The following is a 57458-nucleotide window of genomic DNA, read 5'->3' as shown; positions in this document are numbered from 1 at the left end:
CGTCTTCTTTCATTAATTGTAACACTTTTGAAATTAATGAGCGGGCACTGTCCGAATCAAATCGTTCAAGGTCGCCAAAATACAGGCTGAATATACCTGTCGGATTTTCCTCATACTGGTTCAGCCGGTTTACATATTCCCGGCCTTTGTTGTCTTGAAACGAGCGTATGTTCAAGAATTGTGTACGGCCCGGACATTTCAGGGGTATAATTCGTCCGGTGGAACGGAAATTATGCTGTTTGTAAACGATTTGTCTGTTTACAACCGGAAATGTGTTCAAATATACTTCCAGATTTTCAAGACTTTCTTTCGTGAATATTTCCGGAAAGACTATCTTGACCCAAAAGAGATTCTCAGAGTCATCCGGGACCTCACAGTCGGCCACATAACCGGGAAACATTTCCCGGTAGGTATGTTTCTCTTTGGAAGCATCTTTTATACTCACATTAAAATATAGGTCACTATAAAAATCGCGGATTTCATCAAAGTAGTGCGCATTACTATATGGATCTTCAACATGAAGGCCTGTTTTTGTATTCAATCGGTTTCCTGTGCAGTCATAGAAGAAAGCCATATTCATAAACGGAAGCAACCCCATATCGGAAGGCTTGATACAAAACATTACAGAGTCCATTTTTTGCAGGACTTCTTTAGACACATCCAGCCCGACCCAGACGCAATAATCCGCTATCCGGTTTTTATGGCCAAGGAAGCGTGTTGGAGTGCTAAAGCTATCGGTTGAATGCCTTATACTATCGTTGTATGCGATTGCTTTGACTTTTGCATCAACCAGTTTATAGGAAAACAAAGGGGTTATAAAGACTTGAATATCCCCTTTGCCAAATATGTTTTTCTCTGCATAAAAGTGATCTTCGGCATCAAGTTCGCAACATTCCCCATGATTGGGGGTAATAGTCATAAGCGCATGGGCCGGCTTTGGCAGCGACCATTTGTTTCCTATGAGTATTCTGGACAGGCGGTGAAGTATCCGTGAATCGGACTGATCTATTTCTTGATGCAGCTTGTTGGACTCATGGGCAAAAACTTCAAGCAGCAAATCTATCACGGGGTCCATATCGCGTATATCGGATACACCCCAAAACTCCATAGCCTGCTTTAATATTCGTTCCTTTATTGCAATTTGTTTCTTGTCTGACATAGTTCGATTATTGTGATAAAGGGCTTATATATAATGAGGTGTTAAAACTGAATTTCTCGTTGGTTCTATCCATTATTCCGGTCACGGTTATTTGTGCCTTTCTTCGGATATGAGATACTTTATCTATATTTTCTTCTTCTATTTCCAAAAGGGTAACGTTCACATCTACATTCCGTAGTCTCTTTTCATATTTCTCTATCGTTTTTATTAAGGAGTTTTTTACTCCTTCCTCCCAATCGCTGATTTTCACAAGTTGGTTGAACTCAAGGTCCCATATCATGGAACCAAAGTCTTCTCGGCCGATAACTTCCCCATGGTGAGAAAGAATCAGTAGCATGATGTGTTGGGCTATCGATTCCTGATAGGAACACCTTTGCAATTTCTTGGCAACAGCCGATTGCAATTGTAATGGCATTTTCAGGTAAGTCATACTATTCTTTTATTTTATTCTATTTCGCAAATATACTCTTTTCCTTGTTAGATGCCAATAAAATGCTCCTAAAAATTTGACGGTTTCAGAAATAATTCATATATTGCGCACGGTCACAAAACCAAAAGAGAGCTATGAAAAAAGTATGATATTAAAAAGTAAATTCTATGGCAATCTACAATTATGGAATTGGAGGCAACGAAGTAAAAGTCGATGCGAACGAATCCATCGCGGAAATCCCCTCCAACCGAACTTTGATAGTTCAAAAACTGACAGATGAAGCTCCTGCGGCTCCGGAAAGCGTGTATGGTTTGGAAACCATTGAAGATGTGTTCCAACGTTTTGAACCAACAGTTGACTTATGCCACGTGGATGCGGAAGGTAATGAAATCAAGGAAATCATGACATTCACCGGACTTGGAGACTTCGGAGCCAAGAAGATTAAAGAGAAGAGTGATTTCTTGAGTAAACTTGACATTGAGAAAGAGCAGGGCGTCAGAATAACTCGCCAGCTTACTTCCAACCGCGCTTTACAGAAAGCACTTGAAAATCCGGAAGTCAAAAATGCCATTATGGACGTGATTGAATCATCAATCGAGGAGATTCTGGCAAATCAAAAGAAAGTAGAACTTTAATCTTTTACTAAGATGAAGCAGGAAACTCAACAACAGACAGCCAGTACGACAACCTCACAGAAAGTCGTATCACAACAGGCGCAAAAGTCATCTGCATCGGCAATAGACAAACTCAAAGAATTTGGTGGCTTCGCTTTTCTTGAAAATATCATAGATGGGTATTCCAATCTTAATCCGGCACGAAAGGCCCGTCGCAACATCTTCCTCACGGATGAACAGTGGGAAAATGAACGTAAGGCCTTGGTTAATCGCTTAAGCGTATGGCTCAAACTCTTACGTGAGAATGACACTGCCGAACAAATGCGGGACAAGGCCAAAGAAACCGCAGAAAACGCCGAGAACCTTCTTAATCATAACTTGAAGAATGCTCTTGCCAGGACACGGGAACTTGAAAGCGCATATCGCACTATTGCGTTCTTTTACAAGAACACGGAAAGTGATAAGGTGAAGAATGTCACCATTGTCAATGCGACCATGGAGCAGCTTCAGGATTTGGACAATACCATTTTCGCTGACCACATTAGCAACGAACTCAAACAAAATTTTGACCGTCTTGACCTGCGTCGCAACTACTCCTTGCTTGTCGTTCCTGGATATATAGGCTCAAATGCCATTTTGGATAAGTGGTCTAAAATGGCATACGAGAACAAGGTTTTTCTTGTTACAGACTTCCAAGACCTTGAAACTCCGGACGATGTAGTAGATATATTCTTCAATGCCAATCATACGAGTGGAGATGTGTTCAAATCGAATACTATTATGACCTGTAACTGGTTGCTTGGTCGTCAAAGAGAGGAAAGCGTTGGAGAAGAAGAAAATCTTTATATTCCGCCATCTTCTTCACTTGCCGGAAAAATATACAACACCTTAATGTCTCAGGTAGTAGCCGGAAAGAAATTTGGTGGACTTAATGAAGTAGAAAGTGTACGCTTCGACCTTCGCAAGAGCGAGATTTCCGAGCTTGAACGTATGGGTCTTGTGCCGATGGTGAACGAGTACAGCAAGGTTATGGCTTTCTCCGCCAAGACATTATTTAATGGAGATAATCTTGGCTTGCAGACCTACTCCGTAGTTCGTGTATTCGACTATATAACGAAGGTACTGATTGATTTCCTGAACCGTCGGGCATTTGAAAATTGGACTACTCGCACGGAAGCAGATTTACGTGGTCAGGTTGTGAAATTCCTCGATAGTGTAATGGGACCGAACAAACTCATCGAACGCTTCAAGGTTATGAAGATTGAACAAGACCCGAATCAGAAAGACCGTGTGCTTCTTGACATCCACATCACACCGTATTTCCCGGCAAAAAGCTTCGTGATACAGCTTGCCGGTCATAAAGGCGATAATCCGGAGGATGCTATTTGGGAAAGCGAATATCATCAAGAATAGTATTGAATAATTTTAAATTTACAGATGGGCATAATGTATGTCCATCTGTAAATTATTTATTCACTTATTTGAATAAAGAAAAGAAAGAGTATTGGATAAGAATAGGTGTCCGTAATCAGATGAGTATCCTCAATAGCGTGGCGAAATCGGACAAGCTCTTGCACACTTTAATGTAAAAGTGAACGAGGGTTAAGCCAAAGGAGCCATACTCTTTTAGCCTCATGCTATATCGCATATTCACAGAAAAAGCATTATTTATGCAGCTTGCCAGTCATAAGGATTGGTTGCTATGAAGGTACAATACTGGACGGTAAATATCATCAAGAATAAGTAAAACATTAACGAGTTGTATATTTGCCACTTTAGACAAATATTTCTCGTTCATATAATAAAAAGGTCTGAAATGGAAATTACTTTGCAGCAATTTGAGGCAATGTGCCAAAATCGACAATTACATAATGGTTATGTTGAAGGTTTAGGATGTGTATTTTGGCGGTCTCGCTATGTCATATCATCTGATACCACATCTACTGAATCATTTTCCACACCTTTCTATGAATTGGTAGTGATAAAGGATGAGAAAAATATTGAAAGTGGATTGCAACCATTAGAGGGGCTGATAGACAAGGGAACTACTGCTTTGTCTTTATATGGTATTGCAAATTCTTTTGAGCAATTATCTCAAAAACCTATTGTCATTGGAGAAAAGTATATTCAGATAAACAGACAAGGTACTTTGGTTCGTAATCCCAATAGAGTATATACAACAAAAGGTGAAGTTGCGAAAGGTGTAGGTAGGAAAATCTATTTTGCAGGGCTTATTATTGATACAGCACTATGGATTTCTGGTAAACAGACTTTTTCCGAGGCGGCATTAAATATGGGAGTGAACACGGGTATTTATATTATCGGTGCTTATTGCCCTCCAGTTGGAATTGCTCTTGGTATTTTATGGTTCATAACCAGTGTTTCAAAACGTCCATATATTTCCCCGCCAAGTTATGAAGAAATACATGGTACTATTACTCCCGCAGATGCAACAAGAGTTGACCGTCCTTATTATTGTGAACCAATGAGAGTCAGGCCCAATCATAAAAAACATATATTAAGACAAGGAAAATGATACCACAATACAATGAATATAAAACGTAATACATCCTCTTTCAAAGAAAAAAATAGAGTTTCATTTTTCGATAATATATTTTATTGGATTTGGACAACTGTACCGTCAAAGGGGTTTCCTGACCGTTCTTTTGTAGTTGTTACGGTATGTCAATTTTCTTATGTGTTGCTTTTTGTTTCTATTTTGTTGACTCTATTTGATGACCAAGTTCAACTTTGCATATATGACAAACCAGAACCTATAGCTATTCCCATGCTTATATTGTTGATAATATTATCTTTTATCAATTTAAAAATATATGATGAGAAAAAATATCAAAAATTGGAACATGACTTTAGACTGATGTCTGTTCCACAAAGAAAAAAATATAAAAATATTTTTTTCTTTTCTTGTTGACTACCATATTAGTTATATTAGTTGATATAATGCTTCTTTATTCTTATAATTCTCACATGAATAATTTAACATGAAGTTTTCTTTATATGAAATCATTAGGGTCTCATTCAAATTGACTTCTCTTATCGCAATCGGAAACTATCAGGGATTTGATGTAGATGTGCAGCAAGTTTTCTTCGTGTAGAAAGTGTTCTTTTTTCAAATTGGATATTTTTCCCATAATATAGCAATAAATAAGCAATTAATACGTCGCTTTCTGAAATGCAAATTTATTGGCAACGTAGTTTTTATATTCTGTCTATTGTTTGTAAAGCATAAAAATGTATATTTGCAACAGACCCAATTGCTCTATATCAAAACAAATGAAAGAGAATGGAATAGCTGTATAAATACTTACAGCCTACCTTGGGATATTATCGTCAATTCAGAAAAGAAGAAGTTTATCGAAAGCTAAAATAAAAATATTTCCTTTTACTGATTTTTGCAGATTTATTTTTATAACATACTATATAATAGTGAAACAGAAAGAAAAGAAAGCTCGAAATAGGAGGACAAATGAACAAATAGACAAGGAGGTAATATCCGAACTTGAAAAGCTTGTAGCTGAATATGGTTTTGGTAATGTCAATTTGAGTGCATTGATGAAAGCTGCAAACATAGAAGCTAATGTGTTTTATAGAAGATACGGCTCGATGGACAATCTTTACGACAGGCTTGCCAAGCAGTATGATTTCTGGATCAATGATGCTATTGACGTTTCCAGCCTGAACATATTGGGACCTAAAAAGTTTTTTGCGGAAACATTCAAGACCCTTTATAGGAACTTGTCTGATAACACTGTAATGCAAAAGTTGTTACTTTATGAAATGTCGGTTATCAATGAAACGACAAAGAGAACAGCAGAAACACGGGATATTATGAATTTAAATTTGATTGCGTTTTATGACAATCTGTTTAAACCGGCGAAAATCAATATTAAAGCTATTATGGCGAATCTGATTGGAGGAATTTATTATCTGATACTTCATAGGAGGTGTGCGAAAACCTGTACAATAGATTTTAGTACTCAAGAAGGGGAAAAGGTCTTTTTCGAATGGATAGATTATCTAACAGATACCATTTTTGACAAACTGGAAGCGTATGAAAGGAATAGAAAAGCAGCTCAAGAAATGTTATCTGACGGCATAAGTGAGTTTAAAATATGCAAATATATGGGTATCAATAAAAATGACTTGAGAATACTGCTTTCAAAATAACCATAGAAATTCACGAGAACTTTCAAAAGAGTCTAAAAAGTACATATAAGTGATTATGGACTTAATAGTCTAATCAGGCCATTGGAGCAAGGGGTATTTGACATTAGCTATTGTCGGTTACTTTTATAATTTTTTTCTATATCCATCTGTATAAGGACTGATAGCCTGCTACAAGAAAAATCTGACACGCTTTGTGTAGCGCGTTACATAAAGTGCGTCAAGTTATTTTTCAAAGGGTACACGAACAGACTTGAAATTGCGGATAATGATATAACTATTCACAGTTTCAAGATAGTCTTTGGATCTTAGTCCTGCATGTCCGTTCTCCTGTTTTATTATTCCCTGCTTTAGCGTTTTCTATTCCTTTTTTATATACTTCTATTTATCGCTTTTCTGCTGCCGTGCAACCTGCCGTGGATTGAATTTTTCCGCAAAGGTAATCGCCAGTCCCAGTCGTGTCAATGCCGGCATTCAGCCGCAAGTGAAGCGCAAAAATCTTCCTCTCCGCTGGTGAGCGTATTTTTCCTCTTCAGCCTTGCCAAATTGTTCCTGCCGCCTTTGGATGCAGAAAAAATCATCCCGGAGGTCGCAAACAGGCCAAACAGAGGGAAATAAAGAATATTTATAAACTAAGGTAACGGTAGGATTAACCACCTGCCACAAAAAGAATTTATTATGTTATACGTTCACACAATTGGTCGCATTGGCAAGGATTGCCAGGTTATTACTGGAGCACACGGTTCATTCATTGCATTTGATATTGCGGTAGATGACTATTCACATGGAAACAGCATCACTACTTGGGTAAGGGTACGGAGTAAGAAAGAGAACCATATTCGACTATCCGAATATCTTACCAAAGGACGGTTACTGCTCATTGAAGGGACACTTTCGGCTTCACTGTGGAAGGATAAGGATGAAAACTGTCAGATTCAACTATCCATTACGGCAGACACATTGGAGTTCATCAATACCGGAAAGCGTGAGGGTACAACTTCAGAAGCAGAGAGTCCGACAGATGCCGCAAGCAATGTACCTGTACCACCGGTAGCTATGCCGCAAGAGGACAAGGAAGACTTGCCGTTCTGATGATGTGCATATAGAGTATTGAACAACAATAAATACTAAATGTAGTATTTACTAATTATAGTAAAGTAGGAAGTTAGTGAGTTACCTATTACTGAAAGTAGTATTTACTACATTTAGTCTATTAGTATTTTAGTATAGTAGTAAATACTAAAAATACTCTTTTTAGTAAAATAGTATATACTAATTATAGTATTTACTAAGAATAGTATTATCTTTGTATCGCATATAAAGACATCAAATTATGACAAAAATTATAGCTGTTTTGAATCATAAGGGTGGGGTTGGCAAGACAACTACCACCATCAATCTTGCCGCTGCTTTGCGACAGAAGAAAAAGCGTGTACTGGCTATCGACATGGACGGGCAAGCAAATCTTACAGAATCGTGTGGTCTCTCCATTGAGGAAGAACAAACGGTGTATGGGGCAATGAGAGGTGAATATCCCTTACCGGTTATCGAACTGGAGAACGGACTTGCTGTTGTGCCGTCCTGTCTCGACCTGTCGGCGGCAGAATCCGAACTGATAAACGAGCCGGGACGTGAGTTGATACTGAAAGGTCTGATTACGAAGTTGCTTGACAGTCGGAAGTTTGACTACATCCTGATTGATTGTCCACCTTCACTGGGCTTGCTGACACTCAATGCCCTTACCACAGCGGACTTTCTGATTATTCCGGTGCAGGCACAATTCCTCGCCATGCGCGGAATGGCGAAGATTACAAGCGTAATTGAGATTGTCAAGGAACGCCTGAACCCGAACCTGAGTATTGGTGGCATTGTTATTACCCAATTTGACAAGCGCAAGACACTCAACAAGAGCGTAGCTGAAATTATCAATGACTCTTTCTGTGACAAAGTGTTCAAAACGCTTGTACGGGACAATGTGGCACTGGCCGAAGCTCCTATAAAGGGAAAGAACGTCTTTGAGTACAATAAGAACTGCAATGGAGCCAAAGATTATATGGCTTTAGCACAAGAGGTTTTGAAATTAAAATAAGACAATATGGGCAAGAGTGATTTATTGAAAGACAGTATGAAAAGCGGACTGGACGGATTGCTGTCATCCACGAAGAAATCTCCGCAAAAGAAGGAAGCCACACCACTTAAAACTGAAAAAGAGCCTGCGGTACATTGCAATTTCGTTATCGACAAGAGTGTTCATACGCGTATGAAATTCCTTGCTATTGAGAAGAATATGTCATTGAGAGACATTGTAAATGAGGCGATGAAGGAGTATTTGGAAAAAAACGGTAAGTGAGGGTATGTTCCTCGCTTACCGTTCTTTTAAATCTGTGACTTCTGTTAGTACGTTATGCCGATATGTATTGCTACATATCAGTCATTGACAACCCTTTGTATGACAGGGAATAACCTTTGAACTCTCCCGTTGCACGCATGAAAGCGGCTGCTTTCGCTTCCAGTTTTTCCATGTCGATATTTTCGGCCTTGCGTTTGACTTCGAAAAATGTCGCCGTATCGTCCAGTTCGTTTTCAGCTACTATGTCTATTTCGTTCTCACCCTTGCGGTCCCACCAGCCTCCGATACGCGTATAGACTTGCCGTTCTATCAGTACACGCTTAAAGTAACGTTCAAGCATCAGACCGCTGAAAGTTTCATAATCCCGACCTATAATCATCTTCACACTTCCATAGTTCTCTATCTCCAGCATATAGCTGTACTTGTAGATGAAGCGGAACCAGAACGTGAAAAAATTATCCTCGATGACATACCGGACATTCTTGGCGGAACTCTTCTCGAACAGCGGTTGCTTCTTCGATATGATTTCGTATTCTTTTTCCAGCTTGGTAAGATAACCGCCGATTTCCTTGCCTACCACGTTTTCAATTTCCGAACGGGATGTTTTTCCTCGTGCAATGGCCGATAGTATGGAGAAATAGATTCCGTAATCCTTGCCGAACTCTTCGATAAGAATCGCTTTACCCTCGCCCAAAAATATGGAGTCGGCCTTTATAATCTGGTCGAGCATAGTCGTTTTGGTTGTTGCTCCTGCATCCACGAGTAGTTGTACATACTTCGCCACACCGCCCGTGAAAGCGTACAATGCCAGCAGATCTTCCGCCGTGTAGCCGGGGTTGTATTCCGAAAGAATATCTTTCAGAACAGTTGGGGTAAACGGACGCACAGTCATAAAGCGCGACTGCCGGTTATACAACGGCTCTTTCTTATCCTTGAATATCTTTGTCATCATGGAATAAATCGAACCACAGACAATCAGGTTAATACGGGACTTCGGGCTGTATAGATCCCAGATGCGCTGCATATCGCTGAACACCGATTTGTTCACACGGAAAAACTCCTGGAACTCGTCGATAAAGAGTGTGATGGGACGTTCTGCCGAAAGTTTCATCAGGTACTCGAACACATCGGTAAAGTGTTCGGCCCGCCCCATGGTTGGGACTCCCAACTTGTTCTCTATTTCAAGCCGGTAGTCCTCACACAAATCGCCTTCGGCTTTCCGGGCAACAAAGAAATAGAGAATCGGTTCGTCTTCGTATGCCTTCCACACGAGTGATGTCTTACCGATACGGCGACGTCCCGTTACCACTGTAAACTGAGCATTGTTTTTGGCCATTTCGCGAATCTTGCGAAGAGAGGCTATTTCTTCTGTCCTGTCAAAAAATCTCATATCCTTATCCTTTTTTATTGCTGTTTCCGAAACGGCTGTTTCCGAAACGGCTGTTTCGTTACTGCAAAAATAATGCAAATTTCTGGTAAAACAGGCAATTGATACAGATTTATTTAGCGAAATGGCTCAAAGGATTTTTATCTGGTAAGTTCCATTCCTGTTTTACACCGTCTGGTCTTACGTCCTTCCGCTTGTCCCGTTGTATCGTTAATCATCCCTTTATAGTTCCATCCGTTTTACCATCCGCCTTTCAGCGTATTCTTCCTTTTCTATATTCTTTTAATGCCACTCATCCGGTCCATTCCTGCCATCACCGGTTGGTTTTCCAGACGCAAAGGTGGACTGCCGCGCTTGATTCCGTCGCTTTGAAGTGCATTTCCTATAAAATTCTTCCTTTCTGCGAAAGAGTAATTTTCCGGAAAAAGCGTCGGAAATCGCTTATTCGTCAGTCCTTGTAAAGCATCTGTAAATCCCAAGCGGTTCAGGCAGAAAAGAGAACCGAACAAAGGGAAAATAAAAAATTAAATATTAAAACCAATTAAATTTTTATGATTATGGAAGCAACAGCAATTCAATCAGTAGAGAAAAACATCACAATGGTAGCATTGGCAAACGTGCAGCCGAGCAATTACAACCCACGTAAGAATTTTGACGAAGCGAGCCTTGCAGAACTTTCCGAGAGTATTCGTCAGCAGGGTGTGTTACAGCCTATTGGAGTACGCCCGATAGAAAACAACCGCTTTGAGATTGTTTTTGGAGAACGTCGATATCGTGCCTCCCTCATGGCAGGATTGGAAGACATTCCGGCTGTCGTTATGGAAATTTCAGACGAAGTTGCCGAAGAAATGGCGGTAACTGAAAACCTCCAGCGCAAGGATGTTACCCCGATAGAGGAAGCAAATGCCTACCAAAAGCTCATTGATAGTGGTCGCCACGATGTGCAGTCTTTGGCGGTGCAGTTCGGTAAAAACGAAAGCTATATCCGCACACGGCTTAAATTCGTTTCCTTAATGCCCGAAATCGCACAGCTTTTGGAACAGGACGAAATCACAATCAGCGTAGCGAGCGAAATTTGCCGTTATGGGGAAGATATTCAGAAAGAGGTGTACAACAAGCATCTTAAAGAGGGGGTGCAGTACAATAGTTGGCGAGGAATGAAAGCCTCTGATGTTGCACGGAACATCGAACGGCAATATACCACCGACTTGGAGCGATACGCATTTGACAAGACCCTCTGTCTGTCGTGTCCTCACAATACAAATAATATGATGTTATTTTGCGAGGGCGGTTGCGGAAATTGCGCCAATCGTACTTGCCTTGCTGAAATGAATGCGGCATACCTCACGGAGAAAGCCGTGCGCCTTATGGAAGAACGCCCTGAGGTATCCCTCTGCTATGAAAGTTTCAACAGCAATGAAGCCGTAGTAGAACGTCTTACCGCCATGGGTTACGAAGTGGAAAGCCTTAACTATTATGCAAAGGCATATCCCGAACAGCCCGAAGCACCCCGAAAAGATGAGTACGACACCACCGAAGAATACGAACAGGCACAGAGCGAGTTCGAACAGGATTTGAACGATTACACGGAAGAATGCGAAGAAATCCGTACCCGAAGTGAAGCAGGTGAAATCATCCTTTATTTCCGTATTGAGAGCAAGGACATCGTACTCTGTTATGTTCCGAAAGTTACCTGTACTACCAATGACACAAAACAGGAGCAGACGCTTTCACCGGTAGAGAAGTTGGAAAAGCAAGACAAACGCAACAAGGAAATTGCCCTTGAAAAGACTGTAGAGGACACAAAAAAACAGATTTTGGAGGTTGATATGTCCGATTGCAAGTTTGGGCAAGACGAGGACAAGATGATTTATTTCTTCTTGCTATCATCCCTCCGCAAAGAGCATTTCGAAGCGGTAGGTATCGAGGAAAAAAAGCCTTATTCCTACCTTACAGATGAAGAAAAGATAAACATCATTGCCAACCTCACGAGCAAGCAGAAAGCGATTATTCGCAGGGATTTTCTAATTGCTAATTTCAAGAACGCATACGGCAACAATGCCATTGCATCCCTCTTGCTTGACTTCGCACAAAAACATATGCCCGACCTGTTGGCAGACATCAAGAACGGACATAATGAAGTGTATGAGAAGCGTCACCAACGTATCGAAGAGAAAAAAGCCGTTCTTTTGGTGCAGGAACAAGCAAAGCAGGAAGCGGAGCAATCTGACAAACAGCAATCCGAAGTAGGGATGCAGACCGAAGAACAGCCACAAGAGGAAGATATTGCAGCTTAACCATAATCAGTAACCAACGAATAGAGGGTGGAGTAATCTGTCCTCTATTCGTTCCTAATTTGTAATTAGATTAAGGTGAAGATGTTCACGGACAACTGCTCCAAACCGTTGTCGGGCGGCGTGTCTGCCGGGCAAACCCGCCATCCGCGCGATTATGCCTTTTCTATCCCATTTATAGCTACCTCCCGATACCCCACCGCCACCCGTCTCCATTTATACCTATCAGTTTCCTCCTTTTTATCTTTTCCATCTTATTCCTTCTCCGGTCCCTTCCTGTCCTCGCCGGTTGGTTTTCCAGACGCGAAGGTGGACTGCCGCGCTTGATTCCATCGCTTTGAAGTGCATTTTTATAAAATTCTTCCTTTCTGTGAAAGAGTAATTTTCCAAAAAAAGCGTTGGAAATAGCTTGTTCGTCAGTCCTGTAAAGCATCTGTAAATCCCAAGCGGTTCAGACAGAATATAGAACCGAACAGAGGGAAGAAAAATAAATCATTAAAATTTCATGACAATGGACAACATCAAAGAAAGCAAAGAGTACAAACTTGCCAAAGAATGGGAAATGGCAGTGAATAGTTTTAGTTTCAATCCCAAGCGTTTTGCAGCCGCTATACCTGATATGCACCCCACACTGCAACAGAGCCTCTATAGGTTGTTTAAGGAGTGCATCATTGTGATGGCGGATGAGACACGTCGCTATGATGACCGCAATCGTGCATCACATGAAGAAGCAAAGTGTCTTATGGAATACCTCAAGACAAATGGAAAGCATATCCCATTAAAATAATAAAATAACAAGCGTATGAAAACACAAGAAGTACAATTTGGTGGCAATAACTATCCTTGCCGTGTGGTGGAATCCAACGAGGGTGAAGAACTCCTTATCGGCTCGATTACCTTGCTCGATGCCCTTCAGCCCGGTAGTTTCAACGATGAAAACGAAGGCTTCGCAAGCAAGGAAGCCGAAAGAATCTATGACGAGGTTTTCTTCTTTACCGACATGGCAAACCTACGACTGACAGACGTAGAATTGGTTGCCGAACTGAAAAAGGACAACCCGGAATGGTTCGAATAAAAAAACAATAATCATCTTAAAAATAGCATAGTTATGGAAAAAGAGTATGTAATACAAATAGCACAGACCATTCAAGAGCAGTTGATAGGACTTACCCCTATGTCCGTCCTCATGTCATGGGGTATCGCAGAGTTTGCAGCCACCATCTTCAAAGGCCTGCCTGCACTTCGTATCAAAGTAAACGGACTGTTACACACCGGATACGTCATTATTGCACTTAATGGGTCGGACTATTATGAGGTATATCTGTTGAAAGGCAAAGATGCAGAGTGTGTCAATGAAGAAGTTTGTTACAACGAGTTAGGGGATGTCATTGACAGGGCAATTGAATGCGGTACTGACAAAGAGGAATACGAAAAAAAATGCCATCAGCAACTCACCCAATTATTAAGCAGGTAGCTCTCCTGATAAACCAGAAGAAGAGATTAGTTAGTAGTAAACCGCCAGTACGATTGTACTGACGGTTTTTGTTGTTTTTATTTACATTATATGTCAGACAGCCGGATTTTTATTTCGCGTTGCGCTTATTCTGAACGTCTTTTATCATCTCTTTCACATCTTGCCCCACTTGTACGAAGTTTTTATATAGGATGCGCTCCCGTTCCTCTCTCGACTTGAAAGTGTAGAACTTCGGCAGCGGCACATACGCCGCTTCTTCTTTCTTGATTTCTGCCATATCAAAATCTGTTTTGCAGAAGAACTTTGTAGTCTTGAACTCTTCCGATTCTTGAATATTCATTGAACCGCCCATACCTGTTTTCGTCTTCACAAAGTCCCGTGCCGTCTGACCGCATATCCATCCGGTTGCCATATCCGAGATTTTCGAGGCAGGCACAAGGTTATCCATATTCTCATTGAGATTGATACTTGTTTTGTCCCGGTCAATAGTCACGCCTTTTTTGACCTGGACCACCTTGCCGAAGATGTCATTGGACAACCATTCCAGCGTTTCTTTGGCACGTGCCGAGCCGCTTACCACATTACCTACCGTCGTAATGATCTTTTGCATACCTACCTTACCATAATCGGCTTCCAGTTGCGGTAGTTCCTGAAAGCCGAGCGTTACACTCACCTTATTGCTTCGCGCCGTACCTATCAGGCGGTCTATTTTGTGAAAGTAAAGTGTCGGTAACTCGTCCACTATAATACTCACAGGAATATTTTTCCCCTGCCCGGTATTCACACGGGTAACGAGACGGTTTAGGATAAGAGCGTTCAATGCACCGATGATGGATTCCATTTCCGGGTCATTTGCAATCAGCAGGTAACTCGGATTCTTCGGGTCACTCACCTTCAGGTCGAAGTCATCGCCATCCCGGTGGAATATCCAGTAGCTCTCTTTGGTTGCCAGACGCGAGGTATAAACACGTAACGTGCCAATCATACCCTCCAATTGTTCCATTGCCTTATTTTTGAAGGCTGTCTGGAATGGGCCAAGCAGCGGAGCAACCTCATTGTCAGTTTCCAGTACCTCGAAAATCGTCTGATAACTTTCATTCAAGAATGACAGAATATGTGGCATGTCCGAATACTTTCCCAGCCAATAGGCAGGTTCCACGATATTGCCGCCTTCACGGTCGCGCACGATACCTGTCGGTTTCCAGAATTTGGTCTGCGGATCTTGCTGTCTTTCCGCATATAGAGGCTTGCCGTTGGCATCGTAGGGTTCACGTTCATAATTCACGAAAAAGTAGATACAAGCGGCAAGGAAGTTTACCGCCGAGGTTTGGAAGAACTGGTCGCTTCCGCCGCCTCCCTCTTTCTTACCCTTTTGTAGGCTTTCCAATAATGTTTCCGCCGTTTCGCTGGCCGCCGCAAGATTGTTGATGTACTTTGCCTGAATTGGATTCACCCGACGGCTGTACTCCACATCCACAAAATTAATCATGTTGAACTTGCACCCTTGGGGTACTCTGCCCAGTTTCTCGTTCTTCTTGTAATGGTAGTAGAGCTTGGTCGCCAATGTAGGAAACTTGTAGTCATACACCACCATGGCGAAACCTTTGGCCGAATGCTGTCGGATAAACGGCTCTATGATACTGAAAGTCTTACCCGATCCCGGTGTTCCAACTACCCATGTTCCTCGAAAGCAGTTGCTTACAGAAATCCACCCCTTACGGAATTTACCCTTATAGTAGTATCGCATGGGGATATTTACGCTGTATTCATTCTCGACTTTTTCTTCACATTGTTCAAAACTTTCATTCTCGAAGTTGAAACGGTCTTTCATCAGTCCCTCCTTGATGAACTTTGAAATGTTGTCTAATGCGATATGTACCAGTACTACGCCAGCAATGGAGGCAATCATATAGAGAATGATATTCAGAGGTAAGGTATAAAGCCTTGTTTCCATCGTATGGCCGAACAGCCATACGGAGAGTACGAGCAGCAATAACCCACTCGTCAATGGATACACCACCTGCCGGCGTGCGTTGAACTCCAGATGCTTCTTGTTCCGCGTTCCGACACAAGTGATGCAGATAAGCAGTACCGTTGCGATTTTGCTGTACACAAGATTGCCGTCGTGGTAAATCATCCATTGTTTGATGCGTCCGTGAATGTCGGTCAGTATGCCGCCCCAGTGGTCAAGCATTGCAGGGTCAATGGCATATTCAAAGAACTCCAGCAGCACGGACACATATACCACTGTGCGGAATATTTTATAGAACCCTTGCAATTCTTTACTTTCTTCCATAAGTCAGTCTGTTATTAGTCCTTGTTTTCTACGATACCAATGATTACCTACTCTGATTACATCCATACCGAACCATGCACCATTCTCGTTCAGTTTTGTTTTTATCTTATCAAGTGTTACCGGACCGATACCCCAGATTTCCATGAGATATTGCTCGTTAAGATGAATCAGGTCTCCGATATATAATATTCCATGAGATTCAAGATGGCTTTTGATGGATGGGGTAATACCCAAACTGAATACCGGTTCCGAGAGATAGTGTACTTCTTCTGCTTGAATGTTATTCAGGGCTATTTCAAGCCCCACTTTGATTCTTTTGAGAGAATCAAGGCGTTCTTGCATCTTTTGGATGACAAGCTCGTCTTGCTGTATCTCATTGCGTAATTGGGTTGCTCTCTTTACAAGTTCGGCATTACTTCTTTTCAACTCTCCGTTAATATCCGCCATTGACAGATTACTTGTTTCAAGCTCGTTTCGTGTGCGGTCTAATTGCGTGACAAGTTCCTCCAGTCTGTCGGCATGACGCTTCAAGATTGAATTTTTTTCATTATCGGCAGTCATTTCGTCCAAAAGGTAGCCGAACCTTTTAATTTGAAAATTAATATCTTCTTTATCCAATGCTATGGAATCTGCGAGTTTTGCCAGTATTTGTCGGCATGAATTACCTTTCATGGACTTATACATGAGGACAATTCCCAATATCATCAATGCTATGCTGAAAAATATATCCGTATCTTTCATATCTTTCTATCTTTTATTCGTTTATGGTAATTATAGGGCGTACTTTGTGCGCCTGTACTTTAGGTGTTTCCTGCATTGCGCCGCTCCCCATGGAATAGAGCCATGCCTTGGCTGTCTGTTGCTTTTCGACTTCTGTGGATGTCCAGTACCAACAGTCGTTTTCATCCAGTGGTAACGGCTCACCGCCACATTGTTCGATGACAGGGTTGATTATCTTTCGCATGGTGTAGAGCAGCCGCATCTCTGCCACGGACGGTACATAGGCACTCTGCCCGTACCGCCATAGGTCGAAAACCGCTTCTGCCATTGGCGAAGCGGTTTCTTGTGTATCATACAGTGCGAATGTATTCTCATTGCCATCATAAGCCATGATGTCAGCCGATGTGCCTTGTGCGATGCCGAGGCTGTCGGCGAATGCCTGTGGAGCAATGTCCCACAGGTAAACTGCATAACCGTCCCCCTCCGTATCTCCGCGTTTTTCGGTATCGAAGACAACCGCTATCGCTTTTTTCCCCGATTGTTCATATTGTGCGTAAGGCAAAGCTGTTCCATCCTCGCAGAGGATATGTCCTGGACGAACTGCTGTATCGGGTACGTCTATATGCGTGTCACAGGCAGCGCAAAGCACGGCAGCCGTTGCCGCTGCCACCAAATGTATCTTTCGTATCATATTGCTTTCTTTTTTGTTTCCCTATTTTATAGGTAGTTTCACACCCAGCACGACACCTGCTCGCAGCACGTCCGCACCTTTTATCATCACATCGCTTTTCACTTGCCAATACAGTGTCCATCCGGCCCGTAGCACATAGTTGTGTTCGTAACCGAAGTGCAGGCCACCGAGGAACTTATTCATGTCGCTTCCGGCTGAAGCTCCGATACGCAGACTGCCATAGTGGTTGCGTCCCCGCGTCATGCACGGCTTGTAGGCCACGCCAAAACCGTAGCTGCGGTAGTTTCGCCAAAATGATTCCGAGCAGATATGCCCGCACGAAGCGCACTCTGCCCATTGTAGATAGCCGTTGACGAAGAACTCCCACGTATGGCGATAGTTCATTTCGTGTTCGTAGGCGAGCGTTATATCCATGCCGTTCTTGTAGAGTAGCCCTGTGCCAAGCGAGAGGCGTCCGCTACCTTGTTGTGCATTTGCACTTGCAGCGATACACACGCAGGTAATTATCACGATGATTGTCTTTTTCATAGTCATTCCTCCTCCAATAAATCTGCATGGAACGAATCTGCCGCCAGTATATCCTCATAGTCGATGTTCAGACTGATGTTACGGCCACTAATCTGTTTCTCCGTCATTTCGATGGTCAGTAGCTTGTCATTGGGAAAGGTCATCTTTTTCACGACAATCACATTCCGATAGCCGTGTCTGAATGTCTTGCCCGATTCCAGAACCAGAGCAGGTGTCAGTTCGATAGTCTGTGCGTTGGTTGCCTTGGCGAGTTTCTTGTCTGTCAGCTTTATCCGTATCTCATCAATGTCAAAACGGATGTTCGTCTTGTTCTCGATGGAAAAGTCTATGAAGAAGTAGTCACCCACCGAGTAGATATTGTTCAGACGCATCACCATGCGGTGTGCTTTGGTAGCTACGTTGCGGATTTTTGCAGGTGAGTTCCAGATGCGCCGTGCATGATGTGTCATGTCGGCAGTGGACATTGAGACTGCCGGATTGTTGTACGCATTACGCTCTTGTAGCAATATCTCCTTATCCGTTACTGCCTCTTTCATCCTTGTGGTATAAATCAGTGCGTATTGTGTGCGGTATCGTTCCGTCACAATGGTGACGATGGCGAGTATTTCACCATCCTCGTGTCCGCTTTCCTTGGGCTTTAGGCGAATGATGTTGTCAATGGGCTGATCGCCTGCCACCTTGTCAGTGGAAATATCCACGAAACGCACCGGTTCCGATGCCGTGATGACAGTTGTTATCTGTTCGTTCACCGTCAGTTGTTCCATTTCTTCGTAGGTAGTTTGTGCGTTAGCTTTCGGTAAAATGGAAATACCTGATAGAAGCATAATGCCAAATAAATTCCTTTTCATTGAAATACAGAGTTATAATTGAAAATTCATGATTGCTTTATTCTCTTGCGGATTGATATTTGCCTTATCTGGGATGTCATCCTGCATACAACTTGGAGATTTGTCCGTAACATCTATCTGTTCGAATATGATTTGTTTCGGAAGTATTTTATGGCAGAAATAGCTGCTGTTGAACGGTACGTTTTTCCCTTTTCCGAACTGAATACGTTTATCGAACATGAGTAATTCCAGATCAGTATTCTGGAAAAGTCGGCAGGGTGCTACGTTATTCAGCCAATAGTTGGACATCAGCAAGGCGAATGGTTTTCCGAGTTTCAGACAGCGTTCGAAGACTTCCACCTTCCGGCTGAAAGGAGGATTGGATACGAGTATATCCCATTGGGACGGTTCATAGTTGAAAAAATCCTGTCCGTTATAGATATGGGAATACACGACATGGAAACCGGCATCCTTGAATTTCTGCACAAACTCACTGTGCTTCGTATCGAAAGGACACCAGACTATCTTGCCTTCGGGTATATATTTGATAATGGGTAATACACCATATCCCGGTGTATATTTTTCATCTGTCGGATTCCCGTATAATTTTTTTAAGTAGTTTGAAGATTTCATAGGCACATGATTAAAAATATTTATATTGATTTCTTTTCCCTATTTCGCTTCATTTCTTTATCTGCCTGGCACGCGCCCAAGTACAACGTCCCGTCCGGGTCATTTGGATTTCACATTGCCAAAGAGTGCCCTTCTCCACTGTTTTGAAATTAACATTCCCGTATCTTGGTCCGTAAAAACCGGTATGTTTTTGAAAAGCGAATAAGGCAATCCTCCGTCTGTCTTCTGTTCGGAAGTTGCATATTAGGGCAAACTGCCCTCTGTGATGCCACCATTCGGTACTCACAAGTTTTCCGATAAATGTTTCGGCTTTATTTGGGGCTATATAGTCCGCATAATAAAGCCCATCCGTACCTTTGTGATATTCTGATAAATCTGTTTCCATGTCATCATCGTTTTAATTCCTTTTTTCCTGTCCGTTCACTAAATACACGAAAGTTCCGTATTTCAACTTGACTTTGTTTTTCTTGATAGCTTTGCTAATGGCATTGCTTGTTTTCTGGTAGGCATTGTTCACCGCCTGCATCCCCCATTGTGCAAGGCTGTTTCCTGTTGTACTTCCCATACTCATGTTCATATTGCCCGACATTGCCCCGCTTGCTACATCCTTGCTCGTTTCCCGGAATTGGCTGTTGGGCACATACAGCCCCTCCATGCCATCTGTATCATAGAGTGAGAGACTCACTTTCACCAATTCGTCATTCACGAGGATGCTGCTGATATTACCTTTCACGCGCCCGGATGAGAATCCGCTTACCGTAGCGTACAGGTATGTTCCCCTTGCTATCACACACTCGCCAATCTCCACATCGTCAAGCAGGCGCAACCTCACGCGCGAGCCGTCCACCGCTTTGATGTTCTCGTCAATGATGGCTTGGATGAGTTTCGGTTCACGGACATTCTTCGACAGTGTGTTAAAGTAGTCCGAGGTTGTCTTCACCTTGCGTACCACCTCGCTGGGCGGTTCGTCCGCTGATGGCGTTTTCACAGCCCGGCTCTCTTCGTTGATGGTTCCGGAGGCTGCTGCTCCTTGTGGTGGAGCAATGTTGGCCGTGTCCGTTTCTGCCGGGGGGACAGTCGCGTTTTGCCCTCTCAGTCTCGCCTCTGCGAGTGCTTTTTCCAGTTCGGCAAGTGCTTCCTGTTCTCGTGTCTTGGCAGAGGCAATTTCCGCTGCCGCAGCTTTTTCCTGTTGTTCTTCCGTGAGCAGGTCGATGTCGTCCTGCGTGTATTTCGATTCATACTCTTCCTTGTTTTTATCGGGTTCTTCCCGGTCTATGTTATCTACAGCGGAGTAGTCCTGTATCTTACCCCATGATTTTGCCATATTCTCGTATTTGCTGCCTATGCCATCGTCCTTGATCTGTGCCCCCGGCAATTCGGGGTTCAGGAACTCCGTCGTCTGCAACGCCTTGTCTTGTATTTCTATCGTTTCTGTCTGAAACAGGTCGAAGATGAAATAAGACGTGCCGAGCAGGGGGAAATAAAGGATGGCGGGAAGCATATATTTCGGCTGGCGAAAATTGATTTTCTCCAATATCTTCATTATACATCTTTTAATTGAGTTGTACATATTTGCCTTCAATGGCACAATTTCTCAGTATCTCTGCGTTGTCTTCTCCGAAAGCTAATAGGATGCTACCGCGACTGGGAGAGTCACCTCGTGCTCCGTCTGGTCGGTAGAATCGGATGCGGTGGCGTAGGAATTTCATTCCCGTCGCTTTGGGGAAGATGACGTCCTGAAACATTTTGGAATCGCAACGGTTGAATAATAATGCAATGCCGTTGCCATGTTCTGCCAATTTCCGGACGAATAGCTCGATAAGAGGACGCGAATAGGGAGGATTGAGCCACACACGCCCTTCCCATATCTGGGACAACCCATCTATGTTCTGGTCATACATGACCTCGGCAGTCGGCCACAACGGACGGATGGGAGCGCAAGGGTCAAGGTCGAATTTGCCCAATGCGTCCAGTATCTCCTTTGGCGTGTACCATTCGTCTGACGAACGGACTGATTTTTCAAGCCGTGTATTCATAAGTACTCTTTTTACTATGGTTTGTCCCCTCTGTTTTTATGTTCCCTTATTTCGACTTCCTGCAACAGCTTGTGCCGTTCCCGAAGCACAGAATCCTGCATTTCCGTCGCCGTGCGACTTGCCGGAGTGTGTCTGTACACAGTTACCAAGCGGTAGGCGTTCCATACGAAAGCTCCGATGACGAATGTAAAGACGATGACCAGAAACAGCGTCCGGTGTGCGTTGGCAAAGCCCTGCACCTTGGCTGCCGCTTGGTCGATGCGTGTCGCCTTGGCGAATTTATGCCCGGCCTGCACCTCTCGCTCGTAGCGTTCCTTGTACTGCGGGTCATCTTTGTCCGGCATCTTCTCGCCGAACAACATCCGTTTGAATCCTTTGATATTCATATCTTTGGTGATTTAATAGTTACTCTTTGTTTTTTGCTCGATATCTTTGTTCAGCAATGTGCGCCAGTTTACTATGAGCAGTCCATGCGGATTGTTGTCCGTTCTCGGCACACGTTTAAGTTGCCCTGCCGTAACCAGTTCGCGCATCAGGATATTACTCCGACGTTCGATTCGCTGCCGACCATAGTAGGTGAACTCCATATTCTTTTTATCAAAGGAGATACTGTCACAGAAAATCGAGAACACCGCGCTCGTACCCAATATATTGGAGTAAAATCCCTTTTCCTTGAGGGTATTGTACTGTGCCAGTCCCGTCTCATCGACCAGGTACATCGCTTTTTCCATCGTATAGCGGATGTATTTGTCGTCCGGTGCGAGAGTAAAAAAGTAATGGTGGAACATTTCTACGTGGCTCTTGGCCTCCACGTCCAGTGTTTCGTCCATCGTCGTGCGGGTTACGAGTATAGGTACATTTCCGTCCAGCACATACACCTTTTTCTGCGCGTCCGTCACCATTGTCCGAGCAGTCCAGATACTTGATACGCTGATGATGATACACCCTGCAAGAAAAGCAGTGCAGATGATGCCCACCAGTCGGATTTTATTCTCCAAATGTTTGATGACCATATACCTTTATTTTTTCTTGTTAGACAATCGTGTGTATTCGTCATGTAACATTGTCATGACTGTATCATGCAACTCCGTCAGAAATTTTTCGAACTTCCCGTCAAAAAGCTGTGTGTAATCTTCCCGCATGATTACATGCACGAATATCCACCAGACACGGCGGTTTCGATTCTTGGCATTTTTCTGCAATTTGACCAGTTGCAGACGATAGGTAAGGTAAGTCATCATAGGGACAATATATCGGTTGTCCCATGTAATGGCTTCGTCCAGTTCTTCATATTCCGGATCAATTCGGTGGTTAGGTGCATAAACGAGCTCTTCGCTTATGCGTTCATTTGCATAGTGCACGAAACGCTCGTTCCTGCACCATTTCTCAATTTTCTGTTGTACATTCATCTTTTGGATATTTAATATTAGGTTTATCATTATCTCATCATCGAGCCGATACCGCCCGTAGCCGTCATTTTGGCCTGCTGCGCCACACCTTCTCCAAAGTTCCGTGTAGAGAAGGCCGTGTCGCCTTCAGGTATCATCCATGCTGCCAAGTCCGGCACGAGGTTTAGGCATTTCAGTGCCACGATACTTGCCGCCATCAAGTAGCCGGCGGAGAAGAAGCTGTTTTGCAAGTAGGCCGCCATTGTCTGTTCGCTTGCTGTGATTGCCGTCAGGTTTTCTACCTGTATGCACAGTACAATGTCGAATAACAGTAGCACATAGAAGCCGACGAAGTAGAGCATTGCACCATAGAAATGTACTGTCAGATACCTTATAAGCCACTTCGCCCATGCACCTTCCCATTTGGACAACAGCGAGAACGCCCATTGTATAGGTCCGAATATTGTTAACATGCCCAGTAGGATTTGCTGGCAATAGATGGTAGCCCACCATCCGATACGATACACAATCAGAGCGATAAGCATGATGATTTTGTCGATACCTACGATGACTCCTGCCGTCAGTGAGGTAAACCACAGTTCGGCTGCGTCTTTCTCCATCTTCGTCACTTCGTCCACTCCGGTTTGTTCCATGGTCGCTTCTACCAGATTCGGGTCGGAGGTACCCGTGTGAGCGACATCTGCCTGTGCTTGCAAGCTTTGGTACATCGTGTCACGTACATGGATAAGTTGCTGCACTTCCTCGAATTTGTCCGCTATTTGGGTGGCTTCTGCCTCGTACAGGTCATGCGTGTACGAGCCGATGCAGTTCGGGATGTAAGACAGGAAGTCAAGGAAACACCAACTGCTCCCACTGCCAGCCATACCCGTGTCTGCTGGCGGATACCACCAACAGAGGATGATTGAAACAGCCAAAGGACGGAACAGCTTCAGCACATCCAGTGGCTCATGTTTCACCATCATCTTGTACGCCATTCCCGCTGCCATCACAATAGCGAACAGGGCAGCCAGTGCCATGCACATTTGTAGTATCCACCAGAACGGTCCCTGCGAGCCGGTAAAAGTCGCATCAGTCAGGAACTCGTTCGTTTGAAAAATCACATCGTCAATTTCTTCTTCAAGGATATTAATACCGAAATCCGAGAGTATATTTCCGTCTGCCATACGTTTTTGTTTTTTCAGTTCCCTTTGTTTACTGTTTCATCTCCGTTGCCGCTGCCGCCCGTGTTATTGCCTGATTGCGGGCCGCGCACGGCAAAGCGCGATTCGTGCCATCGGTTCACCGCATCGCGGACAATACTCTCCTTATCCAGAGTACGGTCAGCGGTAGCGTTCAGTAGCGTACTTGTTATCGTAGTATTCTGCCGTTTGGCAAGGTAGCCGACAAGGATTTCGTTCTGTCGAGTTATATCCTCGTAGATGCGCAGATACTCTTTCTTCCGCTGTGCGTTGGGCATATAGGCATCTTTCGTTGCATCAATGGCGCACTGGTAGATATGGTAATATTCCGTCCATCTGTCTTTATCCTCCGATGTCCCCCCGACAGGCAAGATGCGGTCTATGTTTCGTTTGAGCCGTACCATCTGTCCGTTGACCTTATCGCCTTCAGCGACCCATGCGATGTCCGCTTGACGGTCAGCCACGTTCAAGGCTTCTATCTTTGCCCGGCTCACCAATGCCGAGTCGATGGCTTCAGCTTCGTCCGTTTGGTTGTATAGGTTGACGCCCGCCAGTGTGCGGAACGACAGTTTGTTCTTGACTGCTGCCGACTTTTTATACTTGTTGTGCAGTATGGAATAGTAGAGGTCGGGCGAGAGTGCTCCCGTACCGGTTTCCATTACTGTTACTTGGTTTTGTTTCGGCGAATCGTGGTTATAGGTCACGGATTGTGCCTTTGCCGCCGTGGTTGCAATTATTGTAACCGTCACGAGTAAGAGTATTCTGTCCATATTTACTTTCGGTTATTTGTTATTAATCTTTCAATACTCAATGTGCTTCAATCAGTTAATCACCAGGATTATTCCACATTTCTTTTTATATTATATTCATTTCTAATCCTTTCCTCTCCCCGCAAGAAGTGCATATCATCCTTTTCAATACAAATACATTTTCTATTCGTATGAATACAGGCGATTGCAGTGCTCATGCTTCCAGAGGCAAAATCAAGGACTGTGTCACCCTCTTTCGTGTATGTTTTTATCAGATATTTCAACAATGCGACTGGTTTTTGATTAACATGAATCGTTTTGCCCTCTGATTCCGCAGTTTTAAAATATTTCACACTTCGTGGGTATCTCGTTCCTTTGTTTTCATTTCTGAATGTAGGATTTGGTACCTTGTTTACTCCTGTCCAGTTACTTCCTCTCTTTGTACGATTCTCATAAGGCTCACCTTCCTCCATGATTGGATAATAAGGAGTTCTGCCGTTACAAAAGATACTGATTAGCTCATGCGCTTTTAGAGGTTGCTTTTTAGCAAGAAGGAAATTGCTTGCTTTTGACTTTTCCCATACCCAGTCATATTTAAATTCGGCTAAATTGCCACAGCGTAAAAGGCTGCTGAACGGTTCGCTGCCAAATAAAGCCGTAGGCGCATTATCCTTTCTCACTCTTCTAATCTCCTCCCACATTTTCGAGAATGGTATTATCTTATCCCATTGCGAGGCTGTAATTCCGAAAGGTGGGTCGCATAGAACTAAATCAATACTTGATTCTGAGAGAAGAGGCATTACTTCAAGGCAATCGGCTTTATATAGCGTAATGTCTTTTTCAAAAACGATCTTTTTCATTACATCTTTTATTAATCCAAATGTCCATTTGCCTCTTGGTTATAGGCCAGATAGACTTGTTTGTACTTAAAGTTTCTTTCTCTGTTTGTACTTCTCCGAACATTCAGGACGAAACGCTTTTCCCGCGTTTTAAGATATTCCTTATCAATTTCGGTGTATAGAAGTCATAATCATCATTATGGCATTATTTACCTCCTTCCTCTTTTACCGTCAATAATCCAGTCGTCCCGCATTGCGCCATCGTCCGAAAGCACCGTCAATAATTTCCCGTTTGGTACGTTCCCGGTAAATCTTCGATTTCCAGTAGCCGATACGTACCTGTATGTATCTCCATGTCTCGATGTATGCCCGGTTCAAGTGTTGCTCAATGCTGTCCAGCGACTTGTTCACGGACTCCAGTACCATCAGCAGGTCGCTGGTCGAGCAGGCCGCTGCGCCCGTGGCATACAGCACGAGGTCGCTCACCGACTTATAGAGGTGTTCTCCCTCGTTGGCGATGTCCCGTATTGCTTTTTCATTGATAGTCAGAATCAATGCGTCTGACGGCTCGATGTTCCCATGTTTTAGGATTTTCTCATGGAAAGCCTCCAGCATGGTCTTATAGTCACCGATACGGTCACTTACCGAGCTGTAGGTATCCTTCACGTTCAGCACCGTCCGCAGGGACTGGTACATCACGTCGATGACATCAAAGGCACGGGTATAGCGGTCAAGGTCGATATTTACTTCCTTGTATTTGCCCGTCTCCTCACGGCTGTACTCGTGCAGCAGTTGGTTGCTGTATTCCAGCGTGCTTCGGGCCAGCAACAGGCTGCGTTGTTTTTTGTGGTCATTTATGTACGCTTCCACCGACACGATATCGAATGTCCATTGGCCCTTGGCGACATCGGGTAGTAGCGCAAGCAACGTAATGGCTATCAGTATAGTGCGTTTCATGGCCGTACCTCCTTTCTGCCACTTCGGGATGTCCGTGCGTTTTCTACCCAGCGGTCATGGCACTCTTCCACGAGTGTCAGCCTACGACCCTCGTCCGTATCGAGTTCCGGTAGCACATCCTTCAGTACGTCGATGATGTTCCGCTTGTAGTGCATCATCTTCTCCAAGGATACGAGGTCGGCGTATATTTTCGTGATACGTGAATCCACCTCTCGTGCGATTTCGAGGCGGTCACTTGACCAAAGCAGGTGGTACACGTCGCTGTTCGGTACTTCTTCCATAGGTTCTGTACGGGCATACTCGGTAGTGATTTTACAGTTGGGATATTCCCGTGCGATTTCCGATATGCGATTATTCACGATTTTAGTCTTTTCCTCGTTCGACAGGTTCGGATCGAGTGTCAGTACATCGGCAACGTGCGTGTCTGTGTATGCCGAAGTCAATTCCCAACTGATTTGGATAATGGCACGGTGAATCTTGATACCCAGAAAGTATTTCGGCTTCCGTGCGATAGAAATAGTCGCACGGAACGTAATGATACCATTGATGTTCGGCATCGTCGCCTTACGGACGAACGTATAGCCGCTCCATGTACCTCCGTCCTGCCAAGTGAGGCTATAGGCTGTCTTGCAATCCTGCATGATAGCCGGTAGGCGGTAGTAATCATCTGTCGGCACATCGTTCTCTGCTTCCGCTTCCTGCTTCGCATCTGCGTACTCCTTCTGTTTTTGTTGCCACTCGGCAAGTTCGCTTTTCAGTTCCTCGATACGTGTCCGGTTGGAGTTATATTGTTGCCGGTAAGCTGCTGCGTCTTCCACGCTCGCCTCGGCAATTTTTTTCAGAAGGTCGGCGTTTTCCTTTTCCAAGGCACTAATCTGAGATTGAAGAACGGCGACTTGATTGTCCGCTTCCCGTATCAGTGCGTCCAGTTCTGAAAGGTCCAGTTCGTTCTCCGTTACCGAGGTCTGCATGACACACTCTTTGGAGTGGGCATCCAGTGAGCCGCCACACTTGCGACACTTGTATTGTGTCGAGCCTTGCCCCAGCGTCGCCCCGTCTGAACAGGTTACACTGATGGTCACGCTTTCGCATCCCTGCAATTTTGCGGCGTCCGTCGCCTGATAATAGTTCCGTGCATCGGATGCTATGTAATAGACATAGCCTTCCTCGTTGTCATTGAACTCCGAGAGGCGGGCATTGAGCTGCGCTTTGAACGTATTCAAATCCATCGAATAGGAATCGAAGACATCCTCATAGACCACCTCCGTCCGATTCCAACTCTGTGTCACGTGTATCTCGTAGGCGTATGCCTTCTTTGTCTGCTTGTTACCCTTACTGATGATATAGGCCTGTTGTCGGGTATTGATAGTATAGGTGTAGCCATCGTTGCTATTGTTGAGCTGTTGCACTCGGCTTCTTGACCATCCGGCATACCGTTCTGAATTGGCGAGGGCCTGCTCCCGTTGCGAAGCGTTCGGATAAAATCCCGGATCACTCGTGTTAAAGCGTGTCCATGCGCCCCCGTTCAATATGCTGTTGTCGTCTGTCGGTGGGTAGTAGTCGCATAGAGAAATGCTTCCTTGATCACGCCGTGCGATATACCACCGTTGCGTGTAATAGTTCCCGACAGCATTGTCCATATAGTCGGTCATCCACGATGTGAGGTCGTAGTTGCTGAAATTGAACAATGCGGCCACGCTATCCTGACCGCCCACCATGTTGATTAGCAGACTGCCGATGTCATGTTCCGCCTGCTCGAAGAGAGTACCGTAGTGTTCATACAGGTTGCCGATTTCATTGACTTTGCCACCCAACAGGTCATGGAACGCACTACTTTGCAGTAGAGCGTCACCGAGGTTCTCCATACCTGATGTTGCCAGCCCTACGCCCATGTTATAAAGGTTGTCAATGTCGCCCTTTAAGTTCTCAATCGTGAAATTGCTCGGCACTTTGGTAAAGTTGTCCAACATCCGTTGCCAATCGGTACCGCCCAGTTCCGCGAGGTTCAGCAAGGTGGCAATGTCGCGGTCAATTTCCAGAAAAGCGATGTCCGAAAACGACAGCGTGCTGTTTGTCACCACACTTTCGAACTGCATACACAGGCTCTTCGTATCGTCGCACACCTTCATCAGGTAGCTGCCCCAGTGGATTGCTGTTTGTGGTGAGCGCAGCATCAGCTTCGCCACCACCCATATTTTCGGCATGATTTTTTCTGCCACCATGTGGTAAATTCGACGATAGTAGTAATTTTCCGTGCTGCTGCACCAGATGCCAAGGTCGGACAGAGCCTTGTGTTCCAAAAATTTGGAAGAAAATATCCCTGCTGCCGCCACTTCTGCCGCCGTATAGTGTTTCAGAATATCATCCACCTGCTCGCGGTAGTAGCTTTCGGCTACTGCCTCCGTGCCGAATGCTGCGGCCATGGCCGCCACGGTACGAGCGTCATAGTTCACGCTGTAATATTGTGCGTGAACGTGCTGTGTCAGGGCAGGCAATAGGATAACCCAAAAGATAAACAGCCGTTTCATCGTTTCAGACCTCTTTTATGTATTCCGGTTCCTTGTGATTGAAATACCACCGTTCAGATTCGATACAATTCTCCGTGACAAGTCGGCAGAACATATCATGTATGATGGTAGTATCCTTGATGGCCCTTTTGATCCGGGCTTCTTGGGAGCCGAACCATCTCAAAAAGAAAGGCTGGTTTAGATAAGTTTCGCGCACGGTCTGATAACGTAGCCATCCCAAGTCACTTAGTCTTTTTTCACTCATCGGACTACTGTTCAGTTCCCGGAATAGTTCTTCTCGAAACCTGTTTTCATCGAAGACAGGTTTGCTGTTACATAGCCTGTCGCACATATCGTAAAACTCCTTTTCTTTGGGGTTTTCTTCATAATACCGGTTCAAATACGCTTCCAGTTCTACATCGGACATACCCAACCGAAGGGAATACTCTGCCAACAACCGTTCGATGGCGGCTACTTTGTCCGGTGTCATGTCATCCATGCGGAGCAGGTTCTCCTTGGACAGCATACAAAACTCCCGGAGGGACAAAACAGTGAGTTCCGGATTGCTGACAGAGATTTGTTCGCGCGTCAAGCTGCTTTCAAACCCCATCATATTTATCCCGTAGCCCAGTGACAGGGTGATTAAAATCCTTTTCGTTTTCATTATGATGTTATTTTAGTGGTTAAGTTCAGTACACATCCCGCTTCATTAACTTTCTGCGCAAACGGCAATGCCTTGCCGATACCGCTGGTATTCCAGTCGCGGCAATATGCCTCGATAGCCTCTTGGTGGCTGCATTGTAACTCGCGCTTGTAAAGCTTCAGAGCCTCTTTCTCCGCTCGTTCGGTCGTGTAAGTCATGTAGCACTCGCGCGGTTCTTCCACGCCATAAACACCGCTGGTCGTGCCCCGACGGATAAACACCTCGCGGAAGAAGCTGCGTCCTTCCTTGTTTTCAAGGCGGTTAATGGTGAAAATTTTCTTACAGTCCACGTCCGTTAGGCCAAGAATCGTCTTGATGGTGTCGAAACGTTCCTTGAATTTGCTCTGGTCAAGCAGCATCACCACATCCGAGTTATTGATGATGGCCTCTTTCACGATTTCGCTGCCGATGATGTCTTGTATTTCCTGTGTCACCACGCCCACACTGGCCCAGAATTTACGCGCTGTTTTGTACATAAATTTGATGTACTCCGCCATCAGCGGGCTGGCGATGGCTTTCCATGCTTCCTCGATGACAAGGACTTTGCGGTTCTTCTTGATGCGCATTTTTTGCAAGAAAACATCCATGATAATCAGCGTGACCAAAGGAAAAAGCAGCGGGTCATCTTTTATGCTGTCGATTTCGAAGACCACGAACGTCTCGTCGAACAGCGAGCTGTCCATGTTCTCGTTCAGCGTTTTTTCGTGGTTGCCGCCCAAATAGAAGTCCTTCATCATATAGCGGTATGTCGAGAGGTCGATGCCCGTGATACGGTTTTCCTCACAGATATCCGGGATGCGCTGCACGGAATATTCATAGAAAGAGTTGAATGACAGTTCCTCCACTTTCAGTTCCTTGCGTCGGCCCTCTATCTCGTCAATGATACCCTCGATGCGGACCGCGCGTTCCCGTTCGCTTTCGTGCCGCTTCTCACTGCTGTTGCGGTCATCAATAACGAGGCTCTTACGCAAGTCCTCACGCTGTTGGGGTGTGAAGCCCTCGAAACCATTGAAGTAGGCGTCGTAATATTCCGTGATGACGTGCTCTATCAGACGGTCTTCCGTCTTTGTGACCGTTCCCTGCGTACCTTTCCAGATGAGCAAGACGAGGTTTTTCAAGAATCCCGTTTTTTCTACGTTCATCTCTTCCCGATTGATGCGGAACGGATTCATCGTGATGGGCCGTTCCTCGGTATAGCTGATATACTTGCCGCCGAAATACTCGCATAGCCCCTCGTATGAGTTACCCGTATCGACCATTACCACGTCCGTCCCCTGTTCATGCAACTGGCGCACGACGGAGTTCATGTGGAAACTCTTTCCGCTGCCCGAAGGCCCCAGGCAGAAAAAATTCGAGTTGTCGGTCAGCTTGTTCTTTCCCTCTTTTCCCGTGATGTCGATAGCTACCGGAACACCTTGACGGTCAGTATAATAAATTTTTATCGGCGTTTCCTCACTATGCTGCACCCGTTCCTTGTACATCAGGCATACCGCAGCGTCGGAGAGGGTCAGAAAACGGTCATATTCCTCGTTCAGGCTGTAACAGTTGCCCGGAAACGAACTGACGAACAGTTCCAGTTGGTTGTATGCACGCTTACTGATATGTATGCCCATGCGCCCAAAAGCGTTTTCCAAGTGATTCGTGCATTTTTGAAGGTCGGTGTCGGCAGGCACGCCCACCACCATGTTGAAGTGCGTGTACACGAGCAGTTTGCTTTCACGGGCTATTACGTCCTGTACCTTCTTGATGTCCTCTACGGCCATTTGGTTACTCGGATTGGGGATGCTTGCGTGCCGGTTCTTCTTTTTGTCGAGTAATGCCAGTTCACGCTTCTGACTGGGCAGGAAAATAATTTGGTTGTACACCACCGTTTCTGCGTTCGGAATATTATCCACCACCGAGACAAGATCCACTGGCATCTCGGTATTATTCACCTCGATATTGGTATAGGGACGTATCAGCGAGGGGAGTGCAGCGCAGTCCACGTCCACGAGGCTGTACACCTTACAGCGTTTATCACCCATAGATACCGTTTCGTCGTCAGCCTTGACATTCGTCATCGAGACCATACGGTCTTTGAAGTTCATCGCAAAGTAACGGTCCACATATTCGCTTACCTCGGCTTTGTTCAGGAATTTCACTTGTACACCGCTGTCGCGTAGTAGGTCTCGAACCTTATAAATCTTCACGAGGAAATCGCGCCATTTCTTGCTATCGTAAGAGAAAAGACGGCTCTTCTTGGCTTCCTGTGTGATAGTCAGATAGCAAAGGCTGTCCGTGTACGGACGCCCATTAAAATAACGGAAGTACGATGCTGAGAGAAATTCTTGATTATGCTCCGGCTCGTTCGCGAACTGTTTTCTCACGAAGATGTCCTGTTTGTGTAAGGCATATCCTTCGCCCAGTGTTTGTGCAAGGGCAGAGAATAGATGCGTGAAATCGTAATAGCTGTCAATGTCTGCCGAATACTTCTGTACTGGATTTTCGATTTTCAAGACGGCGGAATATTCACCCGTCTTGGTGTACAGCACACCCACACCATCTGTATCTTCCACAGAGAAATAGATATTCTGAAAGATGTGCTTGCGCTTGCCACCCGTACCGAACGTATAGACTGACAAGGCCATACCCGTACATAGGGCGATGAAAAATAAAATGATATATAGGGTCATTCCGATATTCGTTCATTAAATAGGGGCAGGTCTGCCTCGGCTGGAGGCGGACCCGCCCGCGTTCAACAATCAATCAGCCACACACATTGCCGTGATGGTTTTTCTTATAGTCATACTTTGTGCGAATAGGCATACACATACACTCCACGTTTTACATTTTTGCTGTGCAGCCCTTTTCGCTGTTTGAGGATGATAAGCACGATTCCCGCAGATAAGACAGTCACCAATACGACCAGTCCGGCCACAAAGCCCATAAGACAGTAGGCGGCGATAAAGCCCACAATGGCTCCACCAGCCACGCCTGCCGCCCAATAGATGTAGCGGCCTTGTAATCCCATCAGCTCCAAAGGCCGTTGTAACCCCTTGAACAGCGGATAATCCGGATAACGTCCGTCATTAATCATTTCCTGACTGTTTATGCGTTAATTCCGAAGAATAGAGGTAATGCTTGGGCTGCCGCAATCAGGAAAAGGCACGCTCCAACCACCATCATAATCTTCTTCTTGACATCCTGTTCCTCGTTGTGTGGGCTAAGCACCCAGCGCCATACCCACCTTGCGGTGGGCGGTTTCCGAGTACTCGCCCCCAAACCGTACTTACATGTCTCCATGTATACGGCTTTCCATTAGTAACATTACTCTTTACCATAGTTCTGAATCATTGAGTTGCAGTCCTCGCAGACAACAAGTGTCTTGCGATGTCTTTGGAGCATCAGTTTCTCCCACTCATTATTGCCTTTCAGCTTGGTGAGTGTCCTCACATGGTGCATGACTACTTTCCCATCCTTACCACAAAGTTCACACCGTCCATCCTTCAACCTTTCCACAAGGCTCGGATATGGCACATACATGGTCTGTGGCAGTTTGTCATAGTCAACATCGAACTGCGCATTTCTCTTTTTGAAACCCTCATTGTAGAAGACTCTGTACTTCTGCTTTCCCTTGGCATCGTTGTACGGAATGACAAAGTCCTTGTCCTTCTGATACTTCTGGCGAACTTTCCTTGCGGAAGTGTTCAGTTTCCAGCCAAGTGTCTTGAACATACTCATCTTCATAATGAAGGCGAAAGATGCACATTCTTTGGACACGTTTGCGGCAAGTGAATAGTAGTTGTAAAGTCCTCTGATTTCCGCATTGTATTGGGCAAGAATATCTTCGGGCTTCATTGGAGTCATATATCTGCGAGGCTTTGACCACCAAATGTCTTTGCCGTCAATGTTTCTGACCTCCAAAGCGTTGTATTCAGTGAGCTTCTTTTGTATCACAGCCGAGTTAAGGGTTAACACCACTGCGCCGTTGAAGTCTCTTTTGAGTACTCCGTCCCTGTTCCTTTTCACTGCATCTGACTTTCTGATGAAGATTTCATATCCAAGAAATTTCGCCTTGTCTTGTGCGTGTGTTATCAAAGTTTTCTCATCGGACAATTCAAGTTTGAGTTGTTCTCTCATGAATTGGGTGATGTCCGCTTTGATGGTCTCGCATTCAGACTTGCTTCCGATAACCGATATAAGGAAATCGTCCGCGTATCTTACATACTGCAATCTTCTAAAGTCCGCATCCATTGCATCCTTGTGAGGAGTGGACAGCATCTGTTTGCTCAGTTGGGCAATTTCATACAGATAGTTTTTCCGCATCTGCTCATCGGATGTTTTCTGCAACTTCTGTTTCAGCCTGTTCTTCTTATTGTTCAAACGCCAGTATTCGGGATTGATGCTGCGTCTGTCACCTTTGCGGAATTTGGCTGCGTACTCCTTGATATACTTGTCGAACTTGTCAAGGTAGATGTTAGCCAATATGGGGCTGATTATTCCACCTTGCGGAGTTCCTGAGTACGTCTTGTTGTACTTCCAGTCCTCCACATACCCTGCATTGAAGAATTTACGGATAAGTCTTAGGAAGCGTTCGTCTGATATGCGTTCACGAAGAATGCTAATCAGTACGTTGTGGTCTATGTTGTCAAAGAAGCCTTTGATGTCTCCCTCGATAAACCACTTTGCTCCCGCAAAAGACTTCTGTATCATACCCAATGCCGTGTGGCAGCTTCGGTGCGGTCGGAAACCATGTGAAGTGCCTTCAAAATGACCTTCATAAATGGCTTCAAGCAGCAGTCTAACTACCTCCTGCACCAATTTGTCCTCGAATGAGGGAATACCGAGCGGACGTTTCTTGCCGTTCTTCTTCGGTATGTACACTCTGCGTGCAGGGTGGGGTTGGTAACTTTCGTCCTTTAAGGACACAATCAATCTTTCAATCCTTTCAAGACTCATCTCATCGATGGTCTTGCCGTCAGTTCCGGGTGTCATGTTGCCTTGCTTCGCATAGATGCGTTGGTAGGCTACAGCGAACATCTCTTCACTGAACAGATACCGATACAGTCGCTCGTACTTATAATCCGAACTTTGACTGTGGTCACTTAGAGCTTTTAATACTCTTTCTGATTTTTCCATACGTCTTACACGTTTTCAAAATTTGTATTAAAACATTACTAACTGTTCCCCTTCGCCATGTACAAGGCATTACCTTGCTCGGACTACTATGGGAACTCCGTTACCATATTGGATATTCAAAGCCAAAGCTCATAGCCACTTTCATGGCTTTCCAACTTAGGTAATCTCCGTTTAGCTGCATGATAACTATTAGCACGACAGATTGTCGGATACGACTTCCGCCCTTTTCTCCGCTTACTGCGGTTGCGTTGTGGCTGGTTCTTTGCTATAACACCAATGACGTTGTCTAAGTGCCACAATGCGACGTTTGTAAAAGCCTTCCGTCGCAGCTACATCTTTTGTCGCTGGGCTATCGTTCAATCAGTATGGACTTTATCCTCATATCTGTCTTTCTCCCTCGCAATTCAGTCGCAGTCTGGCTTTTGACTGACTTATTGCTTTCCCAAAGTGCTATTTTCACCTTTAGGTTTCCCCTCGGGCTTATTTGGGTGGAAGTAGGTCACTTGAACCCTGACCTATCCTCTTGCTAAAGAGGTATTTATCATGCAACCATTACGGACGCACTCATGGCGATATACACCGAAATGGCTCCGATGATGGCCACGACACCAGCAATGGCATAGCAGAGTTTGACCATGACAGGAACGTATTTCACAATTTCCTCCGCTACGGTTGATAGAGCTGTCGTACCGGCCGAGTAATCGCCCGCCGTACTTTGAGCCATAGCAGGTATGCCTCCCAACAGGGCAATGATTAACATTCTTATTTTGGTGGAAACTTGCATGATAGTTTTCTTTGCCTTTCGGCACATTCTTTTGAATTTCTGAAACATATTTATTACATTTTTGTGGTACTCTTGTTTATTGAATTTATTTTACACTTCTATCAGCCACCTATATGCGGTAGCCGAAGAAAGCAGGGAACACGATTGAAGCTCCAATGATGAAGAGGCACGCACCGACAAGTGATACGATAGACTTCACCACGCCGTCTTCGCCTGTGTTCATTTTGATATAGATCTGGAGCGCGGCAACGACTACGAAAACCGAGGCGACAGCGTAGCAGATGTACAGCACGTACAGCATCATCGTCACCACGAAGTCGTGCATCGTTGCCAGTGCGTCTGCACCCCAACTGTAGTTTACGCTGCCACTTTTGGCGAATGCCGCATAAGGGACAAAGCACAGTGCACATAATATTTTTTTTGCTTTCGACATTTTACAATCGGTCTTTGAGAGGTTTCCATACCAGTTCCGGACAGTTGCCCGTCTTTCCTTTGGCAAGCATCGCTTTGTACAGTTCGTCTGCCGTGTATGCGTCCGACAGGTAGGTCGCGGTTTCTTCCATCTGTTCCTCCGCTTGGGCTTTCAGGCGTTTTAGCTTCTCCGCCACGGCTATCTCGCCATTATTGTCTGCGGTTTCCGTCTCCTGTGGTGCAGGCGAAGCGGTAGGGGCAACATCTGTTTCATATTTCTCATTACCCACATTGAATCCAGTATCGCTCTCCGTCACGTACACACTCTGTTCATCTTCTGGCGCACCGAGGTCAAATACCTCTTCTTCCGGCTTACCATTTCCTTTTTTTCCATAAAGGTCCTGCACGATGATAACTGCATAATAGACGAGATAGGCAACCGTCAGGACAATGGTGAAAATAAAATATGATTCCATATATTTTTTATAATATGATTTTTTATATTTGGTTGTGTATGCAAAATAAGAATGGATAATTTGAAAGATAAAATTATTGATTATAAAACGTATCGTTTCAATATAATATTTTTTCAAAATTAAAAAATCATATTTCAAAATCATATTCAAATATGATTTTAGATAAGAAAACAGGAAAAGTCGGGATATAAAAAAAGCCCTCCGTGATGAAGGAGGGCTTAGGGAGCGGGTTGTTCATTGTTTCTTCCCACGTAAGTAGTCGTTCAGGTCCTTGTAACCGGCATAACAGTTTGATTCGTTATAGACGCATCTGCCATACATCCCGGCTATGGTTTCCACTGTCTTTTGTCCGGCAAGGTCATTGTCAAGGTAACAGTGAATATACGTGTATTTTTGCAAATACGTCAATGTCCTTTTCAGATTACTGACCGAGTTCATAACAAGGTAGTCACAGGGAGCATTAATACAAATGGCACTATCGTCCGTCTGTTTTAGGGTTAGATAGGACAGAAAGTCCATGAATCCTTCAAATAGGCAGACACGGCTCTGTGCCTCACCACGCGATTGGGGTATCAAGGAAATGTCCTTGTTCTTGATACATCCTTTGTAATAAGGGTTTCGTACCTCGTATCCACCGGATATATTGCCAAAGGCCAGTGCAAAGTAACGTCTCTGGCGCAGTTCGTAATGGACTTCCTTGCAGAACATTCGTCCGATATCCGAATCAATCATACGTGAATGGAGATATGAGAGCAGTGCGTGGTGTCGCAGCGGCACGATAATCAAATTCTTCATGTCGGTTTCCACTGGTCGAGAGGTTGCGGGCAACGCCCGGGGGCTCGGCAGCGACACACCATTGACATACCGTTTGATGTATGCTAATGCTTCACTCACACTTTTAGTTCCGCAAAGGTACTTACCCAGTTCCACAAGGTCGCCTCCGGTGGCCTCGCCAAAATCATACCATTCATTCAGCCGGTCATTGACTTTGAACGATGGCGTCACCTCTTTCCTGAGAGGCGAAAGATACCAATATTGCTCTGATTTCATATACTGCGCACGGTGGCCGAGCTGGGCCAAAAAGTCCACGATACGCACTCGTTTTGCTTCGTCTATGGTCATATTAAATTTCTTTTCACTTGTTTGTACAAAAACGGTTTAGTTTAGTTTGCGCCCCTATATATATAAATACTAAATTAAACTGAATTATATAGGCCCGCGCCCGCTCTCATTCTTCATCGAAAAGCATGGTTTCTGCCTGTGTCATGTCATAATAAAAAAGTTTATCTCGTTTGATAACCAGTTTTAAGGTGTCAGTCAGATATTGCAGCAGTTTGACCATTACGTTTCTCCCACGCTTAAATCCGATTGCTTCGTAAGCAGTCATCATGGCTTGCAGCATATTTTCAAACCCACGGATAGGTTTGTCTCCAAACGCAGCGGAAAGGGCTTCACGGTGCTGTTCGATGCTTAGTTCCATAAAACCCGTCCGTTGTTTCGGTTTCTGATGTGGGGCATTCTCAAACAAATGCCCTTCTGCGAGAACCGGGAGCCCACCCTCATTGACAGTGAAAGCAAAAGGTTTAAACTCTTTCTCACGGATGTGTAACGCATGAACTTCGCTGACGTTGGGACAATCGTTGTTTTTGCTGATGACCAGTACAGTCTCCGCCTTGTTGCTCATTTCCGTACCGATATGCCCGCGCACATTGTTATCTCCTTTATTCAAGTGTAGCACACAGTGGATATGCAGGTCATACTTTGATGACCATTCCATCATCTTGTTAATGACTTCCACGGACTCACCGGTACTGTTTATGTCAAGCATCAGGTCACGGATACCGTCGATGATAACAAGTCCGTATCCTTTTCTTTGACGTAAGGCGTAGTCGATGACCCCAATGCGTATTGCCGGAGAGTATTCGCGCAAGCAAATAAAGTCGAGGTTTTCACTGTCGGTTGTAGTGGGCAGTCCGGCAAGCCGCAAGATGCGTTCCAGTACATTATGACAATGGAAGCGGCTCTGCTCCGTGTCCACGTACAGAATCTTGCGTTTACCTTCCGGGAGGTGCGCCCGGTAGTTCAGCACTTGTTTCCCTGCCAGCGATGCAGCGACAATGGCCGAAACGTTAAATGTTTTTTTTGATTTCGCCTTGCCGGTTGATGCGCTGAAGTTGCCGAGCGTAGCAATGGTCGAGTTGTCTATCCAGATAATCTGTGGCGGCGTTTCATAGGTATCCGTCGCCCGAATCTGCGAGGCGGAGAGGATATCCGATAAGAAATCCTCCTCCGGCCTCATATCCACATTATATTCAGTTCTTCTTTCGTTTTCCATGGCGTCTTTGATTAAAGAAAGGTTGTGTGGCAGCGGCCTCGTTTGCCATACGTGCTGCTTCATCTACGGTTGGTTCATAATTCTGTAAAAGCCATTCATCCAGATCTTCTTTGGCGAAATATATCATTTTGCCACGTGGCTTGTAGTGCGGAATCTCCTTGCCTGATGTTAGCTTGTACAGCATACTCTCGGATATTCCGATATACATACAAGCCTCTTGGAAGGTAAACACCTGTTTGGTGGTATATATATTTTTTTCCAGCAATGCGATGCGTTCCAACAGACTTTCTATCGGATCTAATTTCTTTAGGATGGCTTCGACGCTTGTAAGCCGTTCACTCAGCCGTTCCATGAATGTCAATCTATTATTTTGCATAAATGAGTTATTATAAATTTAGACAATGAAGTATATCCTCCGTTATGTAGCGCGCTAACGGAGGTCAAAGATAGGGCAACCCCAAAGGTCAGCGTGAGTTTGTACCGTGATAGTAACCACGTATCACGGCAACTGTCACGCTTTTACCTTTCACATACTTCGCTTATTGGCACTTCTTACCACTCTCTCAGTTCACCAATGGCTCGTCTGATACCGTAACCTGTTGATGTCATGTTGTTACGCAAGGCAGACAGAGCGGATGAAAGGCTTGAAGCTGAAACGAATCCTTTTCCATCCTTGGTTTGCAAGAACCGCCCATTACTGAGAACGGACTGCCATTTGGCTTGGATAAACGAGTGCTCAAGGAGTGTATCAAACAGGATGGCCACATGGCGGATATTGTTTACACGAATACAGAATCCTTCTTTACAGGAAAGCAGGGCTTCCATATCTTCAACGTGTAGGGTAGAAACGCAAAACAGATGATAAGCATTGGCACAAGCTGTAATACCTATCATCTGTTTACGAGTGAGATTGCATCCAAAAGAAAGAGGATAAATTCTTGTCGGTCCATCTTTGCAGCACGTGACGGACTGTGATGGTGGCACAAACGTATCATACGTTCGTTTCAGTTCCATACACTTCTCGAACGAGAAGTCTGCTTCGGTAAAAAATGCTCGGATAAGATGGGAGCAATCGTTTAATAGCCCCTTGACGATATGAATGTTCATTTCATGGCAGTTCCGGCAGAACGCATGGTCACAGTCGATATACCGGTGGCTGTTTACGAAATCCTCCACGTAACGGTAGTACTGCTTATTGCCCGTCACGACATCACGGAGATACATTGTTTTTGCTTCAACGAGCAATGCGAATAATTCTTTCGCTACATCCTGTTCTGCAACAAAATGGTGCAGATGTTTTTCCCCTCCAAAAAGAGAGAGGGCCATTGTTAGGTCTTTTCATGATGAAATATTTTAAATTGGATTTATATGATATATTATAAGAGTGTTGCTCCCGAAAGAGAATCCTGTCGGAACAACACCCTTATAAGTGATTACATATCTGATGTTCATTGCATTGTCAATCGAATAAACCGTTGGTCAGATTTACTGCATCGTCTTTTTTCTTATTGACGATTTTGGCATACACTTGGGTCATCTTTACAGATGTATGACCGAGCAATTTAGATACAGTGTACAAATCGGCCCCCAATGTCAGCATCATTGTGGCGAACGTGTGGCGGGCGGTATGAAAGGTGAATCGCTTGGAAATTCCGGCGGCTTTGGCCCATGGTTTGATAAGCTGGTTGATACCAGAAGGCAAATCGAACACATGGTCGTCTGCTGTCTTGTCCCCACGTTCCGGCATCCACTTCAACGCTTCATTGGAGAGCGGAAGGTAAATCGGTTCTTTCGTCTTCTGCATGGCTACTGCCAAGCGGTATTGGCCGTTGTCAATAAACACATCTTTCCATTGCAATCCGATAATGTCACTGATACGTAGTCCACAGAAGCAGGAGAACAGGTAGGCACTTTTTACCCCTTCGTTCTGCATTGGTGTAGCGATTAATGATCTCACTTCTTCAATAGTCATATACGAACGCACACTTTCCGGCATCTTGGGCTTCTCCGATTTTTCCATTTCGTTGAATGGATTCTTTAAGATCCGTTTCGCACGGACAGCGGCATTTAACGCACCGTTGAAAATCTGGTAATAGGTATTACGCGTAGAAGCCGAGATGGGTTTTCCTTTGGGACGGTAGTTTGTCAGCATATAGTCGATATAGCCGTGGCAAAAAGTGAGGTCAATCTGATTTAATGTGAATCTTTCTCCTGCATACTCTTTCAAGATACCGGTAACAGATTTTATCTGGCCTATGTTTTTCTTACCACGTTTCTTCTGTTCCTCTTTATAGAGTTGCATCCAGTCCAGCAGATAAACCTTATCCTTATGATTCATGATACCGGCTTCACCACTTGTCAACTCTATGATACGCTTCGATTTGATTGCATTTGCGGCAGCCATTGTCGTTTCGTTCTGTTGGCGGGCATTACGATCCGTTTCCGGAATAAGATACATTTTCAGATACTCGTATGTCCGCTTACCATTTCGGTATATATCCAGATACAAACTCTTGCTGCCATTGGCCAACTCCTTCGTCCGAAGACGAATCGGCTCCTTTACTTTTATTGGCTTTCTGGTCCTTGGCATATTTGTGTCCTTTTATTCGTTATTTCCTATCACAAAGGTACAAATAAAAAACGTAATCAAGAAACAAACAAGAAACAAAAATGCACCTAAAAAGAGCAAAGCAACAGAAAACGTAGAAAACAACTGAAAATAAAAACTCGTATATAAATTATTGATATATAGATGATTTATCTATATTTATTTGGAACTTGTTTTCATTTTATATATGTCTTTATGATTATTGGTAATATATTGATGGTATCTTTTTTCTTTGGTAGTTACTTCCAGTCTGTTACTATTGGCTATATATTAAATTACAAACAAGAGTCGTATGATTTTCTCACACGACTCTTGTTTGTAATTTAATATATAGCCTTTGATTGTTTATAACTTTTCAATCTCCTCCGGTGATAGTCCGGTAGCTTTATGGATGGCTGTTATGTCTACTCCTAATGACTTTAAATTATTAGCAATTTCTAATCTTTCTTCCATTTTTCCTTCCATTTTTCCTTCCATGCGTCCCTCCATACGCCCTTCCAGTTTTGCTCCATCTAATACATCATTTTGTATCATGATGGCACTAAGGTGCTCGTCGTAGGCATGTCTTTCTTCCTTGGACATATTGTAATAGATAAGTTTCTGGCGTGCTTCTTCCAGACCAGGGGCTGTTGTATCGGGGCGAATGCAACCGGTTTTCAAGTATTCAATCCACTCTTCCAATGGAGTGACAGCCACTTTATCGAATTCATTCACACGAATCAAGAAATACTCCGGAAAGATTTCTGCCGGAATCTTATGGACGATGGCGTCTTTTTCTTTAGTAGTTACTTCCAGTCTGTCTCCTGTATGTACTCCGATAAAGTGGTTTTGTCCATGATACAAATAATCTTCTCCCTTGCCGATATCGAAGTATAGAATACTGATAGAGTATATTTTTTTCACCGCATAGTAGCGTTCTCCTAAAGAAATATGTTCAGTGATTGCTTTTGCCACTCCGTATAAGATACGTTCCAGATAATAGAGCTCCCGTGTATTTTGGATCTCTACAATAATGATTTCGTCTTTACTGTTTCTGGCTTTAATATCTACCCGGTTGAATTTATCATCGATTGTTTGTTGGTTGCTTTCACTTTCCAATATCTCTATGATTTTCACGTTTTCACCGAGAAGGACAGTCAAGAAACCTTCTAATACGCCGAAATTTGCTTTTTGGCGGAGAAGTCTTTTCACAGCCCAGTCAAAGCGTACATATTTGTCTTGTTGTTCCATATCAATTTAATTTTTAGGTTATTGCAAAGCTACGACTTTTTTTTAGATAATGGCTACTCTTTGAGTTTATATTTTTTGTGAATGAATCTGTGCATATTTGACAAATTCATCAGAAGGCAATTTAAATTATTCCATAGTAGAGAGTTAATTATTAACGCTGTCATATTTTAGTATTCCCTTTTATGTAACTTAAAGTAGGAGTAAAAATGTGGCAGCGTTTTAGGTTGAAAATTTTAGGTAGTTATTATTCTTTGTTTTTTTGTGTCACTTCAATGTCTTCCGGCCAAATAGCTTTAGTATATGCTTTTGCATCATTGCCGTTTTCTGTATAGTCTTTCGCTATATCCCCTTTGCCTTCATTAAACTTCCAATAGGCTTTTAAACCTGTAGTTTGAGGATCGACATCATACATATTCTTGTAAATTTCTTCTTGTGAACGTATTACGTTCCATATGCGTACTTCGCAGATTTCACCATTTAATTGACGAGTCATATTCTCTGGCTCACCATAGGAGTGTCCTATTTTAAACATAAAGTCTTTTCTTCGGTGTCATAAGTCACGGCTACATGATACCATTCGCTTGGTTGCAACAATTTTCCTTCGTTTGCCTTGGGGAATTATATAAAACTTATAATATTTAGTGTCCAGTATTGCATAATTGGTGCTGAGACGCGCGTTGTAATAACCTAATCAACGAAGGATCTACCTGAAAATTAACATCAATATATTGTTCGGCAGGATATGCCAACACAGCAGAAAGCTATTGCTACCCTGTTTGTTTGAGATTATTAAATGTGAAATTAGCTACATTCTTCACTTTGTCGCATCTATATATGGCATTGTCAAAAGGGAATTTTTTAATCTAAAAAGATGAATGAAATAGTGACGCTATCCACTGCGGATGGCGTCACTATATGGGTGGGATAGTGACGCCATCATGATGGGATAGCGTCACTATTTTTAAGTTTGTTTTTTACCAGTTTCTTTTCACTGTACGGTAACCATAACCAATGATTACAAGGAAGCAGATGAAGGGTAGAATGAATGAAACATTGACAGCCGGCAACCAGGCTATTTGTTTCAGGTCAATGATACTTGCCTGTAGCGGTGGAAGAACAGAACCTCCCAGGATAGCCATGATAAGGCCTGCAGCTCCAAACTTAGCATCATCTCCCATGCCTTTCAAGGCAATACCATAGATGGTAGGGAACATCAATGACATGCAAGCCGATACTGCTACAAGGCAATACATTCCGAAGATATTTTGAAGGAAGATTACGCCTAAAGTGAAAATACCTCCGAAGATAGCGAGGATCATCAGCAATTTACCAGCATTGAGATAGCGCAGAATGAATGTACAGATGAAACGGCTGATACAAAATATCACCATTGCTATGATATTATATTGTTGTGATAGCACTTCCGCACTTTTCTCGTCCATACCTTGTGACATGAACAAGCGTGTTCCATACTGAATGATGAAAGTCCAGCACATAATTTGCGCGCCTACATAGAAGAATTGAGCAATTACCCCTTCACGATAACGCGTTTGGGTGAAAATGCGTTTCAGTGTAGGAAAGAAATCTATTCTATGATTCTGATCTCCATTTTTCGGCATCTTGACGAATCGTATCAGAAGTAACATAGCCACAATGATAAGTCCGATAATGAGATAAGGAGCAATCAGGACGCTAAGATCACTTTCTTTAATTGCTTGAAATTCACTGTCGTTAAGCAATGCACGGTCTTCGGTACACATCGGATGTAACTTCGCTTGAATGAACTGCATGGCTACATACATTCCGAGAAGTGACCCCATCGGATTGAAAGACTGTGCAAGGTTCAAACGCCGGGTAGCTGTTTCTTCCGTTCCCATAGAAAGAATATACGGGTTACAGCTTGTCTCGAGGAAGGACAATCCGCAGGTCAGGATGAAATAGGCAATCAAAAACGGATAATATTCTCCCGTCATTTGGGCGGGGAAGAATAAAAATGCTCCGAAAGCATACATTCCCAGTCCTAACAAAACACCGGCTTTGTAGGAATATTTGCGGATGAATATGGCAGCCGGGAAAGCCATTGCAAAGTACCCTCCATAGAAGGCAACCTGTACTAATGCTCCGTCGGTGGCACTCATCCGGAAAATCTTGGAGAATGCCTTTACCATCGGATTGGTAATATCATTGGCAAATCCCCATAATGCAAAACATGAGGTAATGAGAACAAAAGGTATAAGATAACTGATGCCATCTTTCGAGAGGATGGACTGTTTGGGGTGTTTCATGGTTGTTTCTGGTATTTTTTAAGTGTTATACAAATGGAACATTCTCTCCATCGGTTTCCATTTCTCTGCGGAACTCATTCCGGGAGCGGCTTGTTGGAAGATGGCCATATATTCTTCCCACTCCTGTTGGCGGGGAAGCGTGTTCAGGCGTTCCATTGCTGTGTCCCAGTCAAAATCAAGGGGAGTTTCGACAATCATGAACAGTCGTGTTCCCAAGATATAAATTTCCATTTCCAGAATACCGACTTCCCGGATTCCGGCTAGGATTTCGGGCCATGCTTCCGCCTGGCTATGTCTTTTCCGATATTCAGCGATCAGTTCCGGAGAATCGCGTAAATCGAGGGTTTGGCAATATCGTTTGACGGGAACGTCATAAGATTGAACCTGATAACCGGTTTTGGGTGTTTCCATATACTTTTATTTTTTAGGGTAATATACTTGTGGTGTAACGCTACGAGTTACAATCTCTCTCAATTCACGGAGATCGGCTATTTCTCCTTTTGCCATAGCCTGTGTCAGAATGTTTCCCATTGCAGTAGCTTCTACCGGACCTGCATAAACGGGAATACCGAGTTCGTCAGCTGTCAGTTGGTTGAGTAATTGGTTTTGTGATCCTCCGCCGATGATGTTTAGCTGACGGATCGGAGAGGGGAGACAATGGTTGAGCTGTTCCACCGCCTGCCGATATTTGAAAGCTAATGACTGGAGTACACATCGCACGGTTTCTGCTTTGTTTTTCGGCACTTGCAAAGCATGATGCCGACAATAATGAATAAGAGCGTTTTCCATATTTTCCGGATTCATGAATGTTGCGTCATCCACAGGGATAATGGTCGCAATCTGTGCTTCGGCAGCTTGCGGGATGATTATATCATAATTTTGTTCTTCGCCACATGCTTTCCATTCACTCATCAAGCGTTGCAAAATCCATAGTCCTGTTATATTCTGTAGGAAACGGATTTTGCCGTCTACGCCTCCTTCATTGGTGAATTGAGCTTTTCTTGCTTCTTCCGTCAATATGGGTTCATCCACTTCCACTCCCAGTAGCGACCAAGTGCCGGAACTAAGGAAAGCGATAGGATTTTCTACAGCAGGAACAGCAGCAACGGCACTGGCTGTGTCGTGTGAACCGACGGCAATAACGTCTACGATACCCAGTCCCGTTTCGCGGGCAATATCCTCTTTCAGAGTCCCCCTGATTGTTCCGGGGAGAATAATCTCGCCGAACAGATGTTCGGGAAGACCTAAGGCGCGTATGGTATCCACTGACCAGTTCCGCGATTGGGCATCGAGTAGTTCGGAGGTGGAGGCAATGCAATATTCATTATTGGCTACTCCTGTCAGGAAATAGCTGAAGAGGTCGGGCATAAATAAAAGTTGCCGGGCAACTTCCAACTGTGCATCTTGATGCTGTTTCATGCTGTAAAGTTGAAACAGTGTATTGATAGCCATCACCTGAATACCGGTGTCGGCATAGTGTTGGCGTTCATCCAATAGCTTGAATACTTCTTCCGGTATTCCTTCTGTTCTTGCGTCCCGATAACAGACTGGATTTCCTAACAGGTTTCCATGTTTGTCAATCAGTCCGAAATCCACTCCCCAGGTGTCAATACCAATACTTTTTACGGCATATCCTTTTTGTGCAGCCAGTTTCAGTCCGGTCTTCATATCTTCGAACAGTGCCGGGAAATCCCAGTAGATATGATTTCCTAGTTTGACCTGTCGATTGCAAAAGCGGTATACCTCTTCCAACTCCAGTTTGCCATGGTGAAGGAAGCCGGCGATAATTCGTCCACTTCCGCCTCCGAAGTCTGCTGCTAAATAAGTGTGTTTGATGGTATCTTTCATGGTATATTGCCCGGATATTAGTTGGTTTTCTTTCCTAATACGTAGATTTCCAGGTCTTCAATTTCTGCCGGTGTGAGTACTGAATAATCACCGCCGGATTGAACGATGATGCGGCAAGCCATTTCAAAGAAGGTGGCCCGTTCGTATACTTGGTCGAAGTCTTTTCCGCATACCACTTGCCCGTGGTTGGTCAGTAAAACCGAGTTATGCTTTAACATGGCTTCTACCACAGCTTTTGCCAGTTCCGGTGAGCCGGGACGATAATACGGAATCACAGGTATTTCCGAACCTACATGACAGGGAATTTCTGCTGTTACATTGAAATTTGTCGGTTTGTTCTTCATGCAGGAGACAGCCGTGGCATATTCCGATTGAAAGTGGAGAACGACATTGACGTCCGGACGTTCGCGGAGAATCCCTAAATGGAATGTACTTTCCATAGAAGGTTTTACACCATTGGTAGGAGCGCCGCTGGCAATATGGCAGATAGATACTTTTTCTTTGCCAAGTGTGGGAACCCAGGAACCCGTACCGGAAATCAATGCTTCTTCGCCGATTCTCCAGGAAAGGTTACCGCTGCTGCAAAGCATTAACTTTGCATCTCCGTAACGGTGTGCTTGTTCGATGAACTGTTCGATATGTTCGTTGGTAATCATAATTGCAAAGATAAAAAAATTAGAATTAAGTGAGTCGAAATTGCTTTTATTTAGACATAAGAACAAAAGAACATAAGGTCTGCGCTAATAGAATTATTTATAGCTGTTTATTGAAGTTGTTTTATCTTTTGTCCTTATGTTCTTTTGTCTGAATTAAAATTATTTGTAGATAGGACCGTAAGTGGTACAAGCTCTGTAATCCGCTCCTTCCTTATCCATGCCGAAGGCGTTCCAAGCTGCCGGACGGAATATTTCGTTGTCTTCTACATTGTGCATGCATACCGGGATGCGGAGCATGGAAGCAAGAGTGATTAAGTCCTGACCGATGTGTCCATAGCTGATGGCTCCATGATTGGCTCCCCAGTTATTCATTACTGAATATACATCTTTGAAAGCAGGTTTTTCACACAGACGCGGTACAAACCAGGTGGTAGGCCATGTCGGGTCTGTACGCATATTCAGTTTTTGGTGGATTTCCGGGTCTATTTCTACTGTCCATCCTTCTGCGATTTGCAGGACAGGGCCTAAGCCTTTAATCAGGTTGAGGCGCATCATGGTTACGGGCATGCCACCTTTTGACAGGAAGTTGGAAGAGAAACCGCCGCCACGGAAGTAGTCACGGTCTGCCGGATACCAGGTAGTTGCTTTCAAGCAGTTTTCTACATCAGCATCCGTCAGGTTCCATGGTTCTTTCATAACCGGATTGCCTGCCGCGTCTAATGATTGGCCGGAACCGTCGAGAGTTGTTGCGCCGGAATTGATAAGATGAATGATACCATTTGCTGCCAATCCGCTCAATTCTTTGCCGGTTACACGTTTCACGGCTTCAGGACTCCAGTAAGTACGTACGTCGGAGAATATTTGGGCACGGTTGGTCAATAAATGTCCGAACAGCATAGCTACGCCGTTGCAGGCATCGTTCTCGGTAGCTACGACAAATGCTTCACGAATACCGTTCCAGTCAAAAGAAGTGTTGAGCAGAGCTTCCGGATAGTCACCGTTAGGATAGAAGTCTGTCCATTGGCGTTGTCCTTGGAAACCGGCTGCAATGGCATTGTGTCCCAAGGCTTCTTCCTTGAATCCCATTTCTTTCAATTTGGGATTTCCGGTCATCAAGTCGCGCATGATAATCGTCATCTTTACAATGAATTCCCAATCAGCATCTTTCTGTTCACGGGTTTTACGTTTTTCAGGACGGTTCTTGAAGTCTTCACCTTCGTTTGTCTTGCAATTTTTTTCAGTCCAGGCCATGGCTTTGGCGTATTCTTCGTGGTCATAGATGCCTTCGTCCATTCGACGGATGATTTCTGTGAGGTCTATTGACTCATTACGCATTCCCAGATACTCTTGGAAGAAATCAGGATTAACGATGGAACCGGCGATACCCATAGATACACTACCCATTGACAGGTAAGATTTGCCTCTCATCGTAGCTACTGCCTGTGCGGCACGTGCAAAGCGAAGAATCTTTTCCGATACATCTTCAGGGATTGTGTTGTCGTTCAAATCTTGAACGTCGCGTCCGTAGATACCGAATGCGGGAAGGCCTTTTTGTGCGTGTCCGGCAAGTACAGCAGCAAGGTATACAGCTCCCGGACGTTCTGTGCCGTTGAATCCCCAGACAGCTTTCGGATAATGCGGGTTCATATCCATCGTTTCAGCACCGTAGCACCAGCAAGAAGTGACGGTAATGGTAGAGCCGACCCCTTCTCTTTCAAACTTTTCCGCACAAGCGGCACTTTCGGCTACGCGTCCGATCGTGCTATCGGCTATAACACATTCCACCGGACTGCCATCACCGTTTTTCAGGTTGCTGCTGATTAACTCGGCTACTGCTTTTGCCAAATTCATTGTTTTCTCTTCAAGGCTTTCGCGAACGCCACCCTGGCGACCATCGATTGTGGGACGAATCCCGATTTTCGGATACTTTTTCATGGTTTCTATCTATTAAAGGATTAATTAATATCTGTGCTGAACTGTGCTGATGTCTTCGCAAAAAAAATTAAAGCGACTTTCGAAGTCTTACTTCCGTCGGCAAGAACTTCTGCACCGGTACATTATTGAGAACAAAATTGGCCGCTTCATTTCCCATCATTTCCCAATCAATACTCAATGAGGTTATTCCTTCGTCAATCACTTCATAGGAAGGAATATCATTGTAAGCCAACAGGCCAAAATCTTTTCCGCATTTCAGCCCTTCCAATCTTCCTTGTTTCACCACCTTTACTACGTCTTGTTGTTTGATGGCGATATAGGCAACTCCCTTACGTACAATCAGGTTCTCAATATCCTCCTGTATTTCACAGAGAAATCCCTGTTCCTGGCAGAAACGGGTAAAATACACCTTACTGCTTTGGGGGTGCTTCAAGCTTTTTGGAAACAGAAAAACGAGCTGGCGATAATTCTTCAACTTTTCCTTGAGCTGATTCAATGCCTGAAAGAAAGATTCATCAAAATCCTGGCAGATATATGAATACTTTTCTTTTTCAAATTTGCCGAAATCGAGAAGTAATAATCTTGAAGGATTAATTTTATTGAGAACAGTGCTGAATTTCTCGTTATCGAAATTCATCACGATATATTTGTTGTATTTCCCGATGGATTCCCGGAGGATCGTATTGAACAACCGTTCGTTGTATTGATGAAACAATAAGTCTACCTTATAGTTAATAGGCAGATGTCTGACGAAACTATTGTATAAAGCTTCTTTGAAAGGAGTATATTGGTCGAGCAGCAATAAAACATTGGTCACCTGGCTCGTCACATAATAGCCCTTGCCGGGAGTGGAATCGATCAAGCCTCGTTCGCGTAAATCAAGGAAAGCCTTGAAAACCGTATCACGTGATACTCCGTATTGAGCGCTTAACTGATTGATGGAAGGTAAAGAATCTCCTTCAAGAAATTCTTTCCTGGAAATCGCTTGGCTAAGTGTGTCCGCTAGTTGCGTAACCTTGCTTGCCTGTTGTCCGAATGTTGCTTTTTTATCAGTTCGTTTCATATTCGAAAAATAAGTAATACTATGCTGAACTATGCTGATGCAAAGAAAGGCATTTTATTCTGAACGGAATAAATAATTTGATATGTTTTATAGCAGAAAGTAATAAAAAAATCCCCTCCGGCGGACCGGAGAGGATTTATTGCTTTTTCCTAATTTCTTGTTCGGAATCTGCTGAAAATTATTCAGCAGCAGCTTCTGTTGCAGGAGCTTCTTCAGCCGGAGCTGCGGCAGCTTCTTCTGCAGGTGCTTCAGCAGCCGCTTTTTCAGCAGCTTCAGCAGCTTTCTTTTCAGCGAGTGCTTTTGCTTTCACTTCGTTGATTTTCTTTTCTGCTTCTAGACGTGCTTTAGCTTCAGCTTTCTTAGCTTCGTCTTGTTTAGCTTTCAAAGTAGCCAAACCTGACTGTTTGTTGTTTTTCCAAGCTTCGAATTTAGCTTCTGCTTCTGCTTCTCCGAATGCGCCTTTTGCTACACCGCCCAGAAGATGTTTCTTCATGTAAACTCCTTCACGAGAAAGGATGTTACGTACAGTGTCACTTGGTTGTGCACCTTTCAGTACCCATGCCAATGCAGCGTCGAAATTCAAATCTACTGTAGCAGGATTGGTGTTAGGGTTGTAAGTACCAATCTTCTCAATAAATTTACCATCACGTGGTGCTCTGCTGTCTGCAATTACAATTGAATAGAACGCGTAACTTTTACGTCCGTGTCTCTGCAATCTGATTCTAGTTGCCATTTTAAATAATTGTTTTTAATGATTGATTTGAATTATGCTATTATCTCGTAATAGCGGGCACAAAGATACGGCTTTTCTTTTGATTGACAAACATTTCGTATCTTTTTTACGAATACCGTTTTGGATAGCGGAACAAAATCGCGAGCAGGGCGCATGCTCCCATTGTAAACGGATAATAGAGATTGCCGATGATACTGATGGGGGAGATGCTGGCAAGTCCCGCTGCAATCAGCATCTGCGCTCCGTATGGAATAATCCCTTGTATCAGGCAGGAGAAAGTATCGAGGATACTGGCTGTTTTTCTTCGGTCGAGATGGAATTTCACGGCAATATCTTTGGCAATCGGTCCTGTTGTGATAATGGCAATCGTGTTGTTGGCAGTACATAAGTTGGCGATACTTACCAGGGCTGCGATGCTTAGTTCGGCTCCTCTTTTACCATTGACGTGGCGGGTGAGTTTTCGGATAATGAAATCGATACCGCCGTTATAACGGATTGTTTCGAGCATCCCTCCGGCCAGCAGAGTGATAATAATCAGTTCTCCCATTCCTGTAATTCCTGTTCCCATGGCACCAAACCAGTCGAAGATTCCGAAGCTGTCGGTCGCGATGCCAATGATGCCACTTGTCAATATACCTATTATGAGTACGAGCATCACGTTCATTCCGGCAATGGCTGTTCCTAATACTATTATATAAGGTATAACTTTGATCCATTCAATGGTCTGTGTTTGGGTGGGGGCTGTAATGGATAGTCCCTGAAATATGTAAATTCCCAACACAATGATGGCTGCCGGGACGACAATCATAGAATTTACACGGAATTTATCACGCATTACACATTCCTGGGTTTTTGTCGAAGCGATGGTGGTGTCGGAGATAAAAGATAAGTTGTCTCCGAAAAAAGAACCGCCTACTACGACGGCTACCATAAAGGGGAGAGCTATTTCAGTTTTTTCTGCCAGTCCTACGGCAACGGGAGTAAGGGCGACAATAGTTCCCACACTGGTTCCGATGGATAAAGAGATGAAACAGGCGGCAATAAAGATACCTGCCAGCAATAAATTGTCAGGAAGAATATGCAGCGTCAGATTGACGGTGGCATCGATTGCACCCATTTGCTTTGCGCTTTGGGCAAAAGCTCCGGCAAGGATGAATATCCATATCATCAGGAGGATATTCTTATTGGCAGCTCCTACCGAGAATTGATAGATACGTTGGTCTAGTTTTAAGCCGCGTGTAATGGCGATGGCATAACAGGAAGAGACGAGGAAAGCCACTGTGATAGGTACTTTATAAAAGTCGTTGACGAGGATAGAAGTTACCAGATAGAGGCAAAGGAATACGAGTAACGGGCTTAATGCCCACCAGTTTCCGGGACGGTCTTTATGTATTTTTTCTTCAGTCATAAATGGACGTTGGGTATTTGTTTTATTCTAAAATCAAAATAGCGATGCAAAAGTAGTGTTTTTCACAGGAAGTGGCAAAAAGGAAGTCGAAAGAAGGCATTATTTCATTGATCTTTCTATAGATGAGGGAGACATTCCATAGAAAAAAAGTATAACCTGTTCCTACTATTGATAAGTAGGGCAGGTTCTTTTTATTATTTCTTATTGATTTAAGCGCAAGGGATGTGTGAACCAGAAACGGCTGCCGACTCCCATTTCGGATTCGACACCGATAGTGCCGCCAAGATGTTCGATGATACTTCTGCAAATAGATAGACCTAAGCCCGTGCCTTTTGAAAAAGAGTTGAGTTTTACAAATCGGTCGAACACCTGATCTACTTTATCGGGCGCAATCCCCATACCTGTGTCTGTGACAGCGAATTCTATCTCATTACTTTCTGCTTTATGGCGATATTCCAACATAATCTGCCCTTCATTCGTAAATTTGAGAGCATTATTTATGAAATTGGTAATAACCTGCATTAAACGTTTTTTGTCTGTGTAAATATAATATTCAGGTAAATCCGGAGCCAGCAAAACGGGTACGGGTTTATCTTCTTTTATATCATAATTGCGCATTATATCTTCGCAGAAGCTCTTGATATCCAGGTGATCCATGGTGAAGTCGAGTGTTCCGGCTTCTATTTTCGATAAATCGAGAATATCGGAAATCAACTGCAAAAGAAGTTCCGTGTTTTCCTGCATAATGTCAACATAATCCTGACGTTCCTTTTTGTCATCCGATTCAATCAACAGACTTGCAAAACCAACAATCGCATTTAATGGAGTACGGATTTCGTGACTCATATTAGCGAGAAAGGCTGATTTTAAGCGGTCCAGATTTTCAGCTTTTTCTTTGGCTACTCTTAGTTCTTCTTCAATCGTTTTTTGATGGTTGATATCGACACTGGTTATAACATGCGCTATCTGTCCGTCAATCCAGGCAAATGCTGCGCTGAATACCCGGAACCAACATTTGTCAAACGGGCGTTGGTAGTCCCAGGAGTAGACTTTGGTAGGTTGTCCGTTTTCATCAATCAAATGTTTTTTAGGGCAAAACTCACATTCTCCGGTTTTATCTTTATAAAGAGCCTGCCAGCATTTTTTTCCTTCAAAATGTTCGATGTCTCCGTAAGGAGCGGCCATAGATTCATTGGCATATAGCATATCATGAGAATCAAAAGAGTTCACATAAATGTCAACTCCCATATTATTCATGATGCTGCTTAATGTCTTGCTTGCCCGCACTTCTCTTTCTTTATATTCCCGCACTGCTATTTCTTTGGAGAGGGAGCCTAAAATGAGATGAATCACTTGAAGTTCTTCGTCGGTGAAGGATATTGCATGTTCTCTGTCTCCAAATCCGATAAATCCGATAATTTTCCCTTCGGAGTCTTGAATTTGCCGGATTAGTAATGAGTCGACTTTATAAAAATCCACGATGTCTACATCATTCCAAGAAGTATTTTGGTTTTTGCAAGCATAAAAAGGTTTGTTCTTTCCATTTATACGCGCAGCATGTTGATTGGTCATTTCGCTGATTTCAAAACGTTGTCGCAGGATGTTGTCGCTATTTCCGACAGTTTCCTTTAGATAAAAGTAGCGAAATCCATCAGTTTGGTAAATGAATCCTCTTTTAAAACCGTAGTATTCGCAAATATCCGTAAGTGATTCTGTGATTTTTTTCTCAATAGATTCACAGCCATTCAATCTTTCTAAAAAATGAAGTAAAAATGCATTGTAATTTTCTTTCTCTCTGGTCATATTGTTTTAGGCATCTTTAGTTAGATAAACTCAAAATGAGTATGCTGTTCATCTCTTTCAAATCTTCAAGCTGCTAATATACGGACTTTTTAAGAATGAATAATACTGTTTTTGTTTTTTCGTAATGTTCCGTTTTTCTTTATTTTAGTACGGAAAGAGAATAGGATAGAGAGGATATATTTTTTATGGGTGTATGGATGTTGTATGTTTGTTGAAAAATATTAAAGTTGGGAGTGTGGTTGTGTTGTTGCTCTGATGATCTATAAATGCCTGATTAATAGAATGATATATTTGTCGTTTTTCCTTTTAAACCAACAAGTCGTTCCTTTAAAAGAAACGACTTGTTTCACACCGAGAAACGCATCGTTTCTTTTAAAGGAACATACCTTTCCATCTTGGGATGTGTAGATTTATGTTACAGTGTTTATATTTATTGTTTGGCATCTACATTGTAGGCATTATTTTAATGCTTCAATTATATGTGGTAGCATTGTCCAAATGGTATTTTCATCTTGAGCGGTGAAGAAGTTACCATCTATCTCTGATTTCTCATCGGTAGCTGTTCCGTTTTGAATAGCTGGCTTGGCTAATGGGTGAACTGCTACTTTTTTCCCTTTGGTTATACCGGTAAAGTCAAACATCATTGCACCGGCACAATGTCCGATCATAATTTTCCCTTTATCCCCGAACGTTTTAATGACTTGCATCAAATCTACATTATAAGGCTTATCGGTATTCTGCTGAAATACAGGCACTGCATCGCCACAAGAGAAAACGAGTGCGTCAAACTCATCTTCGTGTCCCTTCAAATTAGCAATCACATCATCTGCTGTCAGGCTGATTCCTGAATTTGTTTTAATCTCCTTCGTATCCGATACGGCAAATACTTTATATGAAATGCCATTCTCGAAAAATGCTTCCAAATATTGGAATAATCCACAACCATTTACCGGATTCACTGCTAAAACTGCAACTTTCTTTGCCATAATCATAATTATTTAAATGAAACAATAGTTATTATTAGTAAGTTTATTACTTTTGTGATGCAAATGTATCTCTCTTGTTTGAGAAATGCAATAACGTACTTGAAAATAAGGAAGTTACATAGAGGTAACTATTGCTGAAGCTCAATAAAATACAAAACGTTAAAGAATGAAAAACTTTCATCCGACGGGGAATTGTCCGATAAGAGATGTGCTTAGCCGCTTGGGAGATAAGTGGTCGATGCTGGTGCTTATTACGCTGAACGCAAATGGAACTATGCGTTTTAGTGATATCCATAAAACGATAGAAGATGTCTCTCAAAGAATGTTGACTGTTACATTGCGTACTTTGGAATCAGATGGATTAGTTGAACGGAAAGTATATGCTGAAGTACCTCCCCGTGTGGAGTATTGCTTGACAGATACAGGAAGTACATTGATTCCTCATATTGAAGGACTGGTGGGATGGGCCTTGGAGAATATGAGTACTATTTTGGACCATAGACAAATGAATCAGCAACATTAATGACAACGAAAGAAATGAATGAGATAGAGACTGAACTGATTATGCTCGGAACGGGTAATGCTACTGTAACCAAATGCTATAATACTTGTTTTATCCTTAAAACGAAAGAGACAGTGCTGTTGGTTGATGCAGGGGGGGGAAATGGAATTTTAAATCAGTTGGAAAAAGTGGATATGCTTATTGATAGTATACATGATATGTTTGTGACGCATGCTCATACCGATCATATACTGGGGGCTGTCTGGATGATACGTATCATTGCGCAGCGGGCATCCAATGGACACTATTCTGGTAGGTTTCGAGTGTATGGACACGATAAAGTATTGATGGTGTTGGATCAAATATGCCGCATGACGCTTCCTGTCTCGGTTATGGGAGCTATCAATAAGTATGTTGAGTTCTGTGAAGTCAAACATGGTGATACTCTCCGGCTCGGAGACTTGAATGTACAATTTTTCGATATTGCCTCCACTAAAGAAAAACAATTTGGCTTCCGGGCATTATTGCCTGATGGAAAGTCTCTGGCTTGTTTGGGAGATGAACCATATAATGAGCAAAACCGTGCGTATGCTGAAGGAGTAGACTGGTTATTGTGTGAAGCATTCTGTTTATATGCGGACCGTGAACGTTTTAAACCTTATGAAAAACATCATAGTACGGCACAGGATGCAGGCAGGCTGGCGCAACAATTGGGAGTAAAGAATTTATTGTTATATCACACGGAGGATAAGACGTTGGAAACTCGCAAGAAGTCTTATACAGAAGAAGCATCCCGGGAGTTTTCCGGAATGGCGTATGTACCTGATGATTTGGAGAAAATACTTCTGTAGAAAGAGGTCTTTAACATGAGGAGGAGATCAAAGTTGAATAGCCAACTCATTATCAATAATGTCTTGTTCTATATTCTTCTCTTTTATTTATTTCCGAAATGTGATTTCTCATTTTTTTATATATTGATTTAGGGATATTCCTAAAATAATAAAATTTAAGGCAACTAATTCATTGCGAGTTAGTTGCCTTTTTTGTATCTTTAAGCATTCCCCCCAAAAAACGGTTTGACGGCCAAAACGGGGGTAATTAAAAATAAAAACACATGGTAAAGATACAAAAAATCTCAGAAATCGAACCTTGTTTAGGTTTTACCGAGTTCGATATGCTTAAAAAATATCGTCAAAGTTTTGCGACGAGTGAATTAGGTCGCCTCCATTCTCTGTTCCCTTTCTCGGAACTGGCCCGACAAATGCATTTGAAGTCCTCTCCTTTTGGGCGTAAAAAGTTATTTTTCTCCCG

The 57458-nt window shown here is 43.7% G+C and carries 58 protein-coding genes and 3 pseudogenes (1 of these 61 running past the window's edge); 15 read left to right on the top strand and 46 right to left on the bottom strand.

Annotated features, from left to right (window positions below; all coding sequences use genetic code 11):
- A protein-coding gene (locus tag HMPREF0106_RS02675) for a type VI secretion system baseplate subunit TssF (protein WP_009041030.1) crosses the window boundary here: on the bottom strand, positions 1-1159 show its 5' portion. The gene continues 617 nt to the left of window position 1, outside the view; the window shows 1159 of its 1776 coding nt (coding positions 1-1159); its start codon is at positions 1157-1159; its stop codon lies beyond the left edge, outside the window.
- A gap of 7 nt (positions 1160-1166) precedes the next feature.
- On the bottom strand, positions 1167-1589 hold the full coding sequence (locus HMPREF0106_RS02680) for a GPW/gp25 family protein (RefSeq protein WP_004310150.1): 423 nt from the start codon (positions 1587-1589) through the stop codon (positions 1167-1169).
- Positions 1590-1756: 167 nt separating this feature from the next.
- On the opposite strand from HMPREF0106_RS02680, the gene HMPREF0106_RS02685 reads away from it, so the two are divergent.
- The 8 genes and pseudogenes from HMPREF0106_RS02685 to HMPREF0106_RS02715 all read left to right on the top strand — a co-directional run bounded on the left by HMPREF0106_RS02685 (position 1757) and on the right by HMPREF0106_RS02715 (position 8738).
- Entirely contained in the window at positions 1757-2224 is a 468-nt protein-coding gene (locus tag HMPREF0106_RS02685; protein WP_004310151.1) for a hypothetical protein, read from the top strand.
- A 12-nt stretch (positions 2225-2236) separates the two neighbouring features.
- Positions 2237-3616: a DUF5458 family protein gene (locus HMPREF0106_RS02690; protein ID WP_004310152.1), complete on the top strand. Its 1380-nt coding sequence runs from the start codon at positions 2237-2239 to the stop codon at positions 3614-3616.
- Positions 3617-4019: 403 nt separating this feature from the next.
- Positions 4020-4739 (top strand): hypothetical protein, encoded by a 720-nt coding sequence (locus HMPREF0106_RS02695; protein ID WP_005777329.1) that lies wholly within the window; start codon positions 4020-4022, stop codon positions 4737-4739.
- 12 nt (positions 4740-4751) lie between these two features.
- Positions 4752-5209, top strand: a pseudogene (locus HMPREF0106_RS0125245) (hypothetical protein).
- Positions 5210-5650: 441 nt separating this feature from the next.
- Positions 5651-6391: a TetR/AcrR family transcriptional regulator gene (locus HMPREF0106_RS02700; RefSeq protein ID WP_008776219.1), complete on the top strand. Its 741-nt coding sequence runs from the start codon at positions 5651-5653 to the stop codon at positions 6389-6391.
- A 675-nt stretch (positions 6392-7066) separates the two neighbouring features.
- Positions 7067-7480, top strand: coding sequence for a single-stranded DNA-binding protein (locus tag HMPREF0106_RS02705; protein ID WP_009041029.1), 414 nt, complete (start codon positions 7067-7069; stop codon positions 7478-7480).
- Positions 7481-7721: 241 nt separating this feature from the next.
- The gene (locus tag HMPREF0106_RS02710; RefSeq protein WP_009041028.1) at positions 7722-8477 is read left to right on the top strand and encodes a ParA family protein; all 756 of its coding nucleotides are present in this window, start codon (positions 7722-7724) and stop codon (positions 8475-8477) included.
- 6 nt (positions 8478-8483) lie between these two features.
- Positions 8484-8738: a hypothetical protein gene (locus HMPREF0106_RS02715; RefSeq protein WP_004310159.1), complete on the top strand. Its 255-nt coding sequence runs from the start codon at positions 8484-8486 to the stop codon at positions 8736-8738.
- A gap of 70 nt (positions 8739-8808) precedes the next feature.
- On the opposite strand, the gene HMPREF0106_RS02720 is transcribed toward HMPREF0106_RS02715, so the two are convergent.
- Positions 8809-10128 (bottom strand): ATP-binding protein, encoded by a 1320-nt coding sequence (locus HMPREF0106_RS02720; RefSeq protein ID WP_005777343.1) that lies wholly within the window; start codon positions 10126-10128, stop codon positions 8809-8811.
- Between the two features lie 269 nt (positions 10129-10397).
- Complete coding sequence (locus HMPREF0106_RS27560; RefSeq protein WP_005777345.1) at positions 10398-10634, bottom strand: hypothetical protein; 237 nt, start codon at positions 10632-10634, stop codon at positions 10398-10400.
- Between the two features lie 48 nt (positions 10635-10682).
- Between HMPREF0106_RS27560 and HMPREF0106_RS02725 the strand changes: the two genes are divergently transcribed.
- From HMPREF0106_RS02725 to HMPREF0106_RS02745, 4 genes are all read left to right on the top strand, one after another.
- Positions 10683-12422 (top strand): ParB/RepB/Spo0J family partition protein, encoded by a 1740-nt coding sequence (locus HMPREF0106_RS02725; protein WP_009293454.1) that lies wholly within the window; start codon positions 10683-10685, stop codon positions 12420-12422.
- Positions 12423-12930: 508 nt separating this feature from the next.
- Complete coding sequence (locus HMPREF0106_RS02735) at positions 12931-13206, top strand: hypothetical protein (protein WP_004322070.1); 276 nt, start codon at positions 12931-12933, stop codon at positions 13204-13206.
- Positions 13207-13221: 15 nt separating this feature from the next.
- Positions 13222-13494, top strand: coding sequence for a hypothetical protein (locus HMPREF0106_RS02740; protein WP_004310164.1), 273 nt, complete (start codon positions 13222-13224; stop codon positions 13492-13494).
- 33 nt (positions 13495-13527) lie between these two features.
- Positions 13528-13893 carry a hypothetical protein gene (locus HMPREF0106_RS02745; protein WP_009041025.1) on the top strand — a complete coding sequence of 122 codons (366 nt, stop codon included), beginning with the start codon at positions 13528-13530 and terminating at the stop codon, positions 13891-13893.
- 109 nt (positions 13894-14002) lie between these two features.
- Here HMPREF0106_RS02745 and HMPREF0106_RS02750 read toward each other — a convergent pair whose 3' ends face one another.
- The 42 genes and pseudogenes from HMPREF0106_RS02750 to HMPREF0106_RS02945 form a co-directional block, all read right to left on the bottom strand.
- On the bottom strand, positions 14003-16189 hold the full coding sequence (locus tag HMPREF0106_RS02750) for a type IV secretory system conjugative DNA transfer family protein (RefSeq protein ID WP_004310166.1): 2187 nt from the start codon (positions 16187-16189) through the stop codon (positions 14003-14005).
- Positions 16190-16192: 3 nt separating this feature from the next.
- On the bottom strand, positions 16193-16930 hold the full coding sequence (locus tag HMPREF0106_RS02755) for a DNA-directed RNA polymerase subunit alpha C-terminal domain-containing protein (RefSeq protein ID WP_009041024.1): 738 nt from the start codon (positions 16928-16930) through the stop codon (positions 16193-16195).
- A 13-nt stretch (positions 16931-16943) separates the two neighbouring features.
- Positions 16944-17600 (bottom strand): DUF1566 domain-containing protein, encoded by a 657-nt coding sequence (locus HMPREF0106_RS02760; RefSeq protein ID WP_004310168.1) that lies wholly within the window; start codon positions 17598-17600, stop codon positions 16944-16946.
- Between the two features lie 21 nt (positions 17601-17621).
- The gene (locus HMPREF0106_RS02765) at positions 17622-18134 is read right to left on the bottom strand and encodes a hypothetical protein (protein ID WP_009041023.1); all 513 of its coding nucleotides are present in this window, start codon (positions 18132-18134) and stop codon (positions 17622-17624) included.
- Positions 18131-18976: a conjugative transposon protein TraN gene (gene traN / locus HMPREF0106_RS02770; RefSeq protein ID WP_007218152.1), complete on the bottom strand. Its 846-nt coding sequence runs from the start codon at positions 18974-18976 to the stop codon at positions 18131-18133. The genes HMPREF0106_RS02765 and traN overlap by 4 nt, the downstream gene beginning before the upstream one ends.
- A gap of 12 nt (positions 18977-18988) precedes the next feature.
- Positions 18989-19588: a hypothetical protein gene (locus HMPREF0106_RS02775; RefSeq protein ID WP_004322068.1), complete on the bottom strand. Its 600-nt coding sequence runs from the start codon at positions 19586-19588 to the stop codon at positions 18989-18991.
- 49 nt (positions 19589-19637) lie between these two features.
- Positions 19638-19973 carry a hypothetical protein gene (locus HMPREF0106_RS02780; RefSeq protein ID WP_004322067.1) on the bottom strand — a complete coding sequence of 112 codons (336 nt, stop codon included), beginning with the start codon at positions 19971-19973 and terminating at the stop codon, positions 19638-19640.
- A gap of 12 nt (positions 19974-19985) precedes the next feature.
- Positions 19986-21131, bottom strand: coding sequence for a conjugative transposon protein TraM (gene traM / locus HMPREF0106_RS02785; protein ID WP_004310172.1), 1146 nt, complete (start codon positions 21129-21131; stop codon positions 19986-19988).
- 10 nt (positions 21132-21141) lie between these two features.
- Positions 21142-21624 (bottom strand): DNA N-6-adenine-methyltransferase, encoded by a 483-nt coding sequence (locus tag HMPREF0106_RS02790; protein ID WP_009017608.1) that lies wholly within the window; start codon positions 21622-21624, stop codon positions 21142-21144.
- Between the two features lie 14 nt (positions 21625-21638).
- Complete coding sequence (locus HMPREF0106_RS02795) at positions 21639-22010, bottom strand: hypothetical protein (RefSeq protein ID WP_009041022.1); 372 nt, start codon at positions 22008-22010, stop codon at positions 21639-21641.
- A 12-nt stretch (positions 22011-22022) separates the two neighbouring features.
- Entirely contained in the window at positions 22023-22637 is a 615-nt protein-coding gene (traK, locus tag HMPREF0106_RS02800) for a conjugative transposon protein TraK (RefSeq protein ID WP_004310175.1), read from the bottom strand.
- A gap of 6 nt (positions 22638-22643) precedes the next feature.
- Positions 22644-23033, bottom strand: coding sequence for a hypothetical protein (locus HMPREF0106_RS02805; RefSeq protein ID WP_004310176.1), 390 nt, complete (start codon positions 23031-23033; stop codon positions 22644-22646).
- Between the two features lie 29 nt (positions 23034-23062).
- Positions 23063-24196 (bottom strand): hypothetical protein, encoded by a 1134-nt coding sequence (locus tag HMPREF0106_RS02810; protein ID WP_009041021.1) that lies wholly within the window; start codon positions 24194-24196, stop codon positions 23063-23065.
- A 14-nt stretch (positions 24197-24210) separates the two neighbouring features.
- The gene (locus HMPREF0106_RS02815; RefSeq protein ID WP_009041020.1) at positions 24211-24981 is read right to left on the bottom strand and encodes a DUF5045 domain-containing protein; all 771 of its coding nucleotides are present in this window, start codon (positions 24979-24981) and stop codon (positions 24211-24213) included.
- Positions 24982-25049: 68 nt separating this feature from the next.
- Entirely contained in the window at positions 25050-25820 is a 771-nt protein-coding gene (locus tag HMPREF0106_RS02820) for a DNA-methyltransferase (protein WP_009041019.1), read from the bottom strand.
- A 210-nt stretch (positions 25821-26030) separates the two neighbouring features.
- On the bottom strand, positions 26031-26756 hold the full coding sequence (locus HMPREF0106_RS02825) for a hypothetical protein (protein ID WP_004322064.1): 726 nt from the start codon (positions 26754-26756) through the stop codon (positions 26031-26033).
- The gene (locus HMPREF0106_RS02830) at positions 26753-29284 is read right to left on the bottom strand and encodes a hypothetical protein (protein ID WP_009041018.1); all 2532 of its coding nucleotides are present in this window, start codon (positions 29282-29284) and stop codon (positions 26753-26755) included. Before HMPREF0106_RS02830 ends, HMPREF0106_RS02825 begins: the two co-directional genes overlap by 4 nt.
- A 4-nt stretch (positions 29285-29288) precedes the next feature.
- A complete protein-coding gene (locus HMPREF0106_RS02835; protein WP_004322062.1) occupies positions 29289-29927 on the bottom strand; it encodes a hypothetical protein in 639 nt (212 codons plus the stop codon).
- Positions 29927-32638 carry a helicase HerA domain-containing protein gene (locus HMPREF0106_RS02840; RefSeq protein WP_009041017.1) on the bottom strand — a complete coding sequence of 904 codons (2712 nt, stop codon included), beginning with the start codon at positions 32636-32638 and terminating at the stop codon, positions 29927-29929. The genes HMPREF0106_RS02835 and HMPREF0106_RS02840 overlap by 1 nt, the downstream gene beginning before the upstream one ends.
- Positions 32639-32748: 110 nt before the next feature.
- A complete protein-coding gene (locus tag HMPREF0106_RS02845) occupies positions 32749-33042 on the bottom strand; it encodes a hypothetical protein (protein WP_009041016.1) in 294 nt (97 codons plus the stop codon).
- 11 nt (positions 33043-33053) lie between these two features.
- Positions 33054-33248, bottom strand: a complete 195-nt coding sequence (locus tag HMPREF0106_RS0125235; RefSeq protein ID WP_007481836.1) for a DUF4134 family protein — start codon at positions 33246-33248, stop codon at positions 33054-33056.
- A gap of 24 nt (positions 33249-33272) precedes the next feature.
- Complete coding sequence (locus HMPREF0106_RS02850; protein ID WP_007219429.1) at positions 33273-35084, bottom strand: reverse transcriptase domain-containing protein; 1812 nt, start codon at positions 35082-35084, stop codon at positions 33273-33275.
- A 562-nt stretch (positions 35085-35646) separates the two neighbouring features.
- Positions 35647-35916 (bottom strand): annotated as a pseudogene (locus HMPREF0106_RS02855) (DUF4134 family protein); the annotation flags it as partial.
- Between the two features lie 61 nt (positions 35917-35977).
- Positions 35978-36301 carry a DUF4134 domain-containing protein gene (locus tag HMPREF0106_RS02860; protein WP_004310187.1) on the bottom strand — a complete coding sequence of 108 codons (324 nt, stop codon included), beginning with the start codon at positions 36299-36301 and terminating at the stop codon, positions 35978-35980.
- 1 nt (position 36302) lies between these two features.
- On the bottom strand, positions 36303-36755 hold the full coding sequence (locus HMPREF0106_RS0125230; RefSeq protein WP_032497266.1) for a hypothetical protein: 453 nt from the start codon (positions 36753-36755) through the stop codon (positions 36303-36305).
- A 234-nt stretch (positions 36756-36989) separates the two neighbouring features.
- Positions 36990-37877: a toprim domain-containing protein gene (locus tag HMPREF0106_RS02865; RefSeq protein ID WP_009041013.1), complete on the bottom strand. Its 888-nt coding sequence runs from the start codon at positions 37875-37877 to the stop codon at positions 36990-36992.
- A 106-nt stretch (positions 37878-37983) separates the two neighbouring features.
- Positions 37984-39090: an AAA family ATPase gene (locus tag HMPREF0106_RS02870; protein WP_004310190.1), complete on the bottom strand. Its 1107-nt coding sequence runs from the start codon at positions 39088-39090 to the stop codon at positions 37984-37986.
- On the bottom strand, positions 39068-39466 hold the full coding sequence (locus HMPREF0106_RS02875; protein WP_004322056.1) for a helix-turn-helix domain-containing protein: 399 nt from the start codon (positions 39464-39466) through the stop codon (positions 39068-39070). Before HMPREF0106_RS02875 ends, HMPREF0106_RS02870 begins: the two co-directional genes overlap by 23 nt.
- 176 nt (positions 39467-39642) lie before the next feature.
- Positions 39643-40416, bottom strand: a complete 774-nt coding sequence (locus HMPREF0106_RS02880; RefSeq protein WP_009041012.1) for a hypothetical protein — start codon at positions 40414-40416, stop codon at positions 39643-39645.
- A 133-nt stretch (positions 40417-40549) separates the two neighbouring features.
- Positions 40550-41680 (bottom strand): site-specific integrase, encoded by a 1131-nt coding sequence (locus HMPREF0106_RS02885; protein ID WP_005777415.1) that lies wholly within the window; start codon positions 41678-41680, stop codon positions 40550-40552.
- A 363-nt stretch (positions 41681-42043) separates the two neighbouring features.
- Positions 42044-42928, bottom strand: a complete 885-nt coding sequence (locus HMPREF0106_RS02890; protein WP_009041011.1) for an Rpn family recombination-promoting nuclease/putative transposase — start codon at positions 42926-42928, stop codon at positions 42044-42046.
- A gap of 244 nt (positions 42929-43172) precedes the next feature.
- The gene (locus tag HMPREF0106_RS02895) at positions 43173-43460 is read right to left on the bottom strand and encodes a hypothetical protein (RefSeq protein ID WP_004313196.1); all 288 of its coding nucleotides are present in this window, start codon (positions 43458-43460) and stop codon (positions 43173-43175) included.
- A gap of 442 nt (positions 43461-43902) precedes the next feature.
- A complete protein-coding gene (gene fucP, locus HMPREF0106_RS02900; protein WP_009041010.1) occupies positions 43903-45213 on the bottom strand; it encodes an L-fucose:H+ symporter permease in 1311 nt (436 codons plus the stop codon).
- 18 nt (positions 45214-45231) lie between these two features.
- Positions 45232-45624, bottom strand: coding sequence for an L-rhamnose mutarotase (locus HMPREF0106_RS02905; protein ID WP_004313194.1), 393 nt, complete (start codon positions 45622-45624; stop codon positions 45232-45234).
- A gap of 6 nt (positions 45625-45630) precedes the next feature.
- A complete protein-coding gene (locus tag HMPREF0106_RS02910) occupies positions 45631-47061 on the bottom strand; it encodes a rhamnulokinase (protein WP_009041009.1) in 1431 nt (476 codons plus the stop codon).
- A 17-nt stretch (positions 47062-47078) separates the two neighbouring features.
- A complete protein-coding gene (locus tag HMPREF0106_RS02915) occupies positions 47079-47717 on the bottom strand; it encodes a class II aldolase/adducin family protein (protein WP_009041008.1) in 639 nt (212 codons plus the stop codon).
- A 159-nt stretch (positions 47718-47876) separates the two neighbouring features.
- Positions 47877-49652 carry an L-fucose isomerase gene (fucI, locus tag HMPREF0106_RS02920; protein ID WP_009041007.1) on the bottom strand — a complete coding sequence of 592 codons (1776 nt, stop codon included), beginning with the start codon at positions 49650-49652 and terminating at the stop codon, positions 47877-47879.
- Between the two features lie 67 nt (positions 49653-49719).
- Entirely contained in the window at positions 49720-50715 is a 996-nt protein-coding gene (locus HMPREF0106_RS02925; RefSeq protein ID WP_009041006.1) for a GntR family transcriptional regulator, read from the bottom strand.
- Between the two features lie 178 nt (positions 50716-50893).
- A complete protein-coding gene (locus tag HMPREF0106_RS02930) occupies positions 50894-51448 on the bottom strand; it encodes a 30S ribosomal protein S16 (RefSeq protein WP_004300172.1) in 555 nt (184 codons plus the stop codon).
- A gap of 106 nt (positions 51449-51554) precedes the next feature.
- Positions 51555-52856 carry a Na+/H+ antiporter NhaC family protein gene (locus HMPREF0106_RS02935; RefSeq protein WP_009041005.1) on the bottom strand — a complete coding sequence of 434 codons (1302 nt, stop codon included), beginning with the start codon at positions 52854-52856 and terminating at the stop codon, positions 51555-51557.
- A 201-nt stretch (positions 52857-53057) separates the two neighbouring features.
- Entirely contained in the window at positions 53058-54659 is a 1602-nt protein-coding gene (locus HMPREF0106_RS02940) for a GAF domain-containing sensor histidine kinase (protein WP_009041004.1), read from the bottom strand.
- Between the two features lie 458 nt (positions 54660-55117).
- Positions 55118-55645: a DJ-1/PfpI family protein gene (locus tag HMPREF0106_RS02945; RefSeq protein ID WP_008776549.1), complete on the bottom strand. Its 528-nt coding sequence runs from the start codon at positions 55643-55645 to the stop codon at positions 55118-55120.
- 166 nt (positions 55646-55811) lie between these two features.
- On the opposite strand from HMPREF0106_RS02945, the gene HMPREF0106_RS02950 reads away from it, so the two are divergent.
- The 3 genes and pseudogenes from HMPREF0106_RS02950 to HMPREF0106_RS02960 all read left to right on the top strand — a co-directional run.
- Positions 55812-56168 carry a winged helix-turn-helix transcriptional regulator gene (locus HMPREF0106_RS02950; protein WP_008776550.1) on the top strand — a complete coding sequence of 119 codons (357 nt, stop codon included), beginning with the start codon at positions 55812-55814 and terminating at the stop codon, positions 56166-56168.
- Complete coding sequence (locus HMPREF0106_RS02955) at positions 56168-56998, top strand: MBL fold metallo-hydrolase (protein WP_009041002.1); 831 nt, start codon at positions 56168-56170, stop codon at positions 56996-56998. The genes HMPREF0106_RS02950 and HMPREF0106_RS02955 overlap by 1 nt, the downstream gene beginning before the upstream one ends.
- Positions 56999-57261: 263 nt before the next feature.
- Positions 57262-57458, top strand: a pseudogene (locus tag HMPREF0106_RS02960) (DDE transposase); the annotation flags it as partial.

Origin of the sequence: Bacteroides sp. D22 (genome assembly GCF_000163675.1) — a bacterium.
GTDB lineage: Bacteria > Bacteroidota > Bacteroidia > Bacteroidales > Bacteroidaceae > Bacteroides > Bacteroides xylanisolvens.
Note: the sequence above shows the minus strand (reverse complement) of the source record. Positions and strands in the feature narration are given on the sequence as shown.

What these genes read in the sequence shown, in the direction of transcription:
- HMPREF0106_RS02680 (WP_004310150.1), bottom strand. Translation starts at nt 1,589, where the DNA reads ATGACTTACCTGAAAATGCCATTACAATTGCAATCGGCTGTTGCCAAG.
- HMPREF0106_RS02685 (WP_004310151.1), top strand. Translation starts at nt 1,757, where the DNA reads ATGGCAATCTACAATTATGGAATTGGAGGCAACGAAGTAAAAGTCGAT.
- HMPREF0106_RS02690 (WP_004310152.1), top strand. Translation starts at nt 2,237, where the DNA reads ATGAAGCAGGAAACTCAACAACAGACAGCCAGTACGACAACCTCACAG.
- HMPREF0106_RS02695 (WP_005777329.1), top strand. Translation starts at nt 4,020, where the DNA reads ATGGAAATTACTTTGCAGCAATTTGAGGCAATGTGCCAAAATCGACAA.
- HMPREF0106_RS02705 (WP_009041029.1), top strand. Translation starts at nt 7,067, where the DNA reads ATGTTATACGTTCACACAATTGGTCGCATTGGCAAGGATTGCCAGGTT.
- HMPREF0106_RS02710 (WP_009041028.1), top strand. Translation starts at nt 7,722, where the DNA reads ATGACAAAAATTATAGCTGTTTTGAATCATAAGGGTGGGGTTGGCAAG.
- HMPREF0106_RS02715 (WP_004310159.1), top strand. Translation starts at nt 8,484, where the DNA reads ATGGGCAAGAGTGATTTATTGAAAGACAGTATGAAAAGCGGACTGGAC.
- HMPREF0106_RS02720 (WP_005777343.1), bottom strand. Translation starts at nt 10,128, where the DNA reads ATGAGATTTTTTGACAGGACAGAAGAAATAGCCTCTCTTCGCAAGATT.
- HMPREF0106_RS02725 (WP_009293454.1), top strand. Translation starts at nt 10,683, where the DNA reads ATGGAAGCAACAGCAATTCAATCAGTAGAGAAAAACATCACAATGGTA.
- HMPREF0106_RS02735 (WP_004322070.1), top strand. Translation starts at nt 12,931, where the DNA reads ATGGACAACATCAAAGAAAGCAAAGAGTACAAACTTGCCAAAGAATGG.
- HMPREF0106_RS02740 (WP_004310164.1), top strand. Translation starts at nt 13,222, where the DNA reads ATGAAAACACAAGAAGTACAATTTGGTGGCAATAACTATCCTTGCCGT.
- HMPREF0106_RS02745 (WP_009041025.1), top strand. Translation starts at nt 13,528, where the DNA reads ATGGAAAAAGAGTATGTAATACAAATAGCACAGACCATTCAAGAGCAG.
- HMPREF0106_RS02750 (WP_004310166.1), bottom strand. Translation starts at nt 16,189, where the DNA reads ATGGAAGAAAGTAAAGAATTGCAAGGGTTCTATAAAATATTCCGCACA.
- HMPREF0106_RS02755 (WP_009041024.1), bottom strand. Translation starts at nt 16,930, where the DNA reads ATGAAAGATACGGATATATTTTTCAGCATAGCATTGATGATATTGGGA.
- HMPREF0106_RS02760 (WP_004310168.1), bottom strand. Translation starts at nt 17,600, where the DNA reads ATGATACGAAAGATACATTTGGTGGCAGCGGCAACGGCTGCCGTGCTT.
- HMPREF0106_RS02765 (WP_009041023.1), bottom strand. Translation starts at nt 18,134, where the DNA reads ATGACTATGAAAAAGACAATCATCGTGATAATTACCTGCGTGTGTATC.
- traN (WP_007218152.1), bottom strand. Translation starts at nt 18,976, where the DNA reads ATGAAAAGGAATTTATTTGGCATTATGCTTCTATCAGGTATTTCCATT.
- HMPREF0106_RS02775 (WP_004322068.1), bottom strand. Translation starts at nt 19,588, where the DNA reads ATGAAATCTTCAAACTACTTAAAAAAATTATACGGGAATCCGACAGAT.
- HMPREF0106_RS02780 (WP_004322067.1), bottom strand. Translation starts at nt 19,973, where the DNA reads ATGGAAACAGATTTATCAGAATATCACAAAGGTACGGATGGGCTTTAT.
- traM (WP_004310172.1), bottom strand. Translation starts at nt 21,131, where the DNA reads ATGAAGATATTGGAGAAAATCAATTTTCGCCAGCCGAAATATATGCTT.
- HMPREF0106_RS02790 (WP_009017608.1), bottom strand. Translation starts at nt 21,624, where the DNA reads ATGAATACACGGCTTGAAAAATCAGTCCGTTCGTCAGACGAATGGTAC.
- HMPREF0106_RS02795 (WP_009041022.1), bottom strand. Translation starts at nt 22,010, where the DNA reads ATGAATATCAAAGGATTCAAACGGATGTTGTTCGGCGAGAAGATGCCG.
- traK (WP_004310175.1), bottom strand. Translation starts at nt 22,637, where the DNA reads ATGGTCATCAAACATTTGGAGAATAAAATCCGACTGGTGGGCATCATC.
- HMPREF0106_RS02805 (WP_004310176.1), bottom strand. Translation starts at nt 23,033, where the DNA reads ATGAATGTACAACAGAAAATTGAGAAATGGTGCAGGAACGAGCGTTTC.
- HMPREF0106_RS02810 (WP_009041021.1), bottom strand. Translation starts at nt 24,196, where the DNA reads ATGGCAGACGGAAATATACTCTCGGATTTCGGTATTAATATCCTTGAA.
- HMPREF0106_RS02815 (WP_009041020.1), bottom strand. Translation starts at nt 24,981, where the DNA reads ATGGACAGAATACTCTTACTCGTGACGGTTACAATAATTGCAACCACG.
- HMPREF0106_RS02820 (WP_009041019.1), bottom strand. Translation starts at nt 25,820, where the DNA reads ATGAAAAAGATCGTTTTTGAAAAAGACATTACGCTATATAAAGCCGAT.
- HMPREF0106_RS02825 (WP_004322064.1), bottom strand. Translation starts at nt 26,756, where the DNA reads ATGAAACGCACTATACTGATAGCCATTACGTTGCTTGCGCTACTACCC.
- HMPREF0106_RS02830 (WP_009041018.1), bottom strand. Translation starts at nt 29,284, where the DNA reads ATGAAACGGCTGTTTATCTTTTGGGTTATCCTATTGCCTGCCCTGACA.
- HMPREF0106_RS02835 (WP_004322062.1), bottom strand. Translation starts at nt 29,927, where the DNA reads ATGAAAACGAAAAGGATTTTAATCACCCTGTCACTGGGCTACGGGATA.
- HMPREF0106_RS02840 (WP_009041017.1), bottom strand. Translation starts at nt 32,638, where the DNA reads ATGACCCTATATATCATTTTATTTTTCATCGCCCTATGTACGGGTATG.
- HMPREF0106_RS02845 (WP_009041016.1), bottom strand. Translation starts at nt 33,042, where the DNA reads ATGATTAATGACGGACGTTATCCGGATTATCCGCTGTTCAAGGGGTTA.
- HMPREF0106_RS0125235 (WP_007481836.1), bottom strand. Translation starts at nt 33,248, where the DNA reads ATGGAGACATGTAAGTACGGTTTGGGGGCGAGTACTCGGAAACCGCCC.
- HMPREF0106_RS02850 (WP_007219429.1), bottom strand. Translation starts at nt 35,084, where the DNA reads ATGGAAAAATCAGAAAGAGTATTAAAAGCTCTAAGTGACCACAGTCAA.
- HMPREF0106_RS02860 (WP_004310187.1), bottom strand. Translation starts at nt 36,301, where the DNA reads ATGTCGAAAGCAAAAAAAATATTATGTGCACTGTGCTTTGTCCCTTAT.
- HMPREF0106_RS0125230 (WP_032497266.1), bottom strand. Translation starts at nt 36,755, where the DNA reads ATGGAATCATATTTTATTTTCACCATTGTCCTGACGGTTGCCTATCTC.
- HMPREF0106_RS02865 (WP_009041013.1), bottom strand. Translation starts at nt 37,877, where the DNA reads ATGACCATAGACGAAGCAAAACGAGTGCGTATCGTGGACTTTTTGGCC.
- HMPREF0106_RS02870 (WP_004310190.1), bottom strand. Translation starts at nt 39,090, where the DNA reads ATGGAAAACGAAAGAAGAACTGAATATAATGTGGATATGAGGCCGGAG.
- HMPREF0106_RS02875 (WP_004322056.1), bottom strand. Translation starts at nt 39,466, where the DNA reads ATGCAAAATAATAGATTGACATTCATGGAACGGCTGAGTGAACGGCTT.
- HMPREF0106_RS02880 (WP_009041012.1), bottom strand. Translation starts at nt 40,416, where the DNA reads ATGGCCCTCTCTCTTTTTGGAGGGGAAAAACATCTGCACCATTTTGTT.
- HMPREF0106_RS02885 (WP_005777415.1), bottom strand. Translation starts at nt 41,680, where the DNA reads ATGCCAAGGACCAGAAAGCCAATAAAAGTAAAGGAGCCGATTCGTCTT.
- HMPREF0106_RS02890 (WP_009041011.1), bottom strand. Translation starts at nt 42,928, where the DNA reads ATGGAACAACAAGACAAATATGTACGCTTTGACTGGGCTGTGAAAAGA.
- HMPREF0106_RS02895 (WP_004313196.1), bottom strand. Translation starts at nt 43,460, where the DNA reads ATGTTTAAAATAGGACACTCCTATGGTGAGCCAGAGAATATGACTCGT.
- fucP (WP_009041010.1), bottom strand. Translation starts at nt 45,213, where the DNA reads ATGAAACACCCCAAACAGTCCATCCTCTCGAAAGATGGCATCAGTTAT.
- HMPREF0106_RS02905 (WP_004313194.1), bottom strand. Translation starts at nt 45,624, where the DNA reads ATGGAAACACCCAAAACCGGTTATCAGGTTCAATCTTATGACGTTCCC.
- HMPREF0106_RS02910 (WP_009041009.1), bottom strand. Translation starts at nt 47,061, where the DNA reads ATGAAAGATACCATCAAACACACTTATTTAGCAGCAGACTTCGGAGGC.
- HMPREF0106_RS02915 (WP_009041008.1), bottom strand. Translation starts at nt 47,717, where the DNA reads ATGATTACCAACGAACATATCGAACAGTTCATCGAACAAGCACACCGT.
- fucI (WP_009041007.1), bottom strand. Translation starts at nt 49,652, where the DNA reads ATGAAAAAGTATCCGAAAATCGGGATTCGTCCCACAATCGATGGTCGC.
- HMPREF0106_RS02925 (WP_009041006.1), bottom strand. Translation starts at nt 50,715, where the DNA reads ATGAAACGAACTGATAAAAAAGCAACATTCGGACAACAGGCAAGCAAG.
- HMPREF0106_RS02930 (WP_004300172.1), bottom strand. Translation starts at nt 51,448, where the DNA reads ATGGCAACTAGAATCAGATTGCAGAGACACGGACGTAAAAGTTACGCG.
- HMPREF0106_RS02935 (WP_009041005.1), bottom strand. Translation starts at nt 52,856, where the DNA reads ATGACTGAAGAAAAAATACATAAAGACCGTCCCGGAAACTGGTGGGCA.
- HMPREF0106_RS02940 (WP_009041004.1), bottom strand. Translation starts at nt 54,659, where the DNA reads ATGACCAGAGAGAAAGAAAATTACAATGCATTTTTACTTCATTTTTTA.
- HMPREF0106_RS02945 (WP_008776549.1), bottom strand. Translation starts at nt 55,645, where the DNA reads ATGGCAAAGAAAGTTGCAGTTTTAGCAGTGAATCCGGTAAATGGTTGT.
- HMPREF0106_RS02950 (WP_008776550.1), top strand. Translation starts at nt 55,812, where the DNA reads ATGAAAAACTTTCATCCGACGGGGAATTGTCCGATAAGAGATGTGCTT.
- HMPREF0106_RS02955 (WP_009041002.1), top strand. Translation starts at nt 56,168, where the DNA reads ATGACAACGAAAGAAATGAATGAGATAGAGACTGAACTGATTATGCTC.